Here is a 55,954-nt window from a genome sequence, read left to right on the forward strand (position 1 = left end):
TCGCGAAGATCCTGCACTGAGCGTTCGCGCGCGTCGGCGCTGCCGATGCGCCGATACGAAAAAACCGCCCGGCCGAGCGCCGGGCGGTTTTTTTTCGTCCGCGCGTGACGCGGGTGCGCGCCGTTACCAGCTGTAGCGGTAGCCGACCTGCCCGACGATGCCGCGCCGGTAGTCGCCGCCGATGTTGCGCGCGATCTTCGCGTTCGCGTACAGCTCGCCGGACTTGCCGAAGCCCGCGGTCACGCCGACGCCGAGTTCGTACCACGTGCGGCCGAGATGCGTCGCGAACGGCGTGCCGCCGACGACGGTCTGGCCCGGCGACACGAAGTCGTGCAGCACGTCGGCCGTGAAGTACGGCGTGGCGGCGCCGCCGCCCGAATCCGACTGGAGGTTCGGCCGGAAGATGCGCACGCCGACGCGGCCGCGCAGCGCGTTCGTCGTCGTACCCGATACCGCCGAGACGTTGTCGTTGAACCCGTTCAGCTTCAGGTACTGGTACATCAGCTGCGCCTGCGGCTCGACCGCGACCGGCAGCGCACCGATCGCGAACGGCTTGCCGACTTCCTGCGACAGTGCGATGCCGAAGCCGTTCTGCGACGCCTCGTTGCCATAGCTGTCGCGGTAGCGGTTGCCATAGTGCGTGACCTGCCCGACGCTGTCGAAGTACGTGCCGTCGGACAGGTACTTCGTCCAGTAGCCGCCGATGCTCTGCGCATGCGTCTCGACCGAACCCGTCGACGTCGACAGGTTGGCCGTGTCGGCGCGCGCCATGTCGCTGAAGCTTGCGTTCGACACGCCGATGCTGGCCGTCACGCCCGCATGCGTGCTGCCGCCGCCGTTCGGTGCCTGGTCGAGCGTCCAGTCCTTGCCGAACTGCGCGAAGAACGTCCGCTCGTCGGCCGCGAAGCGTCCCGCGTTTGCGTCGAGGCTCTGGCCGCCGATGCGCCCCCACACGCCGTCGCGATTGCCCGGCTGCTGCTTTTCGAGGTTGTAGATGTCGCCGACGCGCTCGTGCAGCTTGCCGAGCGTGGAGAAGCCGTAGTCGGCGTTGAGCAGCGGCGTGAGGGCATAGCCCGAGACCCCGGGGCGATACGCGAGCGTGCCGCCGTTGCCATTCCCGTTGTTGCCGCCGTCACCGCCGCCGGACGGGTGGATCGGGTCGCCGGGGTCCGACGGATCGAGTTGCGACCGCAGGTACCAGCCGTTCGCGTCGGCTTGCCCGCCGCGATAGAGCCGGTATTCGTACGCGCCCGCCTGCACGGGGCCCGCGAGCTGGAACGCCGATGCGGTGGTCGTGCCGCCGTTGGCCGTGACGACCACCGGAATCCCGTCGCCCTTCGTCTGTGCGCCGGTGCCGGCCGTGTTGGCGATCTTCAGGCCCGTCGTGCCGCTCGCGGCGCCGCCGTTCACGATCACCCGATCGGTCGGCGAGGCGTCGGCGCCGAGGAACGTGTTGAGCGCGATCGTGCCGCCGTTGCCGACGTAGCTGCCGGTCGTCAGCGTCTTGTAGCTGCCCGCGAGCGTCGGCGAACCGGTCGGTGCGGCGAATGCGACGAGGCCCGCGTTGTTCAGGCTGCTCAGCACCGAGCTGCCCGTCATGCGCCACGTGCTGGTGTTGTCGACGGTCAGTGCGACCGGATCGATCTTGCCGGTCAGCGTCGTGCCGTTCGCGAGGAACACGTTGCCGGTGCTCGAAGCGTCGGAGACGATGTCGCCGGCCAGGTTCACGGCCGATGCGGTGAAGGTGGCGCGGCTGCCGTTCGACAGGTCGAGCAGCGTGCCGTTGCCGGCCGTCACCACCGTGCCGTTGCGCACGGCGATGTCGGCCGTGCCGCCGCGCACCGCGAAAGCCGGCCCGGTGACGGACGCGACGCTGCCGCCGTCGACGAGCACCGAACTCGTCGCGCCGTTTGCGAGCGTATCGGACGTCAGCACGCCGGCCGTCGCACCCTTGAGCGTCGTGCCGGTCAGCGCGAGCACGCCGCCGCTGTCGGCGGTGGCGCCGTTGCCGGCGGCGCTGGCGATCGTCGAGCCCGTATCGCCGATGCGGCCGCCGTTTTGCGCGACGAGGCCGTCGGACGTCGCGCCCGACGTGGTGATCTTCGCGCCCGACAGCAGCGCGGTCGCGCCGCCGGTCGTCACGATCGCGGCCGAACCCGCGCCGGTCGTCGCGACGGTCGTGCCGTTGGCCGCCAGCGTCGAATCCGCCCCCGACACGAAGAAGCCGCGTGCGTTGTCGCCGGTGGTCCGGACGACGGTCGCCGCATCGGTCGCGATGCGTGCGCCGGCGCCCGTCGACGACAGGCCGTCGGCACCGCTGCCGGTCGTGCCGATCTGCGTGCCGGCCAGCGCGATCGTCGCGTTCGTCCCCTGGTTGTCGACCCCCTTTCCCGAGCCGCCGACCGCGATCGACGTCGCGCCGGCTGCCAGCCCGCCGCCCGTCACGCTCGAGTCGATCAGCATGCCGTCGGCGCTGCCGTTCGCGATGACGGTGCCGGCGCCCGACAGCGCGACCGATGCGCCGGTGCCCGTCAGGTGGACGCCCGCGATGCCGTCGTCGGCTTCGATCGAACCGGCGTTGGCGAGCGTCGCCGACGCACCCTGCACGAGCGCGCCGGTGCCATTGGATACGCGGATCGTCGACGTGTTGTTCACCGTGCCGAGCGCGCCGATCACGACGCCCGTCGAGCCGGCGCCCGTCAGCAGCACCGTGTCGCGGTTCTCGAGCGTGCCGAGGTTCTGCGCGACGAAGCCGGTGACGCCGGCCGTCGATGACGTGACGGCGGCGTGGTTGGTGAGCGTCGTCGCGACCGGTGTGCCGGCATTGGCGCCGGCGAGATCGTGTGCCTGGCCGTCGACGACGCCGGCGATCGCACCGGCCGCGTTCAGGTTGATCGTCGCGCCCGCGTCGATCGTGCCTTGCGCGCCGCCTTCGACCGCGATCGCGATGCCGTTCGCGCCGTTGACGTTGTAGATCGCGTTGCCGGTCGACAGCACGGTGCCGGCGTCGGTCGCGAGCACGCCGTGCGCACGCTGGCCGTTGACGTCGGTCGTCAGCGCGCCGGCCGTCGACGTGCCCGTGTAGGCTGCGCCGCCCGCGACGCGGAACAGCGTCGAATCGTCCGTGTCGACGCTGAGGTGCTGCGCGGCGACGTTGATCTTCGAGCCCGCGCCATACGCGTAGAAGCCGATCTGGCTGGTGCCCGACATGAAGGCCGGCACGGCGTTGGCGCCGACGTTGATCGTCGCGCCCGAGCGTGCATGCACGCCGATCGCGCCGGTGCCCGTCAGGTTGAGCGCACCGTTGAGCGTGGCCGTGGCGCTCGGCCCTTCGGCCCAGACGCCGTAGTTGCGCGTGCCGGAGGCAGGATCGAGGCCGCCGGCGACGTCGATCGTGCCGCTCGACAGCGCGGACGTTGCCTGCGCACCGGTGCCGACCACCATGATGCCGATGCCGTTGACGCCGTTCAGCGTGATGGTGCCGGTGTTGGTCACGGTCGCCGCCGTGTCGGCCGCGAGCATGCCGACGTTGGCGAGCGGCGTGCCGGCGGCCGCGCCGTTGACGACGATCGCGCCCGCGTTGGTCAGCGTGCCGGACGCCGAACCGATGCTCGCCAGCGCGGCGCCGTTCTGCGTCTGCGAGCCGATCACGATCGTGCCGAGGTTGCTCGCGGTGCCGGAATTGCCGAGCAGGATGCCGTAAGCGTGCGCGGCGAGTGCGACGTCGCTTGCCGTTCCGCCGGGCGCGTACTGCGCCGAGCGGCCGAGGGTGATCGTGCCGCCCGCTTCGTTCGTGAAGCTGCCGCCATCGACGAGGCCGCCGATCACCTGACTGTCGAGCGTCGTCGCATTGACGCCGACGTTGATCGTGCCGGCGTTCGACGCCGTCGCACCGCCTGTCACGGCGACCGCATAGTTCTGCAGGTCCGGCCGGTTGCCGTCGAGCGTCCACGCGCCGACGTTCATCACGCCGTGGTTGACGAACGACGTGCCCGTGCCGTTCGCAAATACGCCGTTGCCTTCGGTGTACGCGTGGTAGTTGAAGTTGTTCGGCGGCGTGCTGCCGCTCGTGTCGAAGTTGTCGCCGGACGCGTACCCGGACGAGATCACGCCGTTGTTGACGCCGCTTGCGCCGCTCAGCAGGCGCACCAGCGTGAAGTCGCCCGACAGGCGCCCGTCGTTGATGAAGTGCGCGCCGTTTTCCGCGAGGACGGCCGAGCTCGAGTCGATCGTGTTGACGCCGCGGAAGTCGATCTGGCCGTCCTTGCCGATCTGCAGTGTCGCGTTCGCGCCCGTGCCGTGCATCGCCGACAGGAAACCGATCGGCAGCGTGTTCTTGTCGCCCGGGGACACGTTGTTCTGATACTGGAAGGATTGCTGCGAGATCGTGACGGCCTGGCCGAACGCGCTGTCGTAGGCGGCCTGCGAGCCGAGCGCGCCGCTTTGCACCGAGCGCACGAGAAAGTCGTTGTACGCGGCGAGCGATGCGGCGTCGGTGACCTTCCAGGTGCTGCCGTCGAATGCGGTGAAGGTGCCCGCGTAGGCCGGCACGTCGAGCTGGCGGCTGCCGATGGCGCCGCCGTCCGCCAGGTAGTCGCCGGTGGTGAACCGGATCTGGTTGCGTGAGTTCCAGGTGACGGTGCTTTTCGCGGCACCCGTGCCGTCCGCGAAAGTCAGGTCGGTCTGCTTCGCGGCCATCTCGATCGCGTTGCCGGCTGCATCGGGCGCGTTCGCCGCATTGCCGATCGACACGTTGAGCGTGCCGCCGGTGGCGGCGACGGTGCCGATGCGCGCGTTCACATACTGATCGCCGTTCACGTCGTGGTAGACGGGTACCGCGGTCGCGCCGGCCGTCGACGCGGCGAACGCGGACGAGTCGTAGGTCGCGACCGACGTGTGGGTGCCGGTGATCGAGTCGGGTGTGCTGACGCTGCGTGTCTTGCCGCCGAGCGACAGTAGCGGCTGGTTCGGGTTGCCCGACACGATGGTCGTGCTGCCGATCGGCGTGAGCGTGTAGCCCGGGTCGCCGCCGGCGCCGGTCCATGCGCCCGACACGCCGACGGTGTCGCCACCCGAGACGGTGGCGGAGCCTGCCAGGTTGTCGTTGACGGTCGGGCTGAAACTGCCGGGCGCGCAGGTGCCGCCGCTCGCGATGGCCGCGCCGCCGCCGCACGTCGATGCGTACGCGGAGCCGGCCGACAGTGCGGCCAGCGCGGCGCCGACTGCCGCGATGCGAAGCGATGCCCGGTGCGTCGCCGCGAGCGCGGCGCGGCGGCTCGTGCCGGATGCGCCGCCCGAACGCTTGCCGCGCGCCCGTGCGGTTTCCGCGGCCGCAATCCAGCAGCCGGTGGCCTCGTTCCATATCGATCGAAATGAATGATTCACGACAAGCCCCTATCTCTTGTTTTGATGTGGTTTTCACCATGGCGCAGTGAAATCGCAATCCGCGGTGGAGAATGGCGTGAATGGGGGTGCGGCGGCCGTGGCCGTTTCTCCGCGAATCGCGATTCGTTACACCGAGGATGGGGCGGAGTCTATTGATCGTGCAGGCGATGGATTGTCGGGAAGCTAACAAATGCGGCAATCATGTCGATTTCATCCGGTATTTCTGGATTGTGTGACGAATCGAACTGAAAGCCTTGTCGGGTAAGGGGCGGGTGGATTCTGGCGATGTGAGTCAGCGATTGTCGGCTCGGTGAGGTGGCGCACGTTTTACGCCAGACCGGTGCGTTAAAATACCTCCGCCCGGATTATATGCTTACCCGTCGTATATTATTTTCGCCTTTTAATTTCTTTCGTTTGAAAATAAATTAAATTAAACGAATATGGTGTGGCGGCGCTTCGATATGCCGGACTTTAGTCCGGATGAAGGGAGATCGGTGCGGGGAGGGCCATTGACGCCGATAGCGAACGTCGCCGAATCGCCTGCGTACCAAGTCACCGCCGCGATCGGACGCGGCGCGCCGCCGACTTGCCGCACAGCGGCGAAAACGTGAAGGGAAGAGGGCGCGGGCGCCGGGCTCAGAAGTCGATCGCGTCGTCGGAATCGACTTCGGCGGCGGTGGCGAGCACCTCGCGCGTGTCGCGCGGCGCCGATGCCGACGCGTCGAGCGACGGATTGCGCAACTTCTCGAGCACGCGTTCCGGCACCGGGATCCGCATCCGCGCGGCGACGTCGCCGCACTGGAACATGATCAGCTCGCCCGGCTCGAACGCGGTCCAGACTTCGTTGTCGGTGAGCGGCTGCGTCGCGATCACCGCGACGCGATCCTCGGGCGTCGTGTATTTCGCGAAGTCGATCGAGAGATCTTCGTCGACGAGGTGCGCGGTCGAGAACGGCCAGCGCCGCACGAGGTAGTGCAGCCGCGTCGAGCAATGCGCGAAAAGCGCCTGGCCGTTCGACATCAGGAAGTTGAACACGCCGTGATCGGTGATGCCGCGCGTCAGTTCGCCGACGCGTTCGAACAGTTCGGGCAACGGCGGCTGCGCGCCGGGGAACGCTTCGCGCAGCCCCTGCATCAGCACGCAGAACGCCTGTTCGCTGTCGGTCGTGCCGACCGGATGGTAGACGCTGCCGTCCATGTCCGGTGCGTAGTCCTGCAGGTCGCCGTTGTGCGCGAAGATCCAGTGCCGGCCCCACAGCTCGCGCATGAACGGATGGCTGTTCTCGAGCAGGATGTGGCCTTGCGTCGCCTTGCGGATGTGCGCGATCGTGTTCTTGGACTTGATCGGGTAGCGCTTCACCATTTCGGCGATCGGCGACGTGGCGGATGCCTGGTGATCGATGAACAGGCGGCAGGCCTTGTCTTCGAAGAACGCGATGCCCCAGCCGTCGGCGTGGTGATCGGTGAGCCCGCCCCGGGCCGCGAAACCTGTGAAGGAGAATGTGACGTCCGTCGGCGCGGCGCAGTTCATTCCTAAGAGTTGGCACATTTTACTTGGGGCGGCAGGCTGAGGCGGGGGTAACGAACCGGGCGAACCCCGGTACAATGCGGCTTCTAGCATATCACCGAGCCCTGAGCGGTAAAAAGCGGATTCCGCCGGCCGAAGGCCCCGTGTTGCGGTTTGCCGTCAGTCGGCCCGCGCACGCGCGTTCCGGCCCCGCCGATGGCCAGCCCGTTCCTCACGACGCTTCCTATGACTGCCTCGAACGCTTCCTCCCCGGCGACGCTCTCGCTCGCCCGTCCCGACGACTGGCACCTGCACCTGCGAGACGGCGACATGCTGGCCGCCGTGCTGCCGCACACCGCGCGCCAGTTCGGCCGCGCGATCGTCATGCCGAACCTGAAGCCGCCGGTCACGACCACCGCGCAGGCGCAGGCCTATCGCGAGCGCATCCTGGCCGCGCTGCCGGCCGGAATGACGTTCGAACCGCTGATGACGCTGTACCTGACCGACAACACGCCGCCCGACGAGATCCGCCGCGCGCGCGAAAGCGGCTTCGTGCACGGCGTGAAGCTGTATCCGGCGGGCGCGACGACGAATTCCGACCACGGCGTCACCGATCTCGCGAAATGCGCGAAGACGCTCGAGGCGATGCAGGAAACCGGCGTGCCGCTGCTCGTGCACGGAGAGGTGACCGATGCGTCGATCGACCTGTTCGACCGCGAGAAGGTCTTCATCGACCGCGTGATGACGCCGCTGCGCCGCGATTTCCCGGGCCTGAAGGTCGTGTTCGAGCACATCACGACGAAGGACGCGGCCGACTACGTGCGCGACGCCGACGCGGCGCCCGGCCTGCTCGGCGCGACGATCACCGCGCATCACCTGCTGTACAACCGTAACGCGCTGTTCGTCGGCGGGATTCGCCCGCACTACTACTGCCTGCCGGTGCTGAAGCGCGAGACGCATCGCGTCGCGCTGGTCGAGGCCGCGACGTCGGGCAACCCGCGCTTTTTCCTCGGCACCGACAGCGCGCCGCATGCGCGCGACGCGAAGGAAACCGCGTGCGGCTGCGCGGGCTGCTACACGGCGCTGCACGCGCTCGAACTGTATGCGGAAGCGTTCGACACCGCCGGCGCGCTCGACAAGCTGGAAGGCTTCGCGAGCTTCTTCGGCGCCGATTTCTACGGGCTGCCGCGCAGCGCCGAGACGGTCACGCTGCGTCGCGAGTCGTGGGAACTGCCGCGCGAGATCTTCGCAGGCGATACGCCCGTCGTGCCGCTGCGCGGCGGCGAGACGATCGGCTGGAAGCTGGCGTAAGCCACCGCGCCGTCGCGCGAACCCGGCCCCATGCGGCCCGCGGCGCGCAGTGCTAGAATGCGCGTCGCAAAGCAGGCCAGGCAGTCGCGGCCTCGCCGCCTTCGGGCGCGCGGGGGCGAGGAAAGTCCGGACTCCACAGGGCAGGGTGATGGCTAACGGCCATCCGTGGCGACACGCGGAACAGGGCAACAGAAAGCAAACCGCCGATGGCCCGGCGCAAGCCGGGATCAGGTAAGGGTGAAACGGTGCGGTAAGAGCGCACCGCGGCGACGGCGACGTTCGCCGGCACGGTAACCTCCACCCGGAGCAATTCCAAGTAGGCAGGCGCGCATTTTCGGATGCAGGACGGGGCCCCCGTCTCGTCTGCGGGTAGGAAGCTTGAGCGCGTCAGCAATGGCGCGCCTAGAGGAATGGCTGCCACGCGTTGCGCGCTTCGGCGCGCAGCGTGCACAGAATCCGGCTTATCGGCCTGCTTTGCGGTTCGAATGCGAAAGGGCCGGCGTCTCCCCTCGGAGCGCCGGCCCTTTTTTCATGCGCGCGCGCCGTGCGTTCAGCCGGCGACGATGTCGAACGAATGCGTGAGTTCGGCCGTCTTCGCGATCATGATCGACGCGGAGCAATACTTGTCGTGCGACAGGTTGATCGCGCGTTCGACCGTGGACGGGTTCAGGTTGCGCCCGGTGACGGTGAAGTGGAAGTGCACCTTCGTGAACACCTTCGGATCTTCGCTCGCGCGCTCGGCCTTCAGCGTGACCGAGCAGCCGCTCACTTCCTGGCGGCTCTTCTTCAGGATCAGCACGACGTCATAGGCCGTGCAGCCGCCGGTGCCGAGCAGCACCATTTCCATCGGGCGCGGCGCGAGGTTGTGGCCGCCGCCTTCGGGCGCGCCATCCATCGTGACGAGGTGGCCGCTGCCGGTCTCGGCGGAAAACGCCATGCCGTCCTGGCCCATCCAGCTTACTTTGCATTCCATGCTTGCACTCCAGCGTTGCCTGATTCGGATTCGATCCGGCATTGTAGCCCGCTGCGCAACGGTCGGCTGATGCGCTGCACGACGCGCAATGCCGGAGCCGTGCGAGCGACGCGCCGGACGGCCAATTCCCGCTCGGATTTAGGGTTTTTGCTCTAGAAACGGGGCGTTTTCGAGCCGGTCCGATGGGATCAGGTGATTGATTTAAAAGGGAAAAATGGAATTTTCAAACGCGACGCGAAATATTCCGCATTATGGTGTTTGATTTCGTAATGCAAATTTTCTTGTGAAGTCGGCGACGCGTTCGTATAATGAGCCTCATTGGTTGTCGCGCTGCGGCAACCTCCGAATGTCTCCTCCACCCTCCTCCTATGGTGGATTAAGCCCGAACCAGCCGTTCGGGCTTTTTTTCGTCCCATGCAAACATCGGCGCGCGGCTTGCGCGCCCCGGCATCACGGTATCCCCGGAACCCCGTAATCGTTACGCAGGTTGCTTTGCGTCCGACTGTGACGTCGCGCCACCGGACGGCGTGCCGGTTGAGCGCGCATCAGGTGCGGGCACGTGGACGGCCGACGCGTGGCCGTGCCCGCGTGCGCAGAAGTGGCGGACGCGTTCGCGCACCGCGCGCAGGCGGGCGACGCGATCCTCGGCATGAGCGGTGCGGGCTTCGGCAATGCGGGTATCGAGTGCGTCGAGCTTGGCTGCGCAGTCGGCCTGGGCGGCCACGGCGGGCGCTGCGGCGGCGAGCAGGGCCGCCGCAAGGAAGGGCGTAAGTCGTTGATTCATCATGCTTGTTTGTTGTTTTCCAGATTCGGCCGGTCTGGCGCGGGAGGGTCCTGTGCCGCGCGTCGATGGGTGCCTCCCCGGGCGCTCGGTTCGCCTGGCTTCTTGGGGCACGAACGGATTTTGGCCCATTTCGGCCGCCGTGGACACGGGGAGTGGATTCCCTTTGACCGCGTTGCCGTATTTCCTTTATAATTCAGGGCTTTTCCGCATTCATGCCCACGGAAAAAGAACAGGGAGAGCCTGCACCGCGCCTCGAAGCGCACACAGACAAGCAGGAAGAACACATCGGGCAAAGCAATTTTTTTGGATCGATCATGAAGACGTTTTCCGCAAAAGCCCATGAGGTGACGCGCGAATGGTACGTGATTGACGCGACGGATAAGGTTCTCGGCCGTGTTGCCAGCGAAGTGGCACGCCGTCTGCGCGGCAAGCACAAGCCTGAGTTCACCCCGCACGTCGACACTGGTGATTTCATCATCATCATCAACGCAAGCAAGTTGAAGGTCACGGGCAACAAGACTCTGGACAAGAAGTACTACCGTCACTCGGGCTACCCGGGCGGTATCTATGAAACGACGTTCGGCAAGATGCAAGAACGCTTCCCGGGCCGCGCGCTCGAGAAAGCGGTCAAGGGCATGCTGCCGAAGGGCCCGCTCGGCTACGCGATGATCAAGAAGCTGAAGGTCTACGCTGAAGCTACGCATCCGCATTCGGCGCAACAGCCGAAGGCGCTCGAGATCTAAGGGGAGCCCACATGATCGGTAACTGGAACTACGGTACGGGCCGCCGCAAGAGCGCAGTCGCACGTGTCTTCATCAAGGCTGGCAAGGGCGACATCATCGTCAACGGCAAGCCCATCGCTGACTACTTCTCGCGCGAAACGTCGCTGATGATCGTGCGTCAACCGCTGGAACTCACGAACCACGGCCAGACGTTCGACATCAAGGTCAACGTCAACGGCGGCGGCGAAACGGGTCAGGCAGGTGCAGTGCGCCACGGCATCACCCGTGCACTGATCGACTACGATGCGACGCTGAAGCCGTCGCTGTCGAACGCAGGCTTCGTCACGCGCGATGCACGTGAAGTCGAGCGTAAGAAGGTTGGTCTGCGCAAGGCACGTCGCGCAAAGCAGTTCTCGAAGCGTTAATTCCGCTTCATGGCCTCGCCGCTCCCGGGCGGCGTCCGCCGGAAAAACCGCCAGCGTTCGCGCTGGCGGTTTTTTTATGTCCGCTTTCAGGCGCGTGCTGCCGCGGCCCGCGCGGGCGTGTTTGATGAAATCGACAAGAACCTATTGATTTCATGGACTTCAGCACGATCTTCTGATCGGCCCTACAATAGCGGCTAAAGCTTTTTGGAGAGTTCGCAATGAACGCTGTTACCGAATCCGCAGCAACGACGGCCGAAATGCCGGTTCCGTTCGTCTTCACCGACGCCGCGGCCGACAAGGTCAAGCAACTGATCGACGAAGAGGGCAATCCCGACCTGAAGCTGCGCGTGTTCGTGCAGGGCGGCGGCTGCTCCGGCTTCCAGTATGGCTTCACGTTCGACGAGGAAGTCAACGAGGACGACACCGTGATGAACAAGAACGGCGTCCAGCTCCTGATCGACTCGATGAGCTACCAGTACCTGGTCGGCGCCGAGATCGACTACAAGGACGACCTCAACGGCGCCCAGTTCGTGATCAAGAACCCGAATGCGAGCACCACCTGCGGGTGCGGCTCGTCGTTCTCGGTCTGAGCACACGGCAGATCCGATCCGGTTCGCCGGAATGAAAAACGGGGCTTCATGCCCCGTTTTTTTCATACCCGTTCGCGTTGGCGGTGCGGCGCCCGCCGTGCGGCAGGCGCGGCGTCAGCGCGGATAGAGCGCGCCTAGCACGCGGTTGCCGGCTGCGCCCGTGACGGTCGCGAGATTGCCGGGCTGGCGCGCGGTGAAGCGGTACGCGAGCCACGCGAATGCGAGCGCCTCGACCTGCTGCGGCGGCACGCCGAGCGCGGCCGTCGTATCGACCGTGGCCGGCACGCCGGCCTCGCGCAGTGCGTCCCGGAGGGCGTCGAGCAGCACCGGATTGCGTGCGCCGCCGCCGCAGACGAACACGGCCTTGCAGCCCGCTGCGTGCTGCGCGATCTCGCGTGCGACCGACATGGCCGTGAGCGCGGTAAGGGTCGCCTGCACGTCCTCAGGCGTGACCTGCGCGAACGCGCTGAGCTTCGCGTCGAGCCATGCCGGATTGAACAGGTCGCGCCCGGTGCTTTTCGGCGGCGGGGCGGCGAAATACTGCTCGTCGAGCAGCGCGTCGAGCAGCGGTGCGTGGACGGTGCCGCGCGCGGCGAACTTGCCGCCGTCGTCGTACGGCTTGCCGAGATGGCGGGTCGCCCATTCGTCGAGCAGCGCGTTCGCGGGGCCGCAGTCGAAGCCGCGCACGTCGCCGCCTTCGCCGGGCAGGATCGTGATGTTGCTGATCCCGCCGAGATTGCAGACGACACGCGTTTCACCCGGCGCGCCGAACACCGTCGCGTGGAAGGCCGGCGCGAGCGGCGCGCCATGGCCGCCCGCGGCGACGTCGCGGCTGCGGAAATCGGCGATCACGTCGAGCTGGGTCAGCTCGGCGAGCAGCGCCGGGTTGTTGATCTGCCGCGTATAGCCGCGCTCGGGGCGATGGCGCACGGTCTGGCCGTGCACGCCGATCGCGCGGATCTCGTCACGCGACAGCCCGGCCGTGCGCTGCAATTCGTGGCAGCACACCGCATAGCGCGCGACCAGCGCGTTCGCCGCGAGCGATTCGCGGTCGATTTCATCGTGGCCGGGCTGCTGCAGCGCGAACAGGGCGTCACGCAGCGATTGCGCGAAGCCGACGAACGCTTCCGCGAGCACGACCGGCGCACGGCCGGCCTCGAAGCGCACGGCGACGCCATCGACGCCGTCCATGCTGGTTCCCGACATCAGCCCGAAGTAGATGCCGTCGGCCGGATGGGCGTGTTGCGGCTGTCGTTGCGGCACGTTGGGTCCTCCTGGATCGTGCGGCGCGGGCCGGTGCCGCGCGCCTTGCGCCCGATTATCCGCGCAACGTGACGCGCCGTTAAGCGATGGGCGCGCAAGTTATGGGAAAATCCCTGTTTTTGCGACATTCTTCCTGGCACCGATGAGCACCGAACCCAGTTCCAAGCCTGTTTTCCCGATCACCGACGAAGTCCGGCATGCGCTCGCCGTCACGAAGCGCGGCGTCGACGAGCTGCTGGTCGAGGAAGAGTTCGCGCAGAAGCTCGCACGCAGCGCGGCGACGGGCACGCCGCTTCGCATCAAGCTCGGCCTCGACCCGACCGCGCCCGATATCCACATCGGCCATACGGTCGTGCTGAACAAGATGCGCCAGCTGCAGGATCTTGGCCACACGGTCATCTTCCTGATCGGCGATTTCACGTCGCTGATCGGCGATCCGTCGGGCCGCAACGCGACGCGCCCGCCGCTCACGCGCGAACAGATCGAGTCGAACGCGAAGACCTACTTCGAGCAGGCCGCGCTCGTGCTCGACCGCGACAAGACCGAAATCCGCTACAACAGCGAATGGTCGATGCCGCTCGGCGCGGACGGGATGATCAAGCTCGCGTCGCGCTACACGGTCGCGCGGATCCTCGAGCGCGAAGATTTCACGAAGCGCTTCCAGGGCGGCGTGCCGATCTCGATCCACGAATTCCTGTACCCGCTGATGCAGGGCTACGACTCGGTCGCGCTGAACGCCGACCTCGAGCTTGGCGGCACCGACCAGAAGTTCAACCTGCTGGTCGGCCGCGAACTGCAGAAGCAGTACGGCCAGGAACAGCAGTGCATTCTCACGATGCCGCTGCTCGAAGGCCTCGACGGCGTCGAGAAGATGTCGAAGTCGAAGGGCAACTACGTCGGCATCAGCGAGCAGCCGAACGACATGTTCGGCAAGCTGATGAGCATCTCAGACACGCTGATGTGGCGTTACTTCGAGCTGCTGTCGTTCCGTCCGATGGACGAGATCGACGGCTTCAAGCGCGAGATCGAAGGCGGCCGCAACCCGCGCGACTTCAAGGTGCTGCTCGCGCAGGAAATCGTCGCGCGCTTCCACTCGCAGGCCGATGCCGAGCGTGCGCTCGAGGACTTCAACCACCGTGCGAAGGGCGGCGTGCCGGACGACATTCCGTCGGTCACGCTCGCGGGCGCGCCGCTCGCGATCGGCCAATTGCTGAAGCAGGCCGGCCTCGTGCCGTCTACGAGCGAGGCGCTGCGCAACATCGAGCAGGGCGGCGTGAAGATCGATGGCGCGACCGTGTCGGACAAGGGCCTGAAGGTCGAAGCCGGCGAGTTCGTCGTGCAGGTCGGCAAGCGCCGCTTCGCACGCGTCACGCTCACGGCATGATCGCGCTGATCCAGCGCGTGAAGCGCGCCGACGTGCGCGTCGGCGATCGCACGACGGGCGAGATCGGCGCGGGCCTGCTCGCGCTGGTCTGCGCGGAGCGCGGCGACACCGACGCAGCGGCCGACAAGCTGCTCGCGAAGATGCTCGGCTACCGCGTGTTCAGCGACGCCGCCGGCAAGATGAACCTGCCGGTGTCGAATATCGACGGCGAAGGCCGTGCGGGCGGCCTGCTGCTCGTGTCGCAGTTCACGCTGGCGGCCGATACCAACAGCGGGCTGCGTCCGAGCTTCACGCCGGCCGCGCCGCCCGACGAAGGCGCGCGGCTGTTCGACTATTTCGTGGCGGCCGCGCGGGCGCGCCATCCGGTCGTCGAGACGGGCGAGTTCGGCGCCGACATGCAGGTGTCGCTCGTCAATGACGGCCCCGTGACCTTCTGGCTGCAAGTGCGGCCCTGATTCTTCCCCGGAGACGCACCGCGATGGCCACCACGCAGATTCTTTTCATCCGCCATGGCGAGACGGCCTGGAATCGCATCAAGCGCATCCAGGGTCATATCGACATCCCGCTGGCCGAAACGGGCCTCGAGCAGGCACAAAAGCTGGCCGTACGGCTCGCACGCGACGCGCGTGACGGTGCACGGCTCGACGCGATCTATTCGAGCGACTTGTTGCGTGCGCAGCAGACCGCGCAGCCGTTCGCCGACGCGCTCGGGCTTACGCCGCGGCTGCGGGAAGGGCTGCGCGAGCGCTCGTACGGCCAGTTTCAGGGGCACGATAGCGCCGAGATCGAGACGTTGTTCCCCGACGCGTACGCGGCCTGGCAGACGCGCGACCCCGGCTTCGCGCCGGAGGGCGGCGAGTCGCAGCGCGAGTTCTACCACCGCGTGCTGCATGCGCTCGAACCGATCGTCGCCGAGCATCCGGGTGGCCGGATCGCGTGCGTCGCGCATGGTGGCGTGCTCGACTGCGTCTATCGTTTCGCGAACGGCATCGAGCTGTCGGCGCCGCGCAATTATCAGCTGCTCAACACGAGCATCAACGTCGTCGATTACGTCGATGGCCGCGCGCAGGTCGTGCAGTGGGCCGACGTGTCGCACCTGGACGCCGCGAGCGACGACGACGGGTACCGCAAGGTGCTCTGAGCCGGCAGGCCCCGTCCGGCATCGCCGGCCGGGAGTTCCTTCCTGCGTGGTGCCGGCTTGCTTACTGCGGCAGCGCGTGGCGCGTCTTGTAGTCGAGCGCGTACGCGATCTTGCCGGGCTTGTCCGCCGTGATCGGCTGGCGTAGCTTGTCGAATTCCCCCTTGTTGTATTTCTTCCCGCCGTTGATCGCGTCCGCGCGCCCGAGGTCGGCGCCCGTCTTGCCGTCGAGCACCGGGTCCGTGGCCGCGACCATGCGCGTCGACGCATTCCAGACCGCGTTCAGGTAGCCGGTGTCGGCCTTCGCCGGATCCGGGTCGGTCGTGCCGGCGCGCGTCAGGTCATAGCCGGCGAGCGCGAACGTGCCCGGTTGCGCGCGCAGCCAGTCGGCCCAGTAGAACTCGAGATAGTCGGTGGCTTGTGCGGGCTTGCTGTAGCCGATATCACGCGTGAAATAGACGAGCGAGCGGTAGCGATCGTTCGTCATCCCGAGTTTCAGGCCGAGCCCGGTCGGCAATTGCGCGGTCGTGATCGACTTGCCTTCGCCATTCTTGAGGCGCAGATAGCCGCGGCTCTGCATCTGCTGCCAGAACGCGTCGCCCGAGTAGTCGCTGAGGTTGTCCTTGACGACGACGTGCACGTGCAGCGCGGGGCCGCCGTCGGGCGTCTCGTAGTAGGTCGACAGGCCGTGGTGGCCGTCGGTCAGGTACAGCGCATCGCCGTTCGGGCCGATCACGACCGGGTTCAGCACCGAGCGGTCGCGGGCGTTCGCGTCGGTCGTCGTGCACGTGTAGCTCGCGGGCTCGCGCAGCACCGACTTGGCCGTGTAGCCGCTCGACGCGACGCCGCCGAGGCCTTCGTCCGCGCAGAAGTCGTCGAATTTCTTGTCGGGCTGCAGTTCGTAGCGGCCGAGCTTGTAATAGATCTGGTCGTAGCCGATCGCGCCTTGCGTCGGATGGAGATCGCCCAGCGTCACGTCGATCAGGTCGCCCGCGCGCGCGGCCTTCCACTTGCCCGGTTGCGGCGTGACGGTGGCGGGCGGCGTCGGGGCAGGCGTGGTCGGGGTGCCGCCGGACGGCGTTTGCGCGTCCGAACGGGCGACGGCGGTGACATCGTCGCCTCCGCAGGCGGTGAGGGCGAAGACGGTGGACAGGCTGGCGGCAAGGGCGAATCGGATCGGCAGGCGTGGCATCGCGGGCATCGGGTGTCGGTCGGGTGGGCGGGACACCGCGCAGGTCTCGGACGGGCGGCACGTCTGGCCCGTGCAACCGTGCACGGGTGCAAGCACGTCAGCTTGTCACAGGTATTTGACAGTAAATTGAAATGATAAGAGGAAGCGAATCGTCAGACAGGCGGGGTGCTGTCGGGCGGTGTCGCAGTGGCGCGGCGGCGCGCACGTTTTGATGCGCCGTTCACGAGCGCCCAGCGCAGCACGGGCGCGACGACCCGGATGCCGGGCCGCACCACCGCGCGGCGCAGCGGCGCGAACGCCGACACGCCGAGCATGCGTTGCGCCCACGGCGGCAGCAGGTCGATGCCCGCGTGCATCACCAGCGACGCGGCCGGCCGCAGCGCGGGCTTCGCGACCGGCACGTTCAGCAGGATGGACATCACGTCGAACGTGCGTGGCCCGGCCTCGAGCTCGGGCTGCATGCGCGCGAGATAGGCAGCCACCTCGGCACGCGAACGGGGCACCTCGTGTGCGCCGAGCAGCTCGGCGACCAAGGCCGTTTCGGCGTAGTAGCGGTCCTGCAACTCGCCCGGCAGCGCGGGATTCACATAGCGCAGGTGCGCGGCGAGGAAACTCGACACTTCCGCGACATGCACCCAGGTCAGCAACGCCGGATCGTCGGCGCGATACGGGCGGCCGTCCGGCGCGGTGCCCGAGATGTGTGCGTGGATCGATTTCACGCGCTCGATCAGCGCAAGTGCGTCCGCGCGACTGCCGAACGTCGTACCGGTGATGAACGTGGCGGTGCGTCGCAAGCGGCCGAGGATGTCGGTGCGGAACGACGAGTGATCCCAGACGCCCGCGAGCGCGAGCGGGTGAAGCGCCTGCAGCAGCAGCGCCGCGATGCCGCCCGTCATCATCGACGTGAAGTCGGCGTGCACGCGCCAGCAGATGGCCTCGGGACCGAACAGCCCGGGGTCGCCGGGCGGCGAAGAGAGGTCGAGTGACGGGCCGCCGCCGCCCGCTGTCAGGTGCGTGACGCCGGCCACGAGCCGCTTGCGGATCGGCTCGGCCCAGCGCGGGCCCGGTGCGGGTGCGACGGGGCGGGAGCTGGGTGGCGTCGTCATGGCGGGGACGGCTCGGGCGACGGGTTACTTCCCGTCGGGGGTATCCCACTCGCCGCGTTCGGTGCGGCCGGTGTCGGGCACGGAAAGCCCGAAGTGGCGATACGTGAGCAGCGTCGCGACGCGCCCGCGCGGCGTGCGCTGCAGGAAGCCCTGCTGGATCAGGTACGGCTCGAGTACGTCCTCGATCGTGTCGCGCTCTTCGCCGATCGCCGCCGCGAGGTTGTCGATACCGACCGGGCCGCCGTCGAACTTGTACAGGATCGCCTCGAGCAGCTTGCGGTCCATCAGGTCGAAGCCGACCGGATCGACGTCGAGCATCGCGAGCGCGGCATCGGCGACGGCCGCGGTGATCTGGCCGTCGGCCTTCACTTCCGCGAAGTCGCGCACGCGGCGCAGCAGCCGGTTCGCGATCCGCGGCGTGCCGCGCGAACGCTTCGCGATTTCGAGCGCGCCGTTCGGATCGATCTGCGCGTTCAGCAGCGACGCCGAGCGCCGCACGATGCGCGACAGTTGATCGGCATCGTAGAACTCGAGGCGCGCGACGATGCCGAAACGATCGCGCAGCGGGTTGGTGAGCATCCCGGCGCGGGTGGTGGCGCCGACCAGCGTGAACGGCTGCAGGTCGAGCTTCACGCTGCGCGCGGCCGGCCCTTCGCCGATCATGATGTCGATCTGGTAATCCTCGAGTGCCGGATACAGGATTTCCTCGACGACCGGCGACAGCCGGTGGATCTCGTCGATGAACAGCACGTCGTTCGCTTCGAGGTTCGTCAGCAGCGCGGCGAGATCGCCCGCGCGCTCGAGCACGGGGCCCGACGTCTGGCGCAGGTTCACACCCATCTCCCGCGCGATGATGTGCGCGAGCGTCGTCTTGCCGAGGCCCGGCGGCCCGAACAGCAGCACGTGGTCGAGCGGCTCGGAGCGGCGCTTGGCGGCTTCGATGAAGATCTCGAGCTGGCCGCGCACCTTTTCCTGGCCGACGTAGTCGTCGAGCTGGCGCGGCCGCAGCGCACGTTCGAACACCTCCTCGTGCGACGAGGCGGGCGTGGCGGCGATGATCCGCTGCTCGGTGGCGAGTTTGTCGGTTTCAATCATGCGGCCATTGTACCGCGCGCCGCGGTCCCGCCCACCTGGCCGAACGGCCGACTGGCGAGCGTTGCGCGGCTGCGCGACACTGGCTTCAACGCACCGGTGGGCGGCCCGTCAGGCGGGCGTTACCCCTTCGACAGCGCTTTCAGTGCGAGCTTGATGCCTTCGGATACGCCGGTGCCGGCCGGCACGTTCTTGATCGCGGCAAGCCCTTCCTTTTCGGAATAGCCGAGCGCGAGCAGCGCGTTGAGGATGTCGGTCGCGTGGTCGGACGGCGACGCTGCGCCGGCGAGCGCGCCGAGATCGGCGCCGAGCTTGCCCTTCAATTCGAGCAGCAGGCGTTCGGCCGTCTTCTTGCCGATGCCGGGCAGGCGCGTGAGGCGCGCGGCGTCCTGCATCGTCACGGCCTGCGCGAGCTCCTGCACGCTCATGCCGGACAGCACGGCGAGCGCCATGCGCGCGCCGATGCCGGTGATCTTCAGCAGCTCGCGGAAGGTCGTGCGCTCCTGCGGCGTCAGGAAGCCGTACAGCAGGTGCGCGTCCTCGCGGACGATCTGCTGCGTGAGCAGCACGACGCGCTCGCCCGTTTGCGGCAGGTTGTAGAAGGTGCTCATCGGCACGTCGATTTCGTAGCCGACGCCGTTGCAGTCGACGAGCAGGTGGGGCGGGTTCTTTTCGAGCAGGATGCCGGCGATGCGACCGATCATGGATGGCTTGATGCGAGGAAGAAAGCGCGAGTGTAGCGCACGTGCGGCGCGATGCCGATGGGCGTGGCCGTCAGGCCGAAGCGGCGCGTGTCACGGGCGTGCCGCGTGCGGGTAAAACGGTCAAGGTGGCCGGCGCAGCCAAAGGGGGCAACGCAGTCGAGCCGGCGCGCCGGGCCGCGATGCGCGCCGGTGTCAGCCGACCAGCCGCCCGCGCCGCACGCGCAGCCCTTTCTTCGCGAGCGCCGGCGCGAGGCCGCCGAGCGTGCTGAGCGTATCGCCGCCGTGCGCGTGGCAGATCGCCATGCCGAGCGCGTCGGCCGCGTCGGAGCCCGGTTGTCCCGAGAGGTTGAGCAGCCGCGTGACCATTTCCTGCATCTGCGTCTTGGTCGCGCGGCCGTAGCCGACCACGGCCTGCTTGAGCTGCAGCGCCGTGTATTCGGCGACCGGCAGGCCACCCGCGACGAGGCCGCAGATCGCGGCGCCGCGCGCCTGGCCGAGCAGCAGCGTCGACTGCGGGTTCACGTTGACGAACACCTTTTCGATCGCGGCCTGGTCGGGGGCGTGCTCGCGCACGATGGTCGAGACGCCCTGGAAGATCGTGCCGAGCCGGGTGGCCAGGTCGGCCGTCGGCGTGCGGATCACGCCGCTCGTGACATAGGCGAGCCGGTGGCCGCTGACGTCGATGACGCCGAAGCCGGTGACGCGCAGGCCGGGGTCGATGCCGAGAATTCGCATGAGTGAGGAGAGTGGCGTGATGCAGCGATACTACAACGATTGGTGCGGCAAGCCGGTCGCCCGGTCGTGCGCGAAGGCGCCGCGCAATAAAAAACCCGGCGGGGGGATGCCGCCGGGTTGTCGTGCAGCGGCCGCGCGGGCCGCATGCGATCAGTGACGGAAGTGGCGCACGCCCGTCAGGACCATCGCGATGCCGTGCTCGTCGGCCGCCGCGATCACTTCGTCGTCGCGCATCGAGCCGCCCGGCTGGATCACGCAGGTCGCGCCGGCTGCCACGACGACGTCGAGGCCGTCGCGGAACGGGAAGAACGCATCCGATGCGACTGCCGAACCGGCCAGCGTCAGGCCGGCGTTCTGCGCCTTGATGCTCGCGATGCGCGCGGAATCGACACGGCTCATCTGGCCTGCGCCGACGCCGAGCGTCATGCCGTTGCCGCAGAACACGATCGCGTTCGACTTCACGTACTTCGCGACGCGCCATGCGAACAGCAGGTCGTCCATTTCCTTCGCGGTCGGCTGGCGCTTCGTGACGACGCGCAGCTCGCTCGGTTGCACGTTGCGCGAATCGAGCGACTGCACGAGCAGGCCGCCGCCCACGCGCTTCAGGTCGAATGCGTTATGACCGTCGCCGAGCGCGATCTCGAGCAGGCGCACGTTCTGCTTCGCGGCGAACACCTGCTTCGCGGCGTCGGAGAACGACGGTGCGATCAGCACTTCGACGAACTGCTTCGCGACGGCCTGGGCAGCCGCTTCGTCGACTTCGCGGTTGAACGCGATGATGCCGCCGAATGCCGACGTCGGGTCGGTCTGGAATGCCTTCGCGTATGCGTCGGCTGAATCGTTGCCGACCGCGACGCCGCACGGGTTCGCGTGCTTGATGATCACGCACGCCGGTGCGTCGAACGTCTTCACGCATTCCCACGCCGCGTCGGAATCGGCGATGTTGTTGTACGACAGTTCCTTGCCCTGCAGCTGGCGGTAGTTCGCCAGCGCGCCGGCCGGCGTCGCGAGGTCGCGGTAGAACGCGGCGCTCTGGTGCGGGTTCTCGCCGTAGCGCAGGTCCTGCACCTTGTCGAACGCCAGGTTCAGCGTGGCCGGGTACGCGTTGCGCGACGCGTGCTTCAGCTCGTCGGTCAGGCTCGTCAGGTAGTTCGTGATCGCGCCGTCGTATTGCGCGGTGTGCGCGAACACCTTCGTCGCGAGGCGGAAGTTGGTCGCGTAGCCGACCGCATTGCCGTTCGCCTTCATTTCATCGAGCACGACCGCGTAGTCGGCCGGATCGACGACGACCGTCACGTCGCGGTGGTTCTTCGCGGCCGAGCGCAGCATCGTCGGGCCGCCGATGTCGATGTTCTCGATCGCGTCGGCGAGCGTGCAGTCGTCCTTCGCGATCGTCGCGACGAACGGGTACAGGTTCACGACGAGCAGGTCGATCGTCGGGATGCCGTGCTGTTCCAGCGCCTGCATGTGCTCGGGCAGGTCGCGGCGGGCGAGGATGCCGCCGTGCACCTTCGGGTGAAGCGTCTTCACGCGCCCATCGAGCATTTCCGGGAAGCCCGTGTAATCGGCCACTTCGGTCACGGGCAGGCCGGCGTCGGCGAGGAGTTTCGCGGTGCCGCCCGTCGACAGCAGCTTGACGCCGAGGTCGGACAGCGACTTCGCGAAGTCGACGATGCCGGTCTTGTCGGAAACGGAAATGAGCGCTTGCTTGATCATGATGGAACCACCAATAGCCAGGGAAACGGGGACGGGACGGCCGCCTACAGCAGGCCGTGCTGCTGCAGCTTCTTGCGCAGCGTATTGCGATTGATGCCGAGGTACTCCGCGGCGAGCGACTGGTTGCCGCCGGCCTGTACGAGCACGACCTCGAGCATCGGCTTTTCGACGCAGGACATCACCATTTCATAGACGTCGTGCGGATTGGAGCCGTCTAGATCCCGGAAATACACGTCCAGGCTCTCGCGGACACATTGTTCGATGTTGTGCTTGCTCATGCTGCTAACTGGTTATGGTCGTCCGACTCGCCCTGGCCGTTTTCCTCTTCGTCATCGACGTAGACGAGGTGGTCCGACAGCGCCTTTTGCGCCTCGAAGAAGGCATTGACGGCGGCGAGCTGCTCGCGGGTGGAATCGAGCGTGTTCATCCTGTGCCGGAACCCGTTGGCACCGGAAAGGCCGCGAGTGTACCAGCCGATGTGCTTGCGCGCAGTACGGACTCCCGTGAATTCACCATAGAAAGCGTAGTGGTCTTCCAGGTGTTCGTTCATCACGTGCTGGATCTCGTCGATCCGCGGCGGGGGCAGCAGCTCGCCGGTTTGCAGGAAATGATCGATTTCGCGGAACAGCCAGGGCCGACCTTGCGCGGCACGACCGATCATCAGCGCGTCGGCGCCGGTGGCGTCGAGCACGGCCTTCGCCTTCGCGGGCGACGTGATGTCGCCGTTCGCGACCACCGGAATCCGCACGGCCGCCTTCACGGCCGCGATGGTGTCGTATTCGGCGTCGCCGCGATACAGGTCGGCGCGCGTGCGGCCGTGCACGGTGAGCATCGAGATGCCGGCGGCTTCGGCCAGGCGCGCGACCGTGATCGCGTTCTTGTGCTCGCGATCCCAGCCGGTGCGGATCTTCAGCGTGACGGGCACCGCATCGGGCCCCGTGCCGACCGCCGCGACGACGGCCTCGACGATGCGCTGCACGAGCGGCTCGTTCTGCAGCAGCGCGGAGCCGGCCGCGACGTTGCAAACCTTCTTCGCCGGGCAGCCCATGTTGATGTCGATGATCTGCGCACCGTTGTCGACGTTGTAGCGGGCCGCTTCGGCCATCATCGCGGGATCGGCGCCGGCGATCTGGACCGCAATCGGTTCCACCTCGCCTTCGTGGTTCGCGCGCCGCATCGTCTTCGCGCTCTTCCACAGCTGCGCGTTGGACGCGACCATCTCGGACACGGCGTAACCGGCGCCCAGCCGCTTGCAGAGCTGGCGGAACGGACGATCCGTCACGCCGGCCATCGGGGCGACGAACAGGTTGTTACGCAATACGTGAGGGCCGATAACGGGCATCGCAATGGCACCGCCCGCGGCGGGCGCGGGCAGGGAAAGGGCAGAGGGAAACGCGCATTTTACCGTATTCCCATGCCCCGCCGATTTGACCCGGTTTGAGCGGCGCGACTGGGCGCGCCGCGGGTCAGTTGCGCTGGCCGAACATCATCTGGCGCGCGATCACCTTCTTGAGCGGCGGTACGAACTCGAGCGCGGTGAGCGCCGCGCCGCGCAGCAGCGGGAGCGGGCCCGAGTCGATCGTGAACAGGCGCGCCAGCGTGTCGGTTGCGCCGATCGTGAAGCGCCGGTCGAGTGCGCGGCGCGCGTTGAAGGTGGCGAGCGCGGTGGCTTCGAAGCCTTGCGCGGACAGCGTGTCGACGAGCGTATGCGCATCGCGCAGCCCGAGGTTGAGCCCCTGGCCCGCGACGGGGTGCAGGGTCTGCGCGGCATTGCCGACGATCGCGACGCGGCCGTTGACGAGCGTTTGCGCGGCGGTCAGGCCGAGCGGGAACGAGGCGCGGCCCGCGATCGCGACGAAGGCGCCCATGCGTTCGCCGAATGCGCGGCCGAGCTCGCGCAGGAACGCATCGTCGGGCAGCGCGGCACGGCGCGCCGCTTCGTCGGGCGTGCAGCACCAGACGAGCGCGTACTCGGCCTGGCGCGGCCCGCCGAGCGGCAACAGCGCGAGCGGGCCTTCGTGCGTGAAGCGTTCCCACGCGACGTTCGGGCGCGGCGCGGATACCGTGACCGTGCCGACGATCGCGGTTTGCCCGTAGTCGCGGCGATGTTTGCCGGCGTCGGCCTGCTGTTCGTGGAACAGCCCGCCTTCGGCATTGATGACGACGCGTGCGCGCAGCGTGCGCGCGCCCTGCGGGCCGTCGAGCGTCAGCGTGACGCCGTCGGCATCCTGCTGCGGCGCACGCGCGGTGGTCGACGTGAGCCAGTCGACGCGCGTGCCGCGCACGGCGCCCGCGAGCGCCTGCACGAGCGAGCCGTAACGCACGACATAGCCGAGCGCGGCAACGTCGTGTTCGTCGCGGTCGATCAGCGTGCGGCCGAAATGGCCGCGCTGCGACACGTGGATATGTTCGATCGGCGTCGCGTCGGCGGGCCACGCGAGCGTGTCGAGCAGCACACGGCTGCCGTGCGACACGGCGATCGCGCGCGGATCGTTCGCGCTCGCGGCCGGTTCGCGTGCATCGAGCAGTGCGATCGATGCGTGCTGCGTGGCGCTGCGGCGCGCGAGCCAGCCGGCGAGCGCGAGCCCGACGGGGCCCGCGCCGACGATGGCGAGATCGTAGTCCGGCGTGGCCGGGGAGGAGGCGGTCGTCATCTTGATTCGTGAAACGGAGGTAACGGTCGGCGGCAGCCGGTCATGCGCCCGCGCGCATCAGCGCTTCGATCTCGTCCGCCGCGACGGGTACGCCGCGCGTGATCAGCTCGCAGCCGTGCTCGCGCACGATCGCGTCGTCCTCGATGCGGATGCCGATGTTCCAGTACTCGGGCGGCACGTCGTCGGCGGCGCGCACGTACAGGCCGGGCTCGATCGTCAGCGTCATGCCGGCTTTCAGCGTGCGCCACGGCAGCGCGCCGTTGCCGTCACGCTCGGCGAGCCGCTCGCGGTAGTCGCCGCAATCGTGCACGTCCATGCCGATCCAGTGGCCGGTGCGATGCATGTAGAAGCGTGCGTAGGCGCGCTCGGCGATCACGTCGTCGACGGTCGAGAAGCGCGTTTTCGGGAGGATGCCGGTGTCGAGCAGCCCCTGCGCGAGCACGCGCACGGCGGCGTCGTGCGGCGCCTCGAACGGCACGCCGGCGCGCGTCGCGTCGATCGCGGCCTGCTGCGCGGCGAGCACGATGTCGTACAGCGTGCGCTGCGCGGGCGAGAAGCGCCCGTTGGCCGGGAACGTGCGCGTGATGTCCGACGCGTAGCCGTCGAGTTCGCACGCGGCGTCGATCAGGATCAGGTCGCCATCTTTCGCGGCCGCGTTGCCGGCCGGGTAGTGCAGCACGCACGCGTTCGCGCCGGCCGCGACGATCGAGCCGTACGCGGGCGACTGCGCGCCGTGCTTGCGGAACACATACAGCAATTCGGCTTCGAGTTCGTATTCGCGGATACCGGGGCGGCACGCCTGCATCGCGCGGCGGTGCGCAAGGGCGGAGATGTGCGCGGCGCGCATCATGATCGCGAGCTCGTGCTCGTCCTTCACGAGCCGCATGTCGTCGAGCAGCGGCGTGAGGTCGAGCATCGCGTCCGGCGCGGCGACGCCCGTGCGCGCCAGCGCGCGCACCGCGTCGAGCCAGCCCGCGAGCCGGCGCTCGAAGTCGGCCGATGCGCCGAACCGGTAGTGCACGGTGCCCGCGTCGGCGAGCAGCCGCGGCATCTCGGTATCGATCACGTCGACCGCGAATGCCGCGTCGAAGCCGAACGCGTCGCGCGCGGCTTCGGGCCCGTAATGGAAGCCTTCCCAGATTTCGCGGTCGGCATTCTTGCCGCGGCAGAACAGGATCGACTCCGGCGCGCCGTGCGGTGCGGCCGCGTTCAGCACGAGCACGGCATCCGGCTCGCTGAAGCCCGTCAGGTAGTGGAAGTAGCTGTCGAACCGGTACGGATAGTCCGTATCGCGGTTGCGCGGCACTTCCGGCGCGGTGGGGACGATGGCGACGCCGCCGCCAGCGGCACGCAGTGCGGCAAGCACGCGTTCACGGCGCTGGCGGTAGACGTCGACGGCGATGGCGGTATCGAGGGGCGCGTTCATTCGTGCGATTGTAGCGCCGCGGGACGCCATGCGTGAGAGAGGGGGGCGGGAAGCCGCCCCGGAAGGCCCGCGCGGCGGTTGTTGCAAACCATCCACAGGCCGTCCGGGCGATTTTCTGTCGCGCGACGCCGGCCGGTTATGATCGGCGACAACGTATACTCTCGGCGGTTCCCTTAAAAAGGCAGATGATGAAATTAATCGGTTCGCTCAGCAGCCCGTACGTCCGCAAGGCGCGGATCGTGCTGGCTGAAAAGAAGATCGACTACAAGCTGGAGCTCGAGAACGTGTGGGCGCCGGAGACGGATATTCATGCGTCGAATCCGCTCGGCAAGGTCCCGTGCCTCGTGATGGAAGATGGTGCCGCGGTGTTCGATTCCCGCGTGATCTGCGAATACGTCGATACGCTGTCGCCGGTCGGCAAGCTGATTCCGCCGTCGGGCCGCGAGCGCCTCGAGGTGCGGTGCTGGGAAGCGCTGGGCGACGGCGTGATCGACGCGGCGGTTACGATTCGCGTCGAACATACGATGCGTGACGAGGCGCAGCGCAGCGCGAGCTGGATCGCGCGCCAGCAACGCAAGATCGACGACGGCCTCGTCGCGATGTCGCAGGGCCTCGGCGGCAAGACGTGGTGCGTCGGTAATCATTACACGCTCGCCGACATCGCACTCGGCTGCGCGCTCGGCTATCTCGACTTCCGGATGCCCGAGCTCAACTGGCGCGATCGCCACCCGAACCTCGACAAGCACTTCGCGAAGCTGCTGCAGCGGCCGTCGTTCGCCGATACGCTGCCGCAAAACTGAACCGCACGCGACGCATTCACGCGTTTCACGCATTCGGCAGACAAAAGAAAAGCGCCCCGCGGGGCGCTTTTCTTTTTGCCGGGCCGCCCCGCAGCGGGGGCGGTGGCCCGCGTCATTCGATCGACGCGTACACGGCTTCGCCGAGCGTGAACGAATCGCTGCGCGCAATCGGCCACCACTTGTCGTACAGCGAGAAGCCGCAGGTCTGGCCGTCGAGCAGCGCGCCGGGCTTCAGGTACTTCAGCAACTGCGACATCAGCCGCACTTCATGCGGCGCGACCCGCTGCACGATGTGATGCGCGCGCAGCTCGGACGGATGCGCGAGGCCGGCTGCCTGCACGAGTTCCTGCAACGCATGCAGCGTATTGCGGTGGAAGTTGTACACGCGTTCGGCCTTGTCGGGCACGACGAGCGCGCGCTGGCGCACCGGGTCCTGCGTCGCGACGCCGGTCGGGCAGCGATCGGTGTGGCAGTGCTGCGCCTGGATACAGCCGACCGCGAACATGAAGCCGCGCGCCGAGTTCACCCAGTCCGCGCCGATCGCGAGCGTACGCGCGATATCGAACGCGGTGATGATCTTGCCGCTCGCGCCGAGCTTCACGCGATCGCGCACGCCGATCCCGACGAGCGTGTTGTGCACGAGCAGCAGCCCTTCCTGCAGCGGTACGCCGACGTGGTCGGTGAATTCGAGCGGCGCCGCGCCCGTGCCGCCTTCCGCGCCGTCGACGACGATGAAGTCCGGCACGATGCCGGTTTCGAGCATCGCCTTCGCGATCCCGAAGAATTCCCACGGATGGCCGATGCACAGCTTGAAGCCGGTCGGCTTGCCGCCCGACAGCGTGCGCAGCCGTTCGACGAATTCGAGCAGCCCGCGCGGCGTCGAGAACTCCGAATGCGTCGCGGGCGAGATGCAGTCCTTGCCCATCGGCACGCCGCGCGTCTCGGCGATTTCCGGCGTGATCTTCGCGGCCGGCAGCACGCCGCCGTGGCCGGGCTTCGCGCCCTGCGACAGCTTCACCTCGATCATCTTGACCTGCGGATCGGCGGCCTGCTTCGCGAACTTGTCGGGGTTGAAGGTGCCGTCGTCGTTGCGGCAGCCGAAGTAGCCGGACGCGATTTCCCAGATGATGTCGCCGCCATTCTCGCGGTGGTACTTCGACAGCGAGCCTTCGCCCGTGTCGTGCGCGAAACCGCCTTTCTTCGCGCCGAGGTTCAGCGAGCGGATCGCGTTCGCGGACAGCGAGCCGAAGCTCATCGCCGAGATGTTGAAGATCGAAATGTCGTACGGTTGCGCGCGGTTCGCGCCGACGCGGATGCGGAAATCGTGGTTCGGCAGCTTCGTCGGCGCGAGCGAGTGGCTGATCCATTCGTGCGCGACGGCCTTCACGTTCAGCTCGGTGCCGTACGGGCGGTTGTCGGCGACGTTCTTCGCGCGCTGGTAGACGAGGCTGCGCTGCGCGCGCGAGAACGGCTTCTCGTCGGTGTCGTCCTCGACGAAGTACTGGCGGATTTCAGGTCGGATGAATTCGAACAGGAAGCGGAAGTGGCCCCAGAGCGGGTAGTTGCGCAGGATCGCGTGGCGGTCCTGCTTCAGGTCGTACAGGCCGAGCGCGACGAGGGCGGCCGGGATCACGAGCCACAGCCACGCGATCGTGTGCCGGGCGGCGAGCGCCGCGACGGCCACGAACAGCAGGACCGCGCACCACATCGCGATATAGCGTCGGGAAAACATGGGGACTCCATCGTAATTGTCTGGATGGCCGTCACGTCGCCAGGATCGCGCGGCGGCCGGCAGGTCGGCGCCCGAGGCATCGCGCAGGCCCGGCGGGCATGCTGCCCGTGCCGTACCCGCCGCCGCCGGCGCCCACGATGGTCGAGAGTCTACTACGGGTGTCGTGAAGCTCGCGTTGCCGAGCCGGCGACTACCGGCCGGCCTCGGCCGGGCGGATGAACGGGCTGTACGCCGGGGTGCCGGGCTTCAGCCGGGCGTCGTCGTCGAAGTCCTCGTCGCGGTTGAACGGCACGCGCGGCCACGCGGGCCAGTCGCGCAGCCGCGTGCGGTAGTCGACGAGGCAGCGTGCGAGGCGCGCGTCCTGCCGCCGCGCGGCATCGCCCGCGAGGCCGCCGCGGACGTCGTGGATCAGGTGCGGTTCGAGCACGTCGAAGCCGACGTAGCGCAGCGCGTACATGATCGGCCACAGCAGCAGACGGGTATCGCCTTCACGGCCGTCGGGCGCGCAGGCGGCGGCCGACGAGCCGGTCGTGACGCTCAGCAACGCGCGCCGCCCTTGCAGCACGCCGCGATCGTGGCGCTGCCGGCTGCTGTAAAGGCCGCCGTAGACGAAGACGCGATCCATCCAGCCCTTCAGGATCGCGGGCGCGCCGAACCACCACAGCGGGAACTGGAGGATCAGCGCATCGGCTTGCTTCAGCAGGCCGACGTGATGCGCGATCTCGGGCGCGAGCGTGTCGCGTTCCCAGTGATGGCGCTGCTCGCGCTGCGCGTCGAAGCGGGCGGTGTCGAGCCGGTCTGCGTAATGGTGCGGCGCTTCGCGCGGGTCGAACGCGTCTGCGTACAGGTTCGCGACCGTCGCGGTATGGCCGCCGGCGCGCCAGGCGTCGGCCGCCGCGCTGGCGAGGGTGGCGTTGAACGACTGCGGTTCGGGATGGGCGACGACGATCAGCGCATGCATGGCGGGCTCCGGGAGTGTGCGACGATGATGGCCGGCGGCGGTGGGGCCGCGCAATCACGCACCCGGAGGTAACCATGGCATTTCCCGGCGACGTCTATGCGGCGGACTGCTCGGCGCGCGATGCGCTCGCGCTGGTCGCCGGCAAATGGTCGCTGCTGATCCTGCCGGCGCTGGCCGAGCGGCCGCTGCGCAATGGCGAGCTGCTCAAGCGTATCGGCGGGATTTCCCAGAAGGTGCTGACGCAGACGCTGCGCGAGCTGGAGCGCAACGGGCTGATCGAACGCATCGCGGTGGCGGCGCGGCGCGCACACGTCGAGTACCGGTTGACGGCGGTGGCGGGGTCGCTCGTGGAGACGCTCGTGGCGCTCGACCGCTGGGCCGAGCGCCATTTTCCCGAGCTGGACGCGGCGCGCGAGCGCTACGACGCGTCGGTACGGAACATGCGATGAGCGGCGCGGCCGCGTCCGGCCGGCGCCCGCTTGCGCGGCGGCGCCGGCGGCAGTGCGTCAGCGGGCGAGCGCGAGGGCCGGTGCTTCGTTCGACTGCACGTTGCCGGACAGCGCGGATTCGATGATCCCGCCGCCGAGGCAGATCTCGCCGTCGTACAGCACGGCGGACTGGCCGGGCGTGACGGCCCACTGCGCGTCGTCGAACGCAAGCGAGAAGCGCGCTTCGCCCGCCGGGCCGGGCGTGGCGGCGCCGAATGCGCACGCCGCGTCGGCCTGCCGGTAGCGCGTCTTCGCACCGCACGCGAAACCTTCGGCTGGCGGTTCGCCGGCGACCCAGCTCACGTTGCCCGCGACCAGCTCGCGCGCCAGCAGCCACGGATGATCGTGGCCCTGCACGACGTACAGCGTGTTCGACGCGATGTCCTTCGCGGCGACGAACCACGGATCGCCGTTGCCGGTCTTGCTGCCGCCGAGGCCGATGCCCTTGCGCTGGCCGAACGTGTAGAACGCGAGGCCGATATGCTCGCCGACGACCTTGCCGTCCGGCGTCTTCATCGGGCCGGGTTTCGTCGGCAGATAGCGGTTCAGGAAATCGCGGAACGGCCGTTCGCCGATGAAGCAGATGCCGGTCGAATCCTTCTTCTTCGCGTTCGGCAGCCCGATCTGCGCGGCGATCTCGCGCACCTTCGTCTTCGGGATCTCGCCGAGCGGGAACATCGTCTTGGACAGCTGCGCCTGGTTCAGCCGGTGCAGGAAGTACGACTGGTCTTTCGTATGATCGAAGGCCTTCAGCAGTTCGAAACGCCCGTCACGCTCGCGCACGCGCGCATAGTGGCCGGTCGCGATCATTTCCGCGTCGAGCGACATCGCGTGATCGAGGAACGCCTTGAACTTGATCTCGGCGTTGCACAGCACGTCGGGATTCGGCGTGCGGCCGGCCGAGTATTCGCGCAGGAATTCGGCGAACACGCGGTCCTTGTATTCGGCCGCGAAGTTGACGGCTTCCACGTCGATGCCGATCAGGTCGGCCACCGACACGACGTCGATCCAGTCCTGGCGCGTCGAGCAGTATTCGCCGTCGTCGTCGTCTTCCCAGTTCTTCATGAACAGGCCGACCACGTCGTAACCCTGTTCCTTCAGCAGCCACGCGGTCACCGACGAATCGACGCCGCCCGACATGCCCACCACTACACGGCGCTTGCTCATTTGTTGACCGCCTGACGTTCGAATGCTTCGGGGCGCGGCGCGACCGAATGCGTGTGCACGAAATCGAGCGGAATGCGCCGCCCGGCGAGGTAATCGTCGACGCAGCGCATCACCGCGGGCGAGCGATGACGCTCGCCGCACGCGCGCAGCTCGTCGGCGGTCATCCACAGCGTGCGGACGATGCCGTCGTCGAGTACGTGGCCTGCGATCGGCTCGCTGGCCGTGCCGCAGAACGTGAAGCGCAGGTAGGTCGCGCCGGCGGTGCCGGGGCGGTCGTAGTGCGCGAGATAGACGCCGACGAGCGCGTCGGGCGTGAACGGGTGCGCGGTTTCCTCGAGCGTTTCTCGGATCACGGCGTCGGCCAGCGTTTCGCCGGCTTCGAGATGGCCTGCCGGCTGGTTGATGCGCAGGCCCGACGAGGTTTCTTCCTCGATCATGAGAAAGCGGCCGGCGTGCTCGACGAGCGCGGCGACCGTCACATGCGGGGTCCAGATTTCGGGTTTCATGGTTCGGCATTTTACCGGTTGCGCCCGAACGCTGCCGGTCGCTGCGCTAAACGAATCAGACCCTTTCAATTCGTCTGGGTTGCCGATTTCACGGCGCGACGAGATGGGCGATGCACGCGGCGATCGCGTCGCGTACGCGCACGATCGCCGGGTCGCGCTGCGTGCTCGTGCGCCAGCCGATTTCGACCGGGTAGTGCGGCAAGTCGACCGGGCAGGCGAGCGCGCGCAGCGGGGTGGATTGCGCGATCGCGCGTGCCGCGTGCGCGGGAATCGTCGCGACGGCGTCGGAACCGGCGAGCAGGTACGGCAACGCGGCGAAATGCGTGGTCGACGCCGCGACGCGCCGCTTGTGGCCGAGCGTCGCCAGCGCCTCGTCGACGATCCCGATCACGCCGCCCGACGATACGAGCAGGTGGTCGCGCCGCAGGAAATCGGCGAGCGTCAGCGTGCGCGGCGGCTTCGGGCTGGCGGCCGGGTCGATCAGGCACGCATAGCCGCCGGTCGCGACCGCGCGACGGCTGAGCCCGTTCGCCGAGAAGCCGCCGGATGCGATGGCAAGGTCGACGCCGTGGCGCAGCAGCGCGTCGCCGGCGATGCCGCTGTGCGTCTGCCGGAAGATCAGCCGGATGCCGGCGGCTTCCCGCGCGACGGCGTCGATCAGCGCGCGGCCGAGCGCGATCTCGAAGTCGTCCGACAGCCCGATCGAGATCGTGCGGCCGATGCGGTCGCCGCCGTCGGCCGCGATCGCGAGGCTTTCGCGGCAACGGTCGAGCGCGTCGGACAGAATCGGCTTCAGTTCGTCCGCGCGCGGCGTCGGCGCGAGCCCGCGGCCGGTGCGCACGAACAGCGGATCGGCGTAGATCACGCGCAGCCTCGCGAGCGCCGCGCTCACCGCCGACTGCGTGAGGCCGAGCCGCAGCGCCGCGCGGCTCGCGCCGCCTTCCTCGTACAGCGCCTCGAACACCTTCAGCAGGTTCAGGTCGAGGCCGGCGATATCATCTGCATTCATGACACTTATCGTTCTATCGATTTGATCGATGACATCTTATCGATAAAGATGGCGTTACCCCATTCACCGGAGACGCCTTCATGTCCACGTCAGTCATCGCCGCGCTGCAGATCGGCGCATCGCCCGCCGGCACGCGCGCCACGCTCGACACGATCCTCGGCTACGAAACCGCGATCCGCGACAGCGGCGCGTCGCTCGTCGTGCTGCCCGAGGCCGTGCTCGGCGGCTATCCGAAAGGCGAGATCTTCGGCACGCGGCTCGGTTACCGGTTGCCCGAAGGCCGCGACGCGTATGCGCGCTACGCCGCGCAGGCGATCGACGTGCCGGGGCCGGAAACCGACGAGCTGGCCGCGCTGTCGCAGCGCACGGGCGCGAGCCTCGTGGTCGGCGTGATCGAGCGCGGCGGCAGCACGCTGTACTGCACGGCGCTGTTCTTCGATCCGCGGGACGGGCTCGTCGCGAAGCACCGCAAGCTGATGCCGACCGGCACCGAGAGGCTGATCTGGGGGCAGGGCGACGGCTCGACGCTGCCGGTCGTCGACACGGCCGCGGGCCGCGCGGGCGCCGCGATCTGCTGGGAGAACCACATGCCGCTGCTGCGCTGCGCGATGTACGCGAAGGGTGTGCAGATCTGGTGCGCGCCGACCGTCGACGAGCGCGACGTCTGGCAGAGCTCGATGCGGCATATCGCGCACGAAGGGCGCTGCTTCGTCGTCAGCGCATGCCAGGTGCAGCCGTCGCCGCGCGCGCTCGGCATCGACGTGCCGGGCTGGGATCCGGAGCGGCCGCTGATTCGCGGCGGCAGCGTGATCGTCGGGCCGCTCGGCGACCTGCTGACGGAGCCGCTGATCGGCGAAGCCGGGCTCGTGACCGCGCGCGTGGATACAGATGAACTCGTGCGGGCGCGCTACGACTTCGACGTGGTCGGGCATTACGCGCGCCCCGACGTGTTCTCGCTGCACGTCGACGAGCGGCCGAAGCGGACGGTGGTGTTCGGCGGGTAGGATGGGCGGGGTGCGGCTTGGCGGCCCGGAACAGGGACAGCGGCGGCGGCGCGCAACGCGCCCGCCGTCGTGCCGCGTCAGCGCATCGGCGCTTCCGCGATCCGCATGTAGTCGGCGATCCGCCGCCCTTCCATGTCCGGAAACTGCTCGTGCACGGTGATGTCGCCCATCCGCGCGATGTCGAAGGTGCGGAAATCGTCGCGCAGCTCGCACCACGCGCCGATCGTCCAGCGCCCGCCCCAGTAGACGAGCCCGAGCGGCCATACGCGGCGTTGCGAATGCGCGCCGAGCCGGTCGCGGTAGCCGAAGCTGACGACGTGGCGCGTGTCGATGGCCTGGTGGATCGCGTCGACTTTCGCGCAAAACGTCTCGTCGATGTGGAACGACGGCGCGAACACGGGCAGGCGGTCGAGCGCCGTGCGCTTGTCGGCCGGCATCGCCGACGCGATCTTCGCGAGCGCCGAGCGCGCGCCGCTCGCGAAGCGCGCACCGCCCCAGGTCTCGAGCATGCGTGCGCCGGTGGCGAGCGCCGCCAGTTCCTCGGCCGTGAACGTGAGCGGCGGCAGGCTCGCGTTGCGGTTCAGCCGGTAGCCGATGCCGGCTTCGCCTTCGATCGGCACCCCTGACAGTTGCAGGTCGCGCACGTCGCGATAGACGGTGCGCGGCGACACCGACAGCCAGTCGGCCAGTTGCTGCGCGGTCGTGAGACGACGGCCGCGCAGCAGCTCGGCGATCTGGAACAGGCGGTCGGCACGGCGCGTCATGACGGCACCTCGATTCCAACGGCAGTGGGGACTTCGCGATGATAGCGCCGCGCGGGCCCGACGGCCGCCGCGTTCAGTGGCATTTCGGCGCGTGCAGGCCGACGCGGTTGCCTTCGGTGTCGATCAGGTAGCCGACGTAGCCGTAGTTGTTCGGCAGCTCGACGACCGAGCCCTGCACGACGCCGCCCGCGCGCTTCGCGCGTTCGAGCGCCGCGACGACCGATTCGCCGGCGTTCAGGTAGACGAGCACGCCGTTCGCGCTCGGCTTCAGCTGCTGCGGGTCGAACACGATGCTGCCGCCCGTGCTCGATGCGTCGCGATCGAACGTGGCCATCGGCACGCCGCCGATGACGGCGCGCTGCAGCGTCGTCTGCAGCACGGTTTCGTAAAAGCGGATCGCCCGGTCGAAATCGAGGGACGGAATGTCGAACCACGCGATCGCGCGCTCCAGCGTGGCATTGGCGGTTGCAGACGTCATGACGAGCTCCTTGTTGCGTTGTTTGTTGTTCGGGTTCGGTGCGGAAACCAGCCTTGCATTGCGCCGGGATTGCAGTGTGATCGCGGCCTGCTGACACCGTATTGTCAGTAGAGTTGTCACCCCCTGACATGCAACTGCTTGGTTGCGTAACAAGGCCATTGACCCGGGAGTGGCATGGATCTCGTTTTCAAGGCGCTGGCCGACGCCACGCGCCGCCGGGTGCTCGATTTGCTGCACGCGAAAAGCGGGCAGACGCTGTCCGAACAGTGCTACGGGCTCGCGCCGGGAGCATCGGGACTACGACGATCCGTCGCGGGTCGACATCGTCGGCGAAGGGGGCGAGAACGATCCGCCGCACCGGCTGGTCGTCACGTGGCGTACGCCGTCAGGAGAGGGGAAGGCGTCGCGCGTGACCTGTCTCGTCGAGCCGCACGAGGGAGTCGTGAAGCTGACCGTCGCGCACGACGGGGTGGTGCCGGGCTCGGAGATGGATCGCGGGATTCGCGGCGGCCGGCCGGTCGTGCGGTCGAGCCTGAAGACGCTGCTCGAGACGGGGCAGGCACTGCCGTTCACGATGGGGCGCCGGGCGTGCTCGACGCACTGAAACGAAACGCCGCCGTTGCCGCGGGTGCGGTAACGGCGGCGTTCCAGGTGCCGCAGCGGGGCCGCACCGGCGGCCCCGCTGCGGTCATGATGCAGGTTACGCGTCGCCTTCCGGCGTGGCCGGGCGCGCCTTCACGCTGCCGGCGATCAGGTCGAAGCGGAACAGCCGGCATTCGAGCGCGCCGTTGAACAGCGGCGTCTTCGCCGACTCGCGCAGCCGCAGCTGGCCCGGCAGCGAACGGTCGGACGTCAGCAGGAACGCCTGCCAGCCGGTGAAGCGCTGCTTCAGCGCATCGCCGAGCGCGTTGAAGAACTCGCTGTCGGGCGCGTCGGTGTGGGTGCGGCGGAACGCGTCGTCGTTGCCGCGGTTGCGGCCCGTCTCGCGCACCTCGCCGCGCGCGCTGCGGCCGCGCACCTCGATCCGCTCGCCGTACGGCGGGTTCGCGAGGATGATGCCCGGGCCGTCGCACGGCGGCGTCATCCCGCGCGCGTCGACCTGCTTGAGCCATACCGACGGCACGCCCGCACGCTCGAGGTTCGCGCGCGCCTTCTCGAGCATGTCGCCGGAGATGTCGCTGCCGTACACGCCGAGCGCTTCGCCGCGTTTGCCGCGCGCCGCGCGCTTCGCGTCCAGCGCCGGGACCTTCAGCCCCTGCCACGCGGTGATGTCGTACTGCTTGAGCTTCTCGAAGCCGAACCGGCGCTCGACGCCCGGCGCCACGCCGAGTGCGATCTGCGCGGCTTCCGCGAGGAAGGTGCCGCTGCCGCACATCGGGTCGTACAGCGCCGTGCCGGGCGTCCAGCCCGTCAGGCGCAGGATGCCGGCCGCGAGGTTCTCGCGCAGCGGCGCCGCGCCCTTGTCGAGACGCCAGCCGCGCTTGAACAGCGGCTCGCCCGACGTGTCGAGATACAGCGTGCACTCGCCCGCCGTCAGGAAGGCGAACACGCGCACGTCCGGCGCACCGGTGTCGATGCTCGGGCGCGCGCCGGTCTTGTCGCGCATCCGGTCGCAGATCGCGTCCTTCACGCGCAACGTCGCGAATTCGAGGCTCTTCAGCGGGGACTTGATCGCGGTGATGTCGACGCGCAGCGTCTGCGTCGCCGCGAACCAGCGCTCCCACGGCTGCTCGAGCGCGAGCGCGTAGACGTCCTGCTCGTTGCGGTACGCGCGGTGCGCGATCTTCAGCAGGACCCGGCTCGCGATCCGCGAATGGAGGTTCGCGGCCATGCCGGCGGCCCAGCCGCCGCTGAAGTGGACGCCGCCCGGCACCTGCGCGCCCGCGGTGAACGGCGCGCCGTTCAGGTGGCGGCCGGCGATTTCGGCCAGCTCGGCGGCAAGCGCCGCTTCGAGGCCGCGCGGGCAGGGGGCGAAGAATTCGTACAGGGTGGGCGAGGACATAAGGCGGGTGAGGACGTGCAAAAGTCCACTATTGTACGCGGCGCGGGCGGCCGGGGCCGCCGTTGCGTCGCCTTTCGGTGCCGCGGCGCGGGCCGGGGCGCCGCGCAGGCGGGCCGGCAGGCCGCGCGGCGGCGCCCGGACGGGCGCCGCCATGCCGCCGCAGGCTCAGTGCGAGCCCGGCTGGCCGGCGCGCGCGGCTGGGCCGCTGCCCGGCCAGAACAGCGCGAGCGGATTCGACAGCACGGTGCGGACGATCGCGCCGACGAGCGCGCGCACCTTGGTCCGGCGCAGGCTGCGCGAGCGCACGGCCATCGTGAACGCGAGCGCGAAGCTCACGAGCACGTTCAGGATCGCCATGCTGAGCACGCCGGCGCCGGCCCACCACAGCTCGGGCGTGCCGAGCGCATCCTTGCCCAGCACGCCGAGCGCGATGCCGATCGAGCCGGCCGACAGCGTCACGTGGCGCACCTCGAACGGGAACATGAACACGGTGACGATCGCCGGAACGAGGCCGAGCATCAGGCCGAGCCCGACGTTCGCGACCACGCCGGCCACGTTCGACCGGCAGAAGTGCGCGAGCTTCGCGGCACCGGCCTGACCGAGCGTGAGGCGCAGCCGGCGGTTGTACGTGAGCGCGTCGCCGACCCGGTGCAGCACGAACCAGTTGTCGGCCCAGCCCGCGAGCAGGCTCGACGCCCACAGCAGCACGCCGGTCAGCGCCGCGTAGAGCGGCGTCGGGCCGAGCAGCGAGAACGAGTGCAGGGTCGTGTGCGCCTTCTCCGGCGAGATCAGGTTCGCGTGCATCACGTTGCTCGCGAACAGCTGCACCAGCAGGCACACGGGCAGCACGACGAGTACGTTGCCGGAAATCGCGGCGGCCTGCGTGCGGATCAGCGCGATCACCGACGCGACGAACGCCTTCACGCCTTCCTCGTGGCCGGTGTCGTCGAGCTCGCGCGCGAGGGTCGGCGCGGTCATCGCGGGCTGCTTGGTCGCGAGCGTGAAGTGCAGGAAGTGCATCAGCATGAAGCTGGCCGCGTAGTTGACGCCCGCGAGCAGCCCTTCGAGCATCGACTGCAGGTGCGCGCCCGTGATCGCGAACTTCACGCACACGGTCACGACCGTGACGAGCCCGCCGCCCGCGGCCATCCGCAGCATCTTCAGGTACTCGGCGCGGCCGCGCGAGATGTAGTGCTCGCCGGTGTCCGCGTTGGTCTCGACGAGCTTGCGCGCGAACAGCGAGAAGTTGCTGCGCACGAGGTGCGACACGCTCTGGCTGTTGTGGTTCGCGTCGACGAGCTCGGCCGTCAGGTGCGCCATGCCGTGCAGGTCGTCGCGCGCCATCCACGCGTTCAGCAGCATCTCGGCGCGCACGATGCGCATGCGCATCCGTTCGACCTGGAACACGATGTCGACCGATACGCCGTTGCGGTACAGGTGCGAGAACACGTCGTCGACGGCGATCCGGCATTCGTCGAGCAGCACGCGCAGGTAGTTCACCTCGTGCAGCAGCTTGCTCGGGTCGCCGCCGTCCTCGACGGCCGCGTGCGCGGTCTCGACCGCGAGCATCGCGCGCGTGAGGCGGTAGAACGGCTGCGTTTCGAGCGGTTTGCGCGCATCGTCGTCGGAGAGCCGGCTGCGCACCGTCTGCGACAGGCCGGTCGAGCTGATCTGGCAGGTCAGGTTGTGCAGCGCGGCCAGCAGGTCGCGCGAGAACGAGCCCGGCTCGTGGCGCTCTTCGTCGGTGACGTCGAACGAGATCAGCTCGGCGAGGCGCGTGAGGAGATCGTCGGGAAGCGCGTCGATCCATTGCGCGTCTTCCGGCGTCGGGAACATCAGCGTGAACAGCGCGGACAGCTCGCGGCGGTTCGGCGCGGGCGGGATCAGCGACGAGTCGATCCGCTCGAACAGCGCGCCGAAGAAGCCCGAGTGCACGGGCATGCCGGCGTCGCACAGGAGCGAGATGCCGTCGCACTCGCGCAGGATGCCGCGCAGGATGCGCGCGGCGTGGGTTTTCCACGCGGGGTTGCGATCGAGCACGTGGAACAGGTAGCGCAACCGCGCATGGGCCGGATACGCGCGCGCATCGGCGTCGCGATCGGCCGGCGCGTCCTGGGCGGCCTGCATCGCGCCGGTGCGGCGCAGCCAGTGCGCGAGCTCGATCAGCCATTCGCTGCGCTCGGCGTACGACGCATCGGCGTCGGCGTGCGCGAGCAGCGCATCGAGCTGGTGACCGGCATTGCGCGACGCGCGCCACTTCTTGATCAGGGTCGTCAGGGAACGAAGCATAAACGGAATAACGAAAGCCCTCGGCGGGCGGGTTCGGATTGCCGGCCGGGGAAACGGCGCGGCGCCGGGGAGAACGGGTGAGACGGGGCCGGTTGCCGGACGAGGCGCGGCGACCCGCGATGCGGCTGCCCCGCTGCGGTGCACGCCGATCGCGTGCAGGCGCCGGGAGGCACGGCGGTCGGGCCGAACGCGGCCCGGCGCCGCTGGCTGGCGCGCACGACGAACGGCGCGAGCCGGAAAGTGCGTAGGATCGTCAATCGGGCCGGAAAACGCAAGCCGACCGTGTGGCATGGCGCCGGTTCCGGCCGACTTTGACAAACAGTGCAAATTGGCCGTTTGGCCGATGAGCGTGACGGGAGGCGGGCGGCGCCGCAACGCCGACGGCGGCCGGCGCGTCGGCGACGATCGAGGTCATGCCGCCCGAAACCGCGCAGGCGGGCACGCCATCGAGCTCGCCTGCGCCCCGACCGCTTACGCGCCGGACTTGCCCGTCGCGCCGGCGTCGCCGCCGGAGGTCGGGTTGGCCGGGCACGGCACGACCGGCGCGACGGCCGTCTTGCTGCCGGCAGCGGGCGCCGCGGCAGTCGCCGTGCCGCGGCGCGCGGCCATCGCGCGCACGCCGGCCGCGGCTTGCGTGGCGATCACGTCGAGCGCGCGCCGGTGGCCGGCGACGAGCGCGTCGTAGCCGTCGGCGACCGGTTGCGCGACGCTCGTGCGGCAGGTCATCACGGCCTGCGTGGCGAGCGAGCGCACGCTCCATACGGCGTCGACCGCCGCGCGTTTGCCGGGCCACGACTCGAAGCGCTGCACGTTCACGCTGATCCGGTACACGGGCACGCCGGGCGGAGTCGCGGAATTCGCGACGTCGATCGTGCCGAGCTGCGCGGCGAGATCGTCCGACAGCGCGCGGCGGATCTCGTCGGCGGGCGGCGACGCCCAGCGTTCCTGCTCGAGCACGTCGACCTGCGCGGCGTTCTTCTGCACGACCAGCTGGTTCTTCGCGACCTGCTCGGGCACGCCGACGGCCGGCACCTCGATCAGGAACGCCGGGTTGGCCGGCGCGGTGCGCAGCGGCGCCGCGGCATCGGCCGGGCTGAGCGTGTAGAACCGCGCGGGCGGCGAGCTGCACGCGGCGAGCGCGAGGGCGGCGACAGCCGCCGCCGCGCCGCTCGCGAAACCGTTCACGCGTGTGGTCGTCATTGTTTATCTCCTGGCTTGCCCTTGAGCAGCGATTCGGGGTGGCGCTCCAGATAGTCGGCGAGCGCGTTCAGCGATTGCAGCGTGCGCGTGAGCTCCTTCAGCGCGCCGCGCACGTCGGACTGCAGCGGCGAATCCTGCTGCAGCGTCGCTTCGGCGGTCGAGAAGGTCTGCTTCGCGGCCGACAGCGTGTCGCGCGCTTCCGGCGCGACCTGCGTGTCGAGCTGCTTGAACAGCTTGTCGGCGTTCGACAGCGCGCTGTTCAGGTTCGCGCCGATCTGGTCGAACGGCACCTTGTCGAGCTTCTTCGCGATGTCGGCGACCTGCAGCTGCAGCTCGTCGAGCGTGTTCGGCACGGTCGGCAGCTCGAGCGGCTGGCGCGTCGTGTCGATCTTCACGGCCGGCGCCTTCGGGAAGAAGTCGAGCGCGACGTACAGCTGGCTCGTCAGCAGGTTGCCGGTGCGCAGCTGGCCGCGCAGCCCGTGCTGGACGAGCCGCTCGACGATCTCGCGGCGGGCCGGTTCGCCCTTGCTCTCGATCGTTTCGCGGAAGCGGCGGCCGAGGCGTTCCGGATACACGTTGATCGTCACCGGCATCAGGAAGTTCTTCGTCTTCGGATCGAAGTCGATGCCGATGTTCGTCACTTCGCCGAGCACGATGCCGCGGAAGTCGACCGTCGCGCCGACCGCGAGCCCGCGCAGCGACTGGTTGAAGTTCATCACGACCTGCAGCGGCTGGCCGTCCGGGTCGCGCATCGCGTCGCCCTCGTCGGACGCGAGGCGGAACGTCGTGTTGTTCGGCGCCGTCGCGCCGGAGCCCTGGTTCGGCGGCGTCTGGAACGCGATGCCGCCGAGGATCACCGTCGCGAGCGACTGCGTGTTCAGCTTCAGGCCGCTCGAGTCGAGCCGCAGGTCCACGCCGCTTGCCTGCCACCAGCGCGAATTCACGCCGACGTACTGGTCGTACGGCGCATTGACGAACACGTTGAACGTGACGCCGGTGCCGTCCTTGTCGAGCGAGAAGCCGACCACCTGGCCGACCTGCACGCGGCGGTAGTAGACCGGCGAGCCGATGTCGACCGAGCCGAGCGAATCGCCGCGCAGCACGTACTGCGTGCCTTTCTGGTCGCCCGTGACGGCGGGCGGTGACTCGAGGCCGGTGAAGTCGGTCAGCGTATCCTCCGAGCGCCCGGCGTCCACGCCGATGTACGCACCCGACAGCAGCGTGCCGAGCCCCGACACGCCGGTCGCGCCGACGCGTGGCCGCACGATCCAGAAGCGCGAGCCCTTGACCGCGAAATCCTCCGCCTCCTTCTTGAGCTGCACCTGGACGAGCACGCGCGACAGGTCTTTCGACAGCTTGATCGTCTTGACCATGCCGATCTCGACGTCCTTGTACTTGACCTGGGTCTTGCCGGGCTCGAGCCCTTCGGCGCTGTGGAAGCTGATCGTGATTTCCGGGCCGCGCTCGCGCACGGACTTGATCACGAGGCCGATGCCGATCAGCGCGGCGATCAGCGGCACGAGCCAGACGAGCGAAGGCAGCCAGCCGCTTTTCGTCGAGATCGTCGGATCGGGCGGCCGGGGCGCGTCGTGCTGCGAGCCTTGTGGACTATTCATGGTGATTCCCTGAGGTTTCGACTGGATCCCAGATCAGGCGGGGATCGAACTGCATCGATGCGAGCATCGTCAGGATCACGACGGAACCGAACGCGAGCGCGCCGGGGCCGGCCGTGATGATGGCGAGCGAACGAAAATGGACGAGCGCGACGGTCAGCGTCACGACGAAGATGTCGAGCATCGACCAGCGGCCGATGCGTTCGACGATCCGGAACAGGCGCGTGCGCTGCAGCGGCCGCCAGGCGGCGCGGCGCTGCGCGCTGATCACGAGGATCAGCAGCACGCCGAGCTTGAGCATCGGCACGAGGATGCTCGCGACGAACACGACGATGGCAAGCGGCCAGTCGCCGGAGACCCAGAAATAGATCACGCCGCTCATGATCGTGTCTTCCTGCGAACCGACGATCGACGCGGTGCGCATGATCGGCAGCAGGTTCGCGGGAATGTAGAGGATCGCGGCGGCGAGCAGCAGCGCCCACGTGCGCATTACGCTGTTCGGCGTGCGGAAGTGAAGGGCGCTGCCGCAGCGCGCGCAGTGTGCGTGCGGATGGTCGAGCGTCTGCACGAGGCCGCATGCGTGGCAGCTGGCGTAGCCCTCGCGGGCGGCGGTCGGGATCGTCATCGGCGGGCGGCTTCCGGCAGCGGGGCGGCATCGTCGGGCTGCCCGGGCGAGCGGCCCGCGCGCAGGTCGTCGGCGATGTCCCACAGCGTGCGCGGATCGAACATCAGCACGACGGCGATCATCAGCGTGAGCGCGGCGAACGCGAACAGCGCGGCCTCGGGAACCACTCTTGCAAGACTCACCATCTTCACGATCGTCACGAGGATGCCGAGCATGAACACCTCGATCATGCCCCACGGCCGCACGAGCTCGATCGCGCGCAGCACCAGGTTGAAGCCGGGCGGTACGACGCCGCGCCGGATCGGCAGCAGCAGGTACAGCAGCGCGGCCATCTCGACGAGCGGGAACAGCACGGTCGAGCAGAACACCATCACGCCGACGATCGCCATGTCCTGGTGCCACAGCGAATCGATCGCGCCGATCAGCGTGGTCTGCACGCGGTTGCCGTTCACGTCCATTTCGAGGATCGGGAACGCCTGCGCGATCGTGAACGTGATCAGCGCCGCGAGCGCGAGCGCGCAGATCCGCTCGATCTGCGCGGTGCTGTTGCGATAGAGCAGCGCGTCGCAGCGCGGGCAGCGCGCGATTTCACGTCCGCTCAGGCGCGGTTTGTGCAACAGTGCGTCGCACTCGTGGCAGGCAATCAGGTCGTTTCGTTGCATGGAAAAGGCAGTGGTGCGACGGCTGGGGAGACGCGTCGACGGGGCCGGAACCCGCGCCAATCTTACCAAAAGGCCTTTTTCGGCGTGTCAACGATCGCGGGTTCGGTGACCGATCGGTAACATGACAGGAAGCTGTCAGCCGGCTGGCGGGCCTGTCTTCAGAGTCCGCGCGCGTCAAAAGGTTGCGGTAGCATGGCGCCCTTGACAAGCGTCGGACGAATTTCCGGCGCGGCCGTTCGCTGAACTGAGGAATCCAAGATGGCATCGAAATCGCTGCCGGCCACGCCGGTACGCTATACGCAGACGGCGATCGCGCTGCACTGGCTGATCGCGCTGCTGATCGTCTGCGCGTTCGCGATGGGCTGGGTGATGACCGACATCCCCGGCTTCACGCCGACCAAGCTGAAGTACTTCTCGTGGCACAAGTGGATGGGCGTGACGATATTCGCGCTGGTCGTCATCCGCGTGCTGTGGCGGGCCACCCACGTGCCGCCGGCGCTGCCGGGCGGCACGCCCGCGTGGCAGCGCGCGGCGTCGCACGGCGTGCACATCCTGCTGTACCTGCTGATGATCGTGATTCCGGTGACGGGCTACCTGTACAGCTCGGCGTCGAACATCCCGGTGGTCTACCTCGGCATCGTGCCGCTGCCGCGGCTGATCGACCCCGATCCGGTGCTGAAGGAAACCTTCAAGACGCTTCACGTGTCATTGAATTACATTCTGCTTGCGCTCGTTTCGCTGCACGTGGTCGCGGCGCTCAAGCACCAGTTGTTGGACCGCGACGGCCTGCTGTCGCGGATGCTTCCCTTTGCCAAATGAAGGATCCCATGAAAGTGTCTTTCTCCCGCTCCATGCTGACCGCGTTCGCCGCGGTGTCACTTGTCGCGTCGGGCGCGGCGCTCGCCGATGTCGATCTCGCGAAGAGCAAGGTGTCCGCCGTGTCGAAGCAGATGAACGTGCCGACCGAAGGCACGTTCAAGAAGTTTTCCGCGCAGGTGAAGTTCGACCCGGCGAAAGCCGCGCAGGGCAGCGCCCAGATGACGATCGACGTCGCGAGCTATGACCTCGGCGACAAGATGTACAACGACCAGGTTGCCGGCAAGGACTGGTTCGACGCGAAGGCGTATCCGCAGGCCACGTTCGTGTCGTCGGCGATCGCGCCGGCGGGCGGCAACAAGTACAACGTGACCGGCAAGCTGACGATCAAGGGCAAGTCCGAGAACGTCACGGTGCCCGTCACGGTCACGCAGAGCGGCGCGACGCAGACCTTCGACGGCGTGCTGCCGATCAAGCGCTCGGCGTTCAACGTCGGCACCGGCGAGTGGAAGGATACGTCGGTCGTCGCGGACGAAGTGCAGATCAAGTTCCATCTCGTCGCCACCAAGTAAGCGGCGGATTGTCGCCTCACCCGAATGCCGCGCGAGGGCGCGGCGCCGTTCCAAGGAGAAAAGGTTTGAAAAAGCAACTGATCATCGCCGCAGGCGCGCTGGCAGCGTCGCTGTCGTTCTCGGCATTCGCCGAAAGCGTCACGTACCAGTTCGACCCGAGCCACACGTACCCGAGCTTCGAGGCTGACCACATGGGCGGCCTGTCGGTCTGGCGCGGCAAGTTCGACAAGTCGAGCGGCACCGTGACGCTCGACCGCGCGGCGAAGACGGGGACGGTCGACGTGACGACCGACATCGCGTCGATCCACACCGGCAGCACGAAGCTCGACGAGCATCTGCAGACGGCCGAGTTCTTTGACGTCGCCAAGTTCCCGCAGGCGAACTACAAGGGCGCGATCAAGTTCGACGGCGACAAGCCGGTATCGGTGGTCGGCAACCTGACGCTGCATGGCGTCACGAAGCCGGTCACGCTGAAGATCGACTCGTTCAAGTGCATGCCGCACCCGATGCTCAAGCGTGAAGTGTGCGGCGTCGACGCCGTCGGCGAATTCGACCGCAGCGATTTCGGCCTCGACTACGGCAAGCAGTACGGCTTCAAGATGAAGACGAAGCTGCTGATCACGGCCGAAGCGCTCAAGCAGCAGTAAGCCCGCCGGTCGGGCCGCCCTTCGCGCCGTCCCGTCGCGAGTCCGCCGCCGCGTTCCCGTCAGGGGCGCGGCGGTTTTTATTTGCGCGCCTATAATCGCCCGAGCGCCGTGCGCGGCGCCGGGCAGGCCGACGGCGCGCGAGCGGCCGCCTCGAACAGAACGTACAACGACAAGGAGATCGCCGATGCATGCCGTCACGCAGTCCCGTTCCATTGCCTCGTCGCCGCGCGTGTGGCGCGCGGTGGTTGCCGCGTCGATCGGCAATGCGCTCGAGTGGTTCGATCTCGTCGTCTACGGCTTCTTCGCGGTGACGATCTCGAAGCTGTTCTTCCCGGCCGGCAACGACACCGTGTCGCTGCTGCTCACGCTCGGCACGTTCGGCGTGTCGTTCTTCATGCGCCCGCTCGGCGCGATCGTGCTCGGCGCGTATGCCGACCGCGCGGGGCGCAAGGCCGCACTCACGCTGTCGATCCTGCTGATGATGGGCGGCACGCTGATCATCGCGGTGCTGCCGACCTACGAGACGATCGGCGTCGCGGCGCCGGTGATCCTCGTCGCCGCGCGGCTGATGCAGGGCTTTTCCGCCGGCGGCGAGTTCGGCAGCGCGACCGCGTTCCTCGCCGAGCACGTGCCGGGCCGGCGCGGCTTCTTCGCGAGCTGGCAGGTCGCGAGCCAGGGGCTCACGACGCTGCTCGCCGCCGGCTTCGGCACCGTGCTGAACGCGCAGCTCACGGCCGCGCAGATGGCGTCGTGGGGCTGGCGCGTGCCGTTCTTCTTCGGCCTGCTGCTCGGGCCGGTCGCGTACTACATCCGCACGAAGGTCGACGAGACGCCCGAATTCCTCGCGGCGGAAGGCACCGCGAACCCGCTGCGCGACACGTTCGCGTCGCACAAGGCGCGCCTCGTCGCCGCAATGGGCGTGGTCGTGCTCGGCACCGTCGCGACTTATCTCGTGCTGTTCATGCCGACCTACGGCGTGAAGCAGCTCGGCCTCGCGCCGTCGGCCGCGTTCGCGGCGATCCTGGTGGTCGGCGTGATCCAGATGGCGTTCGCGCCGCTCGTCGGCCACTGGTCGGACACCTACGGCCGCGTGCGCGTGATGATCGCGCCGGCCGTCGGCATCCTCGTGCTGATCTACCCGGCGTTCGCGTACCTGGTCGCCCATCCGGGCTTCGGCACGCTGATCGCGCTGCAGGTGCTGCTCGCGTTCCTGATGACGGGCTACTTCGCGGCGCTGCCGGGTTTGCTGTCCGAAGTGTTTCCGGTGCAGACGCGCACGACGGGGATGTCGCTCGCGTACAACGTCGCGGTGACGATCTTCGGCGGCTTCGGGCCGTTCATCATCGCGTGGCTGATCAAGGCGACCGGGATGAAGACCGCGCCGAGCTTCTACCTGATGTTCGCGGCCGTGCTGAGCCTCGTGGCGCTGGTCGTGCTGCGCAAGCGGTTCGGGTTCCGGTAACGGGACGGGCGGCGCGTATCAGTTGCCGGCGCGCTCGCACACGGGTTGCGCGGGCATCAGCTGCGGCCTGGCTTCGACGGTCCGCACCGGGCGCCCGGCGAGCGCCGCGAGTGCCTGACCGAGCTGCCAGTCGGTGGCCGTGCCGAACTCGCGCTGCGGCAGCGCCGCGCTCTTCGCGGTATCGATCTTCGCGAGCGCCCGCCGCTCGCGCAGCGTCTGCCGTTCCTTGCGCACCTTCGCGAACGGATCGGGCGCCAGCCGGTCCGCATACGGGGCGCGGGCGAGGTCGGCTTCCCGGTACCACAGCAGCACGCCGTCGACGTCCGAGTCGCGGCGCGGCGGCACGAGCCAGTCCGGCACGACGCCGTAGCCGTCCATCGGGCAGCCGTTCGGCCGCAGGTTGCGCGCATACGTGAAATTCAGGCGCGTGCCGTCGACCAGGTCGACGCCCGTCTGCGCAAGCCCCTTCCCGTAGGTCGGCATGCCGAGCAACTTCGCGCGGCCGAGATCCTTCAGCGCCGCCGCGGTCGCTTCGGCGGCCGACGCGCTCTGTCCGTCGACGAGCACGACGAGCGGCACGGTGCGCCACCAGTCGTCGGCCTGCAACGGCGCGAGCGGATCCTGGCCGTGCATGACCGGTAATGCGTAATCGGGCCAGTTGGTCGTGTAGCGGCGGCGGTTGGCGTCGCCGCGCTCGACCGTCACCATCGCGGTGCGGTCGCGGCCCGCGAACAGCGCGGTGATGCCGATCGCCGCATTGAGCGCGCCGCCGCCGTTGATGCGCAGGTCGAGGATCACGCCTTTCACCGCCGGCCCCGTGCGGCGCGCGGCCTGCACCGCGTCGATGTAGTCGCCGACCGCCGGTTCGGGGAAGCTCGACAGCCGCGTGTACAGGATGTCGCCGTCGAGGCGTTTCGCGGTCGCCGGGTGGGGCTTGAGGATCGTCCGAACGGGCGCGAAGCTGAGCACCGCGTGCGACGGGCCGCGCCGGACCGTGAGCTTCAGCGGCACGCCCGCATCGCCCTTGGCGAGTCTGGTCAGGTCGGCGGGGTCGATGCCGACGACGCTCGTATCGTTCATCGCGACGACGAGATCGTCGGGGCGCACGCCGGCCTTTTCCGCGGGCGCGTCGGGAATCACGTCGACGATGTGCAGCCCGTCGGGCCGCGTCTCGAACACGATACCGATGCCGGGCGTGCCGTCGCGCGCGCGCCGTTCGTCGTCGCGCCGCTCCTGCTCCTCCTTCGCGTCGAAGAAACGTGCGTACGGCAGCGTCTTGATTCCCGCGTGGGTCGTTGCGTCGAGCAGTGCGCCGATGTCGACGTCGGTCAGGTGCTGCCGCTTCAGGATTTCCACCGCTGCCTTGAGCTCGCAGATCTGCGGCTCCCAGTCGGGCGGGCAGGGCGAGGGCGGCTGGGCGGCGGCGGGCGAAGCGGCTGCGGGCGCGGAAGCGGCAGAAGCGGCAGAAGCGGCAGAAGCGGCAGAAGCGGCAGAAGCGGCAGAAGCGGCAGAAGCGGGCGGGGTGGACGCCGGCTGCTGCGCACCGACGGATGACGCGTGCGGCAGGAGCGCGGCCGTGACGGCGGCGCAAACGGCAACGCGAAGAGCGACACGCGTGGGAGGCATCATCGGGACCGCACGTTTGAACGGAGGGCGAAGGCGCTGTCCCGCTGACGTACGGCCGGCGGCCGGCGCGACGGGACGGTCACGATTGTAGCCGACCCGCGTGACGGGGCAGGGCGAGCGGGCGGTGCGATGCGCGGCAGTGGCGCGGCCATGAAAAAAGCCGGCCCAACCGGGCCGGCTCTTCGTCAGTGCCGAAGCAGCGTGGCGCTTAAACCTGCGCGCCTGCGTTCGGATCGTCCGGATCGTGCGCGGACTTCTTTTCCTTGATCAGGTCTTCGCGCTTGATGCCGAGCCACATCGCGAGCGAGCCCGCGACGAACACCGACGAGTAGATGCCGAACATGATGCCGACCGTCAGCGCGAGCGCGAAGTAGTGCAGCGTCGGGCCGCCGAAGAAGAACATCGACAGCACCATCATTTCGGTCGACGTGTGCGTGATGATCGTACGCGACATCGTGGTCGTGATCGCGTGGTTGATCACTTCCTGCACGTTCATCTTGCGTTCGCGGCGGAACGTTTCGCGGATCCGGTCGAAGATGACGACCGACTCGTTGACCGAGTAGCCGAGCACCGCGAGGATCGCCGCGAGCACCGCCAGCGAGAACTCCCACTGGAAGAACGCGAAGAAGCCGAGAATGATCACGATGTCGTGCAGGTTGGCGATGATGCCGGCCACCGCGTACTTCCACTCGAAGCGGAACGACAGGTAGATCACGATGCCGATCACGACGCATGCGAGCGCGAGCAGGCCGTCGGTCGCGAGCTCCCGGCCGACCTGCGGGCCGACGAACTCGACGCGCTGCAGCGTGACGTCCGGGTTCTGCGCCTTCAGCGCGCCCATCACCTGGTCGCTCTGCTGCGCGGACGTGAGGCCTTCCTTCAGCTGCAGGCGAATCAGCACGTTGCGCGAGGTGCCGAAGTTCTGCACCTGCGCGTCGGCATAGCCGAGCTTGCCGAGCGTCGCACGCACCGGTTCGAGTTCAGCGGCCTGCTGGTACTGCACCTCGATCACCGTCCCGCCGGTGAATTCGACGGACAGGTGCAGCCCGCGATGGAACAGGAAGAACACGGCGGCGAGGAACGTGACCAGCGAGATCACGTTGAACACCAGCGCGTGCCGCATGAACGGAATGTCTTTACGGATGCGGAAAAATTCCATGGTCTTCTCCGGGGCCTTATTGGGTCGAGCCCGGTTTCTTCGGCGACACGCCCTGCTGCGCGCGATTGCGCAGCTGCGGCTTGCCGGCGCGCGGCGCGTTGCCCTTCGCGGGGGCGGAGAGCTTCGCGGCGCGTGCGGTGTCGGTCGATTCGTCGGCGTCGGTGAACGACGCGGCGGCAGCGGCGCCTTCCGGCTTCCACACCTGGCCGATCGCGAGCGACTTGAGCTTCTTGCGGCCGCCGTACCAGAGGTTGACGATCCCGCGCGAGAAGAACACCGCGGAGAACATCGACGTCAGGATACCGAGGCAGTGCACGATCGCGAACGCGCGAACCGGGCCCGAGCCGAATGCGAGCAGCGCGAGGCCGGCGATCAGCGTCGTGACGTTCGAGTCGAGAATCGTCGCCCACGCATGCGCGTAGCCGGCCTGGATCGCGGTCTGCGGCGGCTGGCCGGCGCGCAGTTCTTCACGCACCCGCTCGTTGATCAGCACGTTCGCGTCGATCGCCATACCGAGCGCGAGCGCGATAGCGGCGATACCGGGCAGCGTCAGCGTCGCCTGCATCAGCGACAGCACGGCGACGAGCAGCAGCAGGTTCACCGACAGGCCGATCACTGAGATCACGCCGAACAGCATGTAGTACGCGATCATGAACACGGCGATCGCGCAGAAGCCCCAGATCACCGAGTGGATGCCCATCTTGATGTTGTCGGCGCCGAGGCTCGGGCCGATCGTGCGTTCCTCGATGATGTCCATCGGCGCTGCGAGCGAACCGGCGCGCAGCAGCAGCGCGAGGTCGGCCGCGGCCTGCGGCGTCGGCTGGCCCGTGATCTGGAAGCGGTCGCCGAGTTCCGACTGGATCGTCGCGACGGTCAGCACTTCGCCCTTGCCCTTCTCGAACAGCACCATCGCCATCGGCTTGCCGATGTTCTCGCGCGAGACCGCGCGCACCGAGCGGCCACCCGCCGAATCGAGGCGGATGTTGACCGACGGACGCTGGTGATCGTCGAAGCCGGCCGAGGCATCGATGATGCGGTCGCCCGTGAAGATCACGTCCTTCTTCAGCAGCACCGGCGCCTGGTTGCCCTGGGTGAACAGCTCTTCACCCGGCGGCACCGGGTCGTTCGGGTTCGGGTGCGTGTTGATCGGATCGGCGAGGCGCGCTTCGAGCGTCGCGGTGCGGCCGATGATGTCCTTCGCCTTCGCGGTGTCCTGCACGCCCGGCAGCTCGACGACGATGCGGTCGCTACCTTGCTGCTGCAGGATCGGCTCGGACACGCCGAGTTCGTTCACGCGGTTGTGGAGCGTCGTCAGGTTCTGCTTGAGCGCGGCGTCCTCGACGGACTTCTGCACGGCCGGCGTGAACGTGCCGACGACCTGCGTGCCGCCGCCGCCGGGCTGGGTCGCCCATTGCAGTTCGGTGATCGACTGCGCGAGCAGCTTGCGGGCGTCTTCCGCCGTCTGCGCATCGCTGAAGTTGACGACCACGGACTGGTCGACGCGGCTCACGCCGCCGTCGCGGATGTTCTTGTCGCGCAGCAGCGTGCGCGCGTCGGACGCGTCGGAATCGAGCTTCTTCGTCAGCGCGCCCGTCATGTCGACCTGGAGCAGGAAGTGGACGCCGCCACGCAGGTCGAGGCCGAGATACATCGGCAGCGCGTGCAGGGAGGTCAGCCAGCGCGGCGACGCGCTCTGCAGGTTCAGCGCGACGACGTACTGCGGATCGTTCGGGTCGGTGTTCAGCGACTTCTGCAGCAGGTCCTTGACGCGCAGCTGCGTATCGGTGTCCTTCAGGCGCACGCGGATGTTCGCGTTGGTCGCCGTGTTCTCGAAGGTGACGTCGTCCGGCGTGATCTGCGCGGAGGCGAGCGCCGATTCGACCTGGGTCAGCGTGGTCGAGTCGAGCTTGACCGTGGCCTTGCCGCTCGACACCTGCACCGCCGGCGATTCGCCGAAGAAGTTGGGCAATGTGTACAGAAGGCCGATGGCGAGCGCCACGACCATCACGACATATTTCCAGAGTGGATAACGATTCATGAGGGAGCCGAACGGGTGGTTGGCGTGAAAGCGTCGCGTCCGGCGCCGCGGCGGCCCGCTCTCTCAGGCGGGCACGGCGCGGGGAGCCGGACGCTCGGTGAAGGGCTTACAGCGACTTGATCGTGCCCTTCGGCAGAATGGTCGTAACCGCGGCCTTCTGCACGGTGATTTCGGTGCCTTCGGCGATTTCGACGCCGATGTAGCCTTCGGTGACCTTCGTCACCTTGCCCACGAGGCCGCCGCTCGTGACGACTTCGTCGCCCTTGGCCATGGCCGCGAGCATGTTGCGGTGCTCCTTCTGACGCTTCATCTGCGGACGGATCATGATGAAGTAGAGCACGGCAAACATCAGGATGAGCGGCAGGAAGCTCATCAGGCTCGATTCGGCGCCACCGGCACCTTGGGCGAACGCGTTGGAAATGAACGGCACGTTGGTCTCTCCGTAGGGGAAGATCGAAAAATAAGCCGGTTATTCTACCACCGGCCCCATGCGCAAACGGCTCGGCAAATGCGCTTTCGGATCAAGCTGTTAAAGCGTGAACCGGTACCGTTGCGACTTGAATGGAAAGGCGATTGTAATGTTTGTCGGTTCCGAGCGGCAGTTGGGACGCGCTTGTTTAGGACGAGTCCCAAAAGATTTTCGATCCGTTTAGTGCTTGTCTTATCAAGGGCGGCTCGACCGCCCGTCAGTCGACCCCTCTGGCGCGATCCTCCGCGAAGCGCTGGCGGAACGCGTCGAACGTGTGGGTCTCGATCGCTTCGCGGATCTCGCTCATCAGCTGCAGGTAGTAGTGCAGGTTGTGGATGGTGTTGAGCTGGGCGCCGAGGATCTCGCCCACGCGGTGCAGGTGATGCAGGTAGCCGCGCGAGAAGTTCTGGCACGTGTAGCACGTGCAGCTCGCGTCGAGCGGCTTCAGCGAGTTCTTGTGCGTCGCGTTGCGGATCTTCACGTCGCCGAAGCGCGTGAACAGCCAGCCGTTGCGCGCGTTGCGGGTCGGCATCACGCAGTCGAACATGTCGACGCCGTTGGCGACGCCCTCGACCAGGTCCTCCGGCGTGCCCACGCCCATCAGGTAGTGCGGCTTGTTGGCCGGCAGCTTCGGGCCGACGTGGCGCAGCACGCGCATCATGTCTTCCTTCGGCTCGCCGACCGACAGCCCGCCGATCGCGAGGCCGTGGAAGCCGAGTTCCGCGAGGCCCGCGAGCGATTCGTCGCGCAGGTCCTCGAACATCCCGCCCTGGACGATCCCGAACAGCGCGTTCGGGTTGCCGAGCCGGTTGAACTCGTCGAGCGAGCGCTTCGCCCAGCGCAGCGACATGCGCATCGAGTCGGCCGCTTCCTTGTGCGTGGTCGGCACGCCGTTGGTCGCGTACGGCGTGCACTCGTCGAACTGCATCACGACGTCGGAGTTCAGCACCTTCTGGATCTGCATCGACACTTCCGGCGACAGGAACAGCTTGTCGCCGTTGATCGGCGACGCGAACGTCACGCCGTCCTCGGTGATCTTGCGCAGGTCGCCGAGCGAGAACACCTGGAAGCCGCCCGAGTCGGTCAGGATCGGCTTGTTCCAGCCCATGAAGGCGTGCAGGCCGCCGTGCGCGTCGATCGTGTCGAGGCCCGGGCGCAGCCACAGGTGGAACGTGTTGCCGAGGATGATCTGGGCCTTGATCTCGTGCAGCTCGCGCGGCTGGATCGCCTTCACGGTGCCGTACGTGCCGACCGGCATGAAGATCGGCGTTTCGACCACGCCGTGGTTGAGCTTCACGCGGCCGCGGCGCGCATGGCCGTCGGTCGTCAGCAGTTCGAATTCGAGCCCGTTCGCCGGGCGGTCCTGCACGGGGGTGTGCGTATCAGCGTGCGTATCGTGGGATGAACCTTCGGTCATCGTTGGATGCTCCTTGCTACCGGGCTGCTCTGCATGGGACCAGAGTAACCGCTAAAGCGCTAACTCTGGATCGCAAGTCCGGCGCATGTTGGAAACGCCGCCGGGAATCCGGCGGCGGGGAAAGCGGGTGCGTGCGAGCATCGCACGCACAACGTGAAAGCGGAACCTGGCCATTCGGTACGGCGGCCGGTCTCCGTGCCGCGCTTACGCGCTCGCCGCCTCCGGCGTGTCGCGCCGCGTGAGCAGCATCGCATCGCCGTAGCTGAAGAAGCGGTAGCGCTCGGCGATCGCGTGCCGGTACGCGGCGCGGATCGTCTCGACGCCCGCGAACGCGGACACCAGCATCAGCAGCGTCGACTTCGGCAGGTGGAAGTTCGTGACGAGCCGGTCGACCACGCGGAAACGATAGCCGGGCGTGATGAAGATGTCGGTCTCGGCCTGCGTGGCCGCGAGCGGGCGGCCCGCTTCGTCGGCCGTGCGCGCCGCGGCTTCGAGCGCGCGCATCGACGTCGTGCCGACCGCGATCACGTTGCCGCCGCGCGCACGGGTCGCGGCGATCTTGTCGACGAGCGACTGCGGCAGGTCGTACCACTCGCTGTGCATCTTGTGCTCGGCGATGTTGTCGACGCGCACCGGCTGGAACGTGCCGGCGCCGACGTGCAGCGTCAGCGTCGCGCGCTCGACGCCCATCGCGTCGAGCCGGTCGAGCATCGGCTGGTCGAAGTGCAGCCCGGCCGTGGGAGCAGCGACCGCGCCCGGGTTGCTCGCGTAGACGGTCTGGTAGCGCGTCTCGTCGGTCGCATCCGGATCGTGCTCGATATAGGGCGGCAGCGGCAGGCGGCCGTACTGCTCGATCAGGTCGAGGCACGGCGCGGGGAAGGTCAGCGTGAAGAACGGGTCGACTCGCTCGCCCACCGTCACGTCGAACGCATCGGCGAGCCGCAGCGTCGTGCCGGCGCCCGGCGACTTGCTCGCGCGGATCTGAGCGAGCGCCGTGTGCGTGCCGGTCACGCGCTCGATCAGCACCTCGATCTTGCCGCCGCTGGCCTTCTGGCCGAAGAAACGCGCCTTCAGCACCTTGGTATCGTTGAAGACGAGCAGGTCGCCGGCCGCGATGCACGACGGCAGCGCGGTGAAATGGCGGTCGACCAGGCGGGCGGGCGCGACGGTGCCGTCGACCTCGAGCAGGCGGCTCGCGGTGCGATCGGGCAGCGCGGTTTGTGCAATCAGCTCGGGCGGCAGATTGAAATCGAAATCGGAAAGCGTGAACATGCGGGCTGGTTCGAAGCGGCCGGCGGGCGTCGCCGGCAGGGCGGAAACGCGTAAATCGGGCGCGCGAGCCGCTATGATGGCGGGATGCGCGGCCTGGCCGGCGTCGTTCGTTCGGACGACGTGAAAGCCGCTATTGTACTTGCCTTGCGAAGCACCCAGACGATCCGATGCCTGTGTCACCACGCCGTTCCCCCGCAGCCGTTGCCGATTCCGCCGATCCGTTCGACGCGGAAGATGTCGCGCCGCCCGCGCCACGCGCGGGCGAGCGTGATTCCGCCGAGCGCGCCGCACCGCGCCGCGCCGGCCCGAAGCGCGGCGCCGACGGCAGGCTCGCGCAACCGGCCGCCGCCGCGCCCGATGCCGATGGCGCGGCTGACGGCGACGCGGCAGGCGCGGCCGGCGCGAAGCGCAAGAAGAAGCCCGCCGCCGATAAACCCGTGAAGACCGCCGACAAGCTCGCGAAGCTCGGCCTCACGCGCTCGATCGATCTCGTGCTGCATCTGCCGATGCGCTACGAGGACGAAACCACGCTCACGCCGATCGGCGAGCTGCTGCCGGGCGGCATTGCGCAGACCGAAGGTGTCGTGTTCGACAGCGAGGTCGCGTACCGGCCGCGCCGCCAGCTGGTCGTGAAGATCCAGGACGACGACGGCGAGCAGCTCGTGCTGCGCTTCCTGAATTTCTACGGCTCGCAGGTCAAGCAGATGGCCGTCGGCCAGCGGCTGCGCGTGCGCGGCGACGTGCGCGGCGGCTTCTTCGGGATGGAGATGGTGCATCCGGCGGTGCGCGTGGTCGAAGCGGATGCGCCGCTGCCGCAAGTGCTCACGCCCGTCTATCCGAGCACGGCCGGCGTGTCGCAGGCCTATCTGCGCAAGGCGATCGAGAACGCGGTCGAGCGCACGCCGCTGCCCGAGCTGCTGCCGCCCGAGATCCAGCGCGACTATCTGAAGCCGCTCGACGTGCCGACGCTCGAGCAGGCGGTGCGCATCCTGCACCACCCGCGCGTCGATTCCGACGAAGCCGCGCTGATGGACGGCTCGCATCCGGCGTGGACGCGCATCAAGTTCGAA

At 68.2% G+C, this 55,954-nt stretch carries 52 protein-coding genes and 1 other RNA gene (2 of these 53 running past the window's edge); 19 read left to right on the forward strand and 34 right to left on the reverse strand.

Annotation, left to right across the window (positions count from 1 at the left end; genetic code table 11):
* On the forward strand, positions 1-20 hold the final stretch of the coding sequence (locus CFB47_RS03245) for an amino acid ABC transporter ATP-binding protein (protein WP_089439234.1). Its footprint begins 706 nt before the window's first position; 20 of the gene's 726 nt are visible here — the last part of the coding sequence; the start codon falls outside the window, past its left edge; the stop codon is at positions 18-20.
* Positions 21-123: 103 nt separating this feature from the next.
* Here the strand turns inward: CFB47_RS03245 and CFB47_RS03250 are convergent, their stop codons facing one another.
* Together CFB47_RS03250 and CFB47_RS03255 are read right to left on the reverse strand one after the other, a co-directional pair.
* Positions 124-5,385 carry an autotransporter outer membrane beta-barrel domain-containing protein gene (locus tag CFB47_RS03250; RefSeq protein WP_089460418.1) on the reverse strand — a complete coding sequence of 1,754 codons (5,262 nt, stop codon included), beginning with the start codon at positions 5,383-5,385 and terminating at the stop codon, positions 124-126.
* A gap of 636 nt (positions 5,386-6,021) precedes the next feature.
* Positions 6,022-6,933: a class II glutamine amidotransferase gene (locus tag CFB47_RS03255; protein ID WP_039361465.1), complete on the reverse strand. Its 912-nt coding sequence runs from the start codon at positions 6,931-6,933 to the stop codon at positions 6,022-6,024.
* Positions 6,934-7,137: 204 nt separating this feature from the next.
* Between CFB47_RS03255 and pyrC the strand changes: the two genes are divergently transcribed.
* Both pyrC and rnpB read left to right on the forward strand, forming a co-directional pair.
* Positions 7,138-8,202: a dihydroorotase gene (gene pyrC, locus CFB47_RS03260; protein WP_089460419.1), complete on the forward strand. Its 1,065-nt coding sequence runs from the start codon at positions 7,138-7,140 to the stop codon at positions 8,200-8,202.
* A 68-nt stretch (positions 8,203-8,270) separates the two neighbouring features.
* Positions 8,271-8,682: RNase P RNA component class A (rnpB, locus tag CFB47_RS03265), an RNA gene on the forward strand.
* 70 nt (positions 8,683-8,752) lie between these two features.
* Here the strand turns inward: rnpB and CFB47_RS03270 are convergent.
* Together CFB47_RS03270 and CFB47_RS03275 are read right to left on the reverse strand one after the other, a co-directional pair.
* Positions 8,753-9,217 carry an OsmC family protein gene (locus CFB47_RS03270; RefSeq protein ID WP_172625585.1) on the reverse strand — a complete coding sequence of 155 codons (465 nt, stop codon included), beginning with the start codon at positions 9,215-9,217 and terminating at the stop codon, positions 8,753-8,755.
* A 436-nt stretch (positions 9,218-9,653) separates the two neighbouring features.
* Positions 9,654-9,962: a DUF1090 family protein gene (locus tag CFB47_RS03275; RefSeq protein ID WP_089460420.1), complete on the reverse strand. Its 309-nt coding sequence runs from the start codon at positions 9,960-9,962 to the stop codon at positions 9,654-9,656.
* 311 nt (positions 9,963-10,273) lie between these two features.
* Here CFB47_RS03275 and rplM point away from each other — a divergent pair, with 311 nt between their 5' ends.
* The 4 genes from rplM to erpA are packed head-to-tail and all read left to right on the forward strand — an operon-like array spanning position 10,274 to position 11,696.
* The gene (gene rplM, locus CFB47_RS03280) at positions 10,274-10,702 is read left to right on the forward strand and encodes a 50S ribosomal protein L13 (RefSeq protein ID WP_009687896.1); all 429 of its coding nucleotides are present in this window, start codon (positions 10,274-10,276) and stop codon (positions 10,700-10,702) included.
* 11 nt (positions 10,703-10,713) lie between these two features.
* Entirely contained in the window at positions 10,714-11,106 is a 393-nt protein-coding gene (gene rpsI / locus CFB47_RS03285) for a 30S ribosomal protein S9 (protein WP_011883283.1), read from the forward strand.
* A 9-nt stretch (positions 11,107-11,115) separates the two neighbouring features.
* Positions 11,116-11,304, forward strand: coding sequence for a hypothetical protein (locus CFB47_RS41055; RefSeq protein ID WP_166893546.1), 189 nt, complete (start codon positions 11,116-11,118; stop codon positions 11,302-11,304).
* Positions 11,305-11,324: 20 nt separating this feature from the next.
* Positions 11,325-11,696: an iron-sulfur cluster insertion protein ErpA gene (erpA, locus tag CFB47_RS03290; RefSeq protein ID WP_011350956.1), complete on the forward strand. Its 372-nt coding sequence runs from the start codon at positions 11,325-11,327 to the stop codon at positions 11,694-11,696.
* A gap of 114 nt (positions 11,697-11,810) precedes the next feature.
* Here the strand turns inward: erpA and CFB47_RS03295 are convergent, their stop codons facing one another.
* Positions 11,811-12,959 (reverse strand): anhydro-N-acetylmuramic acid kinase, encoded by a 1,149-nt coding sequence (locus tag CFB47_RS03295; protein ID WP_089460421.1) that lies wholly within the window; start codon positions 12,957-12,959, stop codon positions 11,811-11,813.
* Between the two features lie 142 nt (positions 12,960-13,101).
* On the opposite strand from CFB47_RS03295, the gene tyrS reads away from it, so the two are divergent.
* Genes tyrS through CFB47_RS03310 form a run of 3 tightly spaced genes read left to right on the forward strand, consistent with a single transcriptional unit; the run spans position 13,102 to position 15,484 of the window.
* Entirely contained in the window at positions 13,102-14,343 is a 1,242-nt protein-coding gene (gene tyrS / locus CFB47_RS03300; RefSeq protein WP_089439239.1) for a tyrosine--tRNA ligase, read from the forward strand.
* On the forward strand, positions 14,340-14,798 hold the full coding sequence (dtd, locus tag CFB47_RS03305) for a D-aminoacyl-tRNA deacylase (RefSeq protein ID WP_011350959.1): 459 nt from the start codon (positions 14,340-14,342) through the stop codon (positions 14,796-14,798). Before tyrS ends, dtd begins: the two co-directional genes overlap by 4 nt.
* Positions 14,799-14,821: 23 nt before the next feature.
* Positions 14,822-15,484 carry a histidine phosphatase family protein gene (locus CFB47_RS03310; protein ID WP_089460422.1) on the forward strand — a complete coding sequence of 221 codons (663 nt, stop codon included), beginning with the start codon at positions 14,822-14,824 and terminating at the stop codon, positions 15,482-15,484.
* 61 nt (positions 15,485-15,545) lie between these two features.
* On the opposite strand, the gene CFB47_RS03315 is transcribed toward CFB47_RS03310, so the two are convergent.
* From CFB47_RS03315 to CFB47_RS03360, 10 genes are all read right to left on the reverse strand, one after another.
* A complete protein-coding gene (locus tag CFB47_RS03315) occupies positions 15,546-16,682 on the reverse strand; it encodes a ParB/Srx family N-terminal domain-containing protein (RefSeq protein ID WP_373453130.1) in 1,137 nt (378 codons plus the stop codon).
* 143 nt (positions 16,683-16,825) lie between these two features.
* The gene (locus tag CFB47_RS03320) at positions 16,826-17,779 is read right to left on the reverse strand and encodes an oxygenase MpaB family protein (protein WP_089460423.1); all 954 of its coding nucleotides are present in this window, start codon (positions 17,777-17,779) and stop codon (positions 16,826-16,828) included.
* A gap of 24 nt (positions 17,780-17,803) precedes the next feature.
* Positions 17,804-18,874: a Holliday junction branch migration DNA helicase RuvB gene (gene ruvB, locus CFB47_RS03325; RefSeq protein ID WP_089430607.1), complete on the reverse strand. Its 1,071-nt coding sequence runs from the start codon at positions 18,872-18,874 to the stop codon at positions 17,804-17,806.
* 119 nt (positions 18,875-18,993) lie between these two features.
* A complete protein-coding gene (gene ruvA, locus CFB47_RS03330) occupies positions 18,994-19,575 on the reverse strand; it encodes a Holliday junction branch migration protein RuvA (RefSeq protein ID WP_089439242.1) in 582 nt (193 codons plus the stop codon).
* A gap of 192 nt (positions 19,576-19,767) precedes the next feature.
* The gene (ruvC, locus tag CFB47_RS03335) at positions 19,768-20,310 is read right to left on the reverse strand and encodes a crossover junction endodeoxyribonuclease RuvC (RefSeq protein ID WP_039361444.1); all 543 of its coding nucleotides are present in this window, start codon (positions 20,308-20,310) and stop codon (positions 19,768-19,770) included.
* Positions 20,311-20,460: 150 nt separating this feature from the next.
* Entirely contained in the window at positions 20,461-22,026 is a 1,566-nt protein-coding gene (gene purH, locus CFB47_RS03340; RefSeq protein ID WP_089460424.1) for a bifunctional phosphoribosylaminoimidazolecarboxamide formyltransferase/IMP cyclohydrolase, read from the reverse strand.
* A 44-nt stretch (positions 22,027-22,070) separates the two neighbouring features.
* Positions 22,071-22,304, reverse strand: coding sequence for a Fis family transcriptional regulator (locus CFB47_RS03345; protein WP_006476892.1), 234 nt, complete (start codon positions 22,302-22,304; stop codon positions 22,071-22,073).
* Positions 22,301-23,368, reverse strand: a complete 1,068-nt coding sequence (gene dusB, locus CFB47_RS03350; protein WP_006497523.1) for a tRNA dihydrouridine synthase DusB — start codon at positions 23,366-23,368, stop codon at positions 22,301-22,303. The genes CFB47_RS03345 and dusB overlap by 4 nt, the downstream gene beginning before the upstream one ends.
* Positions 23,369-23,492: 124 nt before the next feature.
* Positions 23,493-24,680, reverse strand: a complete 1,188-nt coding sequence (locus CFB47_RS03355; protein ID WP_089455591.1) for a UbiH/UbiF/VisC/COQ6 family ubiquinone biosynthesis hydroxylase — start codon at positions 24,678-24,680, stop codon at positions 23,493-23,495.
* Positions 24,681-24,720: 40 nt separating this feature from the next.
* Positions 24,721-26,106: an aminopeptidase P N-terminal domain-containing protein gene (locus CFB47_RS03360; protein ID WP_089439244.1), complete on the reverse strand. Its 1,386-nt coding sequence runs from the start codon at positions 26,104-26,106 to the stop codon at positions 24,721-24,723.
* 185 nt (positions 26,107-26,291) lie between these two features.
* Here CFB47_RS03360 and CFB47_RS03370 point away from each other — a divergent pair, with 185 nt between their 5' ends.
* Positions 26,292-26,906 carry a glutathione S-transferase family protein gene (locus tag CFB47_RS03370; protein WP_089455593.1) on the forward strand — a complete coding sequence of 205 codons (615 nt, stop codon included), beginning with the start codon at positions 26,292-26,294 and terminating at the stop codon, positions 26,904-26,906.
* Positions 26,907-27,018: 112 nt separating this feature from the next.
* On the opposite strand, the gene CFB47_RS03375 is transcribed toward CFB47_RS03370, so the two are convergent.
* Together CFB47_RS03375 and CFB47_RS03380 are read right to left on the reverse strand one after the other, a co-directional pair.
* Entirely contained in the window at positions 27,019-28,638 is a 1,620-nt protein-coding gene (locus tag CFB47_RS03375) for an FMN-binding glutamate synthase family protein (RefSeq protein ID WP_039361434.1), read from the reverse strand.
* Between the two features lie 190 nt (positions 28,639-28,828).
* Entirely contained in the window at positions 28,829-29,599 is a 771-nt protein-coding gene (locus CFB47_RS03380) for an NAD(P)H-dependent oxidoreductase (protein WP_089460425.1), read from the reverse strand.
* A 74-nt stretch (positions 29,600-29,673) separates the two neighbouring features.
* Between CFB47_RS03380 and CFB47_RS03385 the strand changes: the two genes are divergently transcribed.
* Positions 29,674-30,048: a helix-turn-helix domain-containing protein gene (locus CFB47_RS03385; RefSeq protein WP_089424511.1), complete on the forward strand. Its 375-nt coding sequence runs from the start codon at positions 29,674-29,676 to the stop codon at positions 30,046-30,048.
* A gap of 57 nt (positions 30,049-30,105) precedes the next feature.
* Here the strand turns inward: CFB47_RS03385 and mnmA are convergent, their stop codons facing one another.
* From mnmA to CFB47_RS03400, 3 genes are all read right to left on the reverse strand, one after another.
* A complete protein-coding gene (gene mnmA / locus CFB47_RS03390) occupies positions 30,106-31,254 on the reverse strand; it encodes a tRNA 2-thiouridine(34) synthase MnmA (protein ID WP_089439247.1) in 1,149 nt (382 codons plus the stop codon).
* Positions 31,251-31,760, reverse strand: a complete 510-nt coding sequence (locus tag CFB47_RS03395) for an NUDIX hydrolase (RefSeq protein ID WP_089439248.1) — start codon at positions 31,758-31,760, stop codon at positions 31,251-31,253. The genes mnmA and CFB47_RS03395 overlap by 4 nt, the downstream gene beginning before the upstream one ends.
* Before the next feature lie 88 nt (positions 31,761-31,848).
* Positions 31,849-32,769: a LysR family transcriptional regulator gene (locus tag CFB47_RS03400; protein ID WP_089460426.1), complete on the reverse strand. Its 921-nt coding sequence runs from the start codon at positions 32,767-32,769 to the stop codon at positions 31,849-31,851.
* 80 nt (positions 32,770-32,849) lie between these two features.
* On the opposite strand from CFB47_RS03400, the gene CFB47_RS03405 reads away from it, so the two are divergent.
* Entirely contained in the window at positions 32,850-33,773 is a 924-nt protein-coding gene (locus tag CFB47_RS03405) for a carbon-nitrogen hydrolase family protein (RefSeq protein WP_089460427.1), read from the forward strand.
* Positions 33,774-33,850: 77 nt separating this feature from the next.
* On the opposite strand, the gene CFB47_RS03410 is transcribed toward CFB47_RS03405, so the two are convergent.
* Positions 33,851-34,537, reverse strand: coding sequence for a YafY family protein (locus CFB47_RS03410; protein ID WP_069746174.1), 687 nt, complete (start codon positions 34,535-34,537; stop codon positions 33,851-33,853).
* A 73-nt stretch (positions 34,538-34,610) separates the two neighbouring features.
* The gene (locus tag CFB47_RS03415; protein ID WP_089439251.1) at positions 34,611-35,015 is read right to left on the reverse strand and encodes a VOC family protein; all 405 of its coding nucleotides are present in this window, start codon (positions 35,013-35,015) and stop codon (positions 34,611-34,613) included.
* 169 nt (positions 35,016-35,184) lie between these two features.
* Between CFB47_RS03415 and CFB47_RS41625 the strand changes: the two genes are divergently transcribed.
* Complete coding sequence (locus CFB47_RS41625; RefSeq protein ID WP_373453131.1) at positions 35,185-35,619, forward strand: SRPBCC domain-containing protein; 435 nt, start codon at positions 35,185-35,187, stop codon at positions 35,617-35,619.
* Positions 35,620-35,715: 96 nt separating this feature from the next.
* Here the strand turns inward: CFB47_RS41625 and CFB47_RS03425 are convergent, their stop codons facing one another.
* From CFB47_RS03425 to CFB47_RS03450, 6 genes are all read right to left on the reverse strand, one after another.
* Entirely contained in the window at positions 35,716-37,017 is a 1,302-nt protein-coding gene (locus CFB47_RS03425) for a class I SAM-dependent RNA methyltransferase (RefSeq protein ID WP_039361417.1), read from the reverse strand.
* A gap of 165 nt (positions 37,018-37,182) precedes the next feature.
* Positions 37,183-39,306 (reverse strand): site-specific recombinase, encoded by a 2,124-nt coding sequence (locus CFB47_RS03430; RefSeq protein WP_089455598.1) that lies wholly within the window; start codon positions 39,304-39,306, stop codon positions 37,183-37,185.
* Positions 39,307-39,777: 471 nt separating this feature from the next.
* Positions 39,778-40,506 (reverse strand): membrane integrity-associated transporter subunit PqiC, encoded by a 729-nt coding sequence (locus CFB47_RS03435; RefSeq protein ID WP_089455599.1) that lies wholly within the window; start codon positions 40,504-40,506, stop codon positions 39,778-39,780.
* The gene (locus CFB47_RS03440; RefSeq protein WP_089460429.1) at positions 40,503-42,122 is read right to left on the reverse strand and encodes an intermembrane transport protein PqiB; all 1,620 of its coding nucleotides are present in this window, start codon (positions 42,120-42,122) and stop codon (positions 40,503-40,505) included. Before CFB47_RS03440 ends, CFB47_RS03435 begins: the two co-directional genes overlap by 4 nt.
* A complete protein-coding gene (locus CFB47_RS03445) occupies positions 42,115-42,744 on the reverse strand; it encodes a paraquat-inducible protein A (RefSeq protein ID WP_089460430.1) in 630 nt (209 codons plus the stop codon). The genes CFB47_RS03440 and CFB47_RS03445 overlap by 8 nt, the downstream gene beginning before the upstream one ends.
* Entirely contained in the window at positions 42,741-43,406 is a 666-nt protein-coding gene (locus CFB47_RS03450) for a paraquat-inducible protein A (protein WP_089439256.1), read from the reverse strand. Before CFB47_RS03450 ends, CFB47_RS03445 begins: the two co-directional genes overlap by 4 nt.
* 258 nt (positions 43,407-43,664) lie before the next feature.
* Between CFB47_RS03450 and CFB47_RS03455 the strand changes: the two genes are divergently transcribed.
* From CFB47_RS03455 to CFB47_RS03475, 4 genes are all read left to right on the forward strand, one after another.
* Positions 43,665-44,225 carry a cytochrome b gene (locus CFB47_RS03455; protein ID WP_089455602.1) on the forward strand — a complete coding sequence of 187 codons (561 nt, stop codon included), beginning with the start codon at positions 43,665-43,667 and terminating at the stop codon, positions 44,223-44,225.
* Between the two features lie 8 nt (positions 44,226-44,233).
* Positions 44,234-44,794 (forward strand): YceI family protein, encoded by a 561-nt coding sequence (locus CFB47_RS03460; RefSeq protein WP_089439258.1) that lies wholly within the window; start codon positions 44,234-44,236, stop codon positions 44,792-44,794.
* A gap of 65 nt (positions 44,795-44,859) precedes the next feature.
* Entirely contained in the window at positions 44,860-45,441 is a 582-nt protein-coding gene (locus tag CFB47_RS03465; protein WP_089439259.1) for a YceI family protein, read from the forward strand.
* Between the two features lie 184 nt (positions 45,442-45,625).
* A complete protein-coding gene (locus CFB47_RS03475; RefSeq protein ID WP_089455604.1) occupies positions 45,626-46,903 on the forward strand; it encodes an MFS transporter in 1,278 nt (425 codons plus the stop codon).
* 18 nt (positions 46,904-46,921) lie between these two features.
* Here CFB47_RS03475 and CFB47_RS03480 read toward each other — a convergent pair whose 3' ends face one another.
* The 6 genes from CFB47_RS03480 to queA form a co-directional block, all read right to left on the reverse strand.
* On the reverse strand, positions 46,922-48,532 hold the full coding sequence (locus tag CFB47_RS03480; RefSeq protein ID WP_179258914.1) for a S41 family peptidase: 1,611 nt from the start codon (positions 48,530-48,532) through the stop codon (positions 46,922-46,924).
* A 205-nt stretch (positions 48,533-48,737) separates the two neighbouring features.
* On the reverse strand, positions 48,738-49,688 hold the full coding sequence (secF, locus tag CFB47_RS03485; RefSeq protein WP_089439261.1) for a protein translocase subunit SecF: 951 nt from the start codon (positions 49,686-49,688) through the stop codon (positions 48,738-48,740).
* A 16-nt stretch (positions 49,689-49,704) separates the two neighbouring features.
* Complete coding sequence (gene secD, locus CFB47_RS03490) at positions 49,705-51,726, reverse strand: protein translocase subunit SecD (RefSeq protein ID WP_089460432.1); 2,022 nt, start codon at positions 51,724-51,726, stop codon at positions 49,705-49,707.
* Positions 51,727-51,832: 106 nt separating this feature from the next.
* Entirely contained in the window at positions 51,833-52,156 is a 324-nt protein-coding gene (yajC, locus tag CFB47_RS03495) for a preprotein translocase subunit YajC (RefSeq protein WP_006476868.1), read from the reverse strand.
* A 256-nt stretch (positions 52,157-52,412) separates the two neighbouring features.
* Positions 52,413-53,612, reverse strand: coding sequence for a tRNA guanosine(34) transglycosylase Tgt (gene tgt / locus CFB47_RS03500; RefSeq protein ID WP_089460433.1), 1,200 nt, complete (start codon positions 53,610-53,612; stop codon positions 52,413-52,415).
* Between the two features lie 204 nt (positions 53,613-53,816).
* A complete protein-coding gene (gene queA / locus CFB47_RS03505; protein ID WP_089455605.1) occupies positions 53,817-54,884 on the reverse strand; it encodes a tRNA preQ1(34) S-adenosylmethionine ribosyltransferase-isomerase QueA in 1,068 nt (355 codons plus the stop codon).
* A 167-nt stretch (positions 54,885-55,051) separates the two neighbouring features.
* Between queA and recG the strand changes: the two genes are divergently transcribed.
* On the forward strand, positions 55,052-55,954 hold the start of the coding sequence (gene recG / locus CFB47_RS03510) for an ATP-dependent DNA helicase RecG (RefSeq protein ID WP_089460434.1). 1,428 nt of this gene lie beyond the right edge of the window; the window shows 903 of its 2,331 coding nt (coding positions 1-903); the start codon lies at positions 55,052-55,054; the stop codon falls past the right edge of the window.

This window comes from Burkholderia sp. AU27893 (genome assembly GCF_002223205.1).
Classification (GTDB): domain Bacteria; phylum Pseudomonadota; class Gammaproteobacteria; order Burkholderiales; family Burkholderiaceae; genus Burkholderia.

Excerpts from the sequence above, each read along its gene's own strand:
- CFB47_RS03480 (WP_179258914.1), bottom strand. The coding sequence starts at position 48,532 with ATGATGCCTCCCACGCGTGTCGCTCTTCGCGTTGCCGTTTGCGCCGCC.
- ruvC (WP_039361444.1), bottom strand. The coding sequence starts at position 20,310 with ATGCGAATTCTCGGCATCGACCCCGGCCTGCGCGTCACCGGCTTCGGC.
- pyrC (WP_089460419.1), top strand. The coding sequence starts at position 7,138 with ATGACTGCCTCGAACGCTTCCTCCCCGGCGACGCTCTCGCTCGCCCGT.
- CFB47_RS03455 (WP_089455602.1), top strand. The coding sequence starts at position 43,665 with ATGGCATCGAAATCGCTGCCGGCCACGCCGGTACGCTATACGCAGACG.
- CFB47_RS03360 (WP_089439244.1), bottom strand. The coding sequence starts at position 26,106 with ATGAACGCGCCCCTCGATACCGCCATCGCCGTCGACGTCTACCGCCAG.
- CFB47_RS03345 (WP_006476892.1), bottom strand. The coding sequence starts at position 22,304 with ATGAGCAAGCACAACATCGAACAATGTGTCCGCGAGAGCCTGGACGTG.
- ruvA (WP_089439242.1), bottom strand. The coding sequence starts at position 19,575 with ATGATCGGTCGCATCGCCGGCATCCTGCTCGAAAAGAACCCGCCCCAC.
- tgt (WP_089460433.1), bottom strand. The coding sequence starts at position 53,612 with ATGACCGAAGGTTCATCCCACGATACGCACGCTGATACGCACACCCCC.
- CFB47_RS03375 (WP_039361434.1), bottom strand. The coding sequence starts at position 28,638 with ATGTTTTCCCGACGCTATATCGCGATGTGGTGCGCGGTCCTGCTGTTC.
- CFB47_RS03475 (WP_089455604.1), top strand. The coding sequence starts at position 45,626 with ATGCATGCCGTCACGCAGTCCCGTTCCATTGCCTCGTCGCCGCGCGTG.
- CFB47_RS03435 (WP_089455599.1), bottom strand. The coding sequence starts at position 40,506 with ATGACGACCACACGCGTGAACGGTTTCGCGAGCGGCGCGGCGGCGGCT.
- CFB47_RS03445 (WP_089460430.1), bottom strand. The coding sequence starts at position 42,744 with ATGACGATCCCGACCGCCGCCCGCGAGGGCTACGCCAGCTGCCACGCA.
- CFB47_RS03370 (WP_089455593.1), top strand. The coding sequence starts at position 26,292 with ATGATGAAATTAATCGGTTCGCTCAGCAGCCCGTACGTCCGCAAGGCG.
- secD (WP_089460432.1), bottom strand. The coding sequence starts at position 51,726 with ATGAATCGTTATCCACTCTGGAAATATGTCGTGATGGTCGTGGCGCTC.
- CFB47_RS03355 (WP_089455591.1), bottom strand. The coding sequence starts at position 24,680 with ATGACGACCGCCTCCTCCCCGGCCACGCCGGACTACGATCTCGCCATC.
- CFB47_RS03425 (WP_039361417.1), bottom strand. The coding sequence starts at position 37,017 with ATGTCCTCGCCCACCCTGTACGAATTCTTCGCCCCCTGCCCGCGCGGC.
- rplM (WP_009687896.1), top strand. The coding sequence starts at position 10,274 with ATGAAGACGTTTTCCGCAAAAGCCCATGAGGTGACGCGCGAATGGTAC.
- queA (WP_089455605.1), bottom strand. The coding sequence starts at position 54,884 with ATGTTCACGCTTTCCGATTTCGATTTCAATCTGCCGCCCGAGCTGATT.
- secF (WP_089439261.1), bottom strand. The coding sequence starts at position 49,688 with ATGGAATTTTTCCGCATCCGTAAAGACATTCCGTTCATGCGGCACGCG.
- dtd (WP_011350959.1), top strand. The coding sequence starts at position 14,340 with ATGATCGCGCTGATCCAGCGCGTGAAGCGCGCCGACGTGCGCGTCGGC.
- CFB47_RS03320 (WP_089460423.1), bottom strand. The coding sequence starts at position 17,779 with ATGACGACGCCACCCAGCTCCCGCCCCGTCGCACCCGCACCGGGCCCG.
- mnmA (WP_089439247.1), bottom strand. The coding sequence starts at position 31,254 with ATGAGCAAGCGCCGTGTAGTGGTGGGCATGTCGGGCGGCGTCGATTCG.
- CFB47_RS03395 (WP_089439248.1), bottom strand. The coding sequence starts at position 31,760 with ATGAAACCCGAAATCTGGACCCCGCATGTGACGGTCGCCGCGCTCGTC.
- CFB47_RS03270 (WP_172625585.1), bottom strand. The coding sequence starts at position 9,217 with ATGCCGGATCGAATCCGAATCAGGCAACGCTGGAGTGCAAGCATGGAA.
- CFB47_RS03400 (WP_089460426.1), bottom strand. The coding sequence starts at position 32,769 with ATGAATGCAGATGATATCGCCGGCCTCGACCTGAACCTGCTGAAGGTG.
- CFB47_RS03310 (WP_089460422.1), top strand. The coding sequence starts at position 14,822 with ATGGCCACCACGCAGATTCTTTTCATCCGCCATGGCGAGACGGCCTGG.
- CFB47_RS03430 (WP_089455598.1), bottom strand. The coding sequence starts at position 39,306 with ATGCTTCGTTCCCTGACGACCCTGATCAAGAAGTGGCGCGCGTCGCGC.
- CFB47_RS03380 (WP_089460425.1), bottom strand. The coding sequence starts at position 29,599 with ATGCATGCGCTGATCGTCGTCGCCCATCCCGAACCGCAGTCGTTCAAC.
- dusB (WP_006497523.1), bottom strand. The coding sequence starts at position 23,368 with ATGCCCGTTATCGGCCCTCACGTATTGCGTAACAACCTGTTCGTCGCC.
- CFB47_RS03315 (WP_373453130.1), bottom strand. The coding sequence starts at position 16,682 with ATGCCCGCGATGCCACGCCTGCCGATCCGATTCGCCCTTGCCGCCAGC.
- CFB47_RS03255 (WP_039361465.1), bottom strand. The coding sequence starts at position 6,933 with ATGTGCCAACTCTTAGGAATGAACTGCGCCGCGCCGACGGACGTCACA.
- erpA (WP_011350956.1), top strand. The coding sequence starts at position 11,325 with ATGAACGCTGTTACCGAATCCGCAGCAACGACGGCCGAAATGCCGGTT.
- CFB47_RS03405 (WP_089460427.1), top strand. The coding sequence starts at position 32,850 with ATGTCCACGTCAGTCATCGCCGCGCTGCAGATCGGCGCATCGCCCGCC.
- CFB47_RS03440 (WP_089460429.1), bottom strand. The coding sequence starts at position 42,122 with ATGAATAGTCCACAAGGCTCGCAGCACGACGCGCCCCGGCCGCCCGAT.
- tyrS (WP_089439239.1), top strand. The coding sequence starts at position 13,102 with ATGAGCACCGAACCCAGTTCCAAGCCTGTTTTCCCGATCACCGACGAA.
- rpsI (WP_011883283.1), top strand. The coding sequence starts at position 10,714 with ATGATCGGTAACTGGAACTACGGTACGGGCCGCCGCAAGAGCGCAGTC.
- ruvB (WP_089430607.1), bottom strand. The coding sequence starts at position 18,874 with ATGATTGAAACCGACAAACTCGCCACCGAGCAGCGGATCATCGCCGCC.
- purH (WP_089460424.1), bottom strand. The coding sequence starts at position 22,026 with ATGATCAAGCAAGCGCTCATTTCCGTTTCCGACAAGACCGGCATCGTC.
- CFB47_RS41055 (WP_166893546.1), top strand. The coding sequence starts at position 11,116 with ATGGCCTCGCCGCTCCCGGGCGGCGTCCGCCGGAAAAACCGCCAGCGT.
- CFB47_RS03275 (WP_089460420.1), bottom strand. The coding sequence starts at position 9,962 with ATGATGAATCAACGACTTACGCCCTTCCTTGCGGCGGCCCTGCTCGCC.
- CFB47_RS03410 (WP_069746174.1), bottom strand. The coding sequence starts at position 34,537 with ATGACGCGCCGTGCCGACCGCCTGTTCCAGATCGCCGAGCTGCTGCGC.
- CFB47_RS03450 (WP_089439256.1), bottom strand. The coding sequence starts at position 43,406 with ATGCAACGAAACGACCTGATTGCCTGCCACGAGTGCGACGCACTGTTG.
- CFB47_RS03385 (WP_089424511.1), top strand. The coding sequence starts at position 29,674 with ATGGCATTTCCCGGCGACGTCTATGCGGCGGACTGCTCGGCGCGCGAT.
- CFB47_RS03460 (WP_089439258.1), top strand. The coding sequence starts at position 44,234 with ATGAAAGTGTCTTTCTCCCGCTCCATGCTGACCGCGTTCGCCGCGGTG.
- CFB47_RS03415 (WP_089439251.1), bottom strand. The coding sequence starts at position 35,015 with ATGACGTCTGCAACCGCCAATGCCACGCTGGAGCGCGCGATCGCGTGG.